This is a genomic window from Luteimonas sp. A482, assembly GCF_054072655.1.
The window spans coordinates 1-56,977 of the sequence record NZ_JBSVRO010000004.1 but is presented as its reverse complement, the minus strand read 5'-3'; the positions used below and the strand labels follow the sequence as shown (position 1 = coordinate 56,977).

Below are 56,977 nucleotides of genomic sequence, written 5' to 3'. Positions count from 1 at the left end.
CTGCTGACGCTCGTGCGCGACGCCCGGCATGCGGAACTGCACGCACTGGATGCCACGGGACAGAGCTGCGCCCAGGGCGGCAAGCCAGGCCATGTCGTCGTCACCGGGAGCGGGCGTCACCAGGCAGCGGTCGGGCTGCAGCAGCGCGGCAACGACAGGCCGGTCGGGCGCGGGCATGTCGTAGCGATGCAGCTTGTCGGGCCGCACCCAGGCCAGTGCCTGCCCTTCGCAGCCCTTGGGCTTCCCTCGCCAGGCCTTGATATGGCGGACATCCAGCCGAAGCAGGCGGCTCGGGGTCTGGTGGGGAACGACGATCAGAGGCGCGCCGACCTCGACCTCGATGTCGAGTTCCTCGGCCAGTTCGCGCACCAGCGCGGCTTCGGGTGTTTCGCCGGGGTCGACCTTGCCGCCGGGGAACTCCCACAGCCCGGCGAGTTCACGCCCGGGACTGCGCCGCGCCAGCAGCACCCGGCCGCGCGCGTCGGTGATCACCCCAGCCATGACGTGCGTGGCCCGCGGGGTGGCGTCGGCGGTGGCTGGCGGGATGGAACGGGCTGGGGGCACGGAACGGCAGAGGAATGCGCGAGGTGGCAGGGTAGCAAAGCCGGGCGGAGTGGCGGGATGCCGTCGCTACCGGCGGCCCCCACCCCAGCCCTCCCCCGCAGGCGGGGGAGGGAGCAAATCGGGGGACGTTACGGGGCCCGAGCTGCAGTCAGGCCAGCTGGCCGTGGCAGTGCTTGTACTTCTTGCCGCTGCCGCAGGGGCAGGGGTCGTTGCGGCCGATCTTGGCGCCGTCGCGGACGATGGGGCTCTGCGGGCCGTGCTGGTAGTCGGGCTGGGCGGCTTCCTCGTCGGCACCGTAGCCGCCGGAATCAGCGTGCTGGAACTGCGCCTGGCGCAGGCGCGCTTCGGCCTGGGCGCGTTCCTGCGCCTCGATCGCGGCGACCTCGTCTTCGCTGCGCACGCGCACGCGCGCCAGCAGGGTCACGACTTCGCGCTTGACCTTGTCCAGCAACTCGCTGAACAGCTCGTACGCTTCCTTCTTGTACTCCTGCTTGGGCTGCTTCTGCGCATAGCCGCGCAGGTGGATGCCCTGGCGCAGGTAGTCCATGCGGCCGAGGTGCTGCTTCCAGTTGTCGTCGAGCACGTTGAGCATGATGTGCTTCTCGAGCGCGCGCATGGTCTCGTTGCCGACCTGGGCTTCCTTGTCGGTGAACACGTTTTCCACCGCCTCGCGCACGTGGTCCTGGATGTCGGCGGCATCGAGTTCCTTGCGCGTGCTGGCCATCGTCTGCAGGTCCAGGCGCAGGCCGAACTCCTGCTCCAGCGTCGACTCCAGACCGGGCAGGTCCCACTGTTCGTCGATCGAATCGGGCGGCACGAAGCGCTCGACGGTCTCGGCCACCACGTCGCCGCGGATGCCCTCAATGTTGTCCTTGATGCTCTCCGCGTCGAGCAGCTCGTCGCGCTGGCCGTAGATGACCTTGCGCTGGTCGTTGTTGACGTCGTCGAAGTCGAGCAGGTTCTTGCGGATGTCGAAGTTGTGGGCCTCGACCTTGCGCTGCGCGTTGGCGATCTGCTTGGACACCAGCGGTGATTCGATGATGTCGTCTTCCTTCAGGCCCATGCGCGCCATCACCTTCTGCACCCAGTCGGCGGCGAAGATGCGCATCAGGTTGTCTTCGAGCGACAGGTAGAAGCGGCTCGAACCCGGGTCGCCCTGGCGGCCGGAGCGACCGCGCAGCTGGTTGTCGATGCGGCGGCTCTCGTGGCGCTCGGTGCCGACGATGTGCAGGCCGCCTGCGGCGACGACCTCGTCGTGGCGCTTCTGCCATTCGGCGCGCACCTGCGCCCTTTCGGCTTCGGTCGCGTCTTCGCCCAGCGCATGCAGCTCCGCCTCGAGCGAGCCGCCGAGCACGATGTCGGTGCCGCGGCCGGCCATGTTGGTGGCGATGGTCACCGCCTTGGGGCGGCCGGCGTTGGCGATGATCTGCGCCTCGCGCTCGTGCTGCTTTGCGTTGAGCACTTCGTGGGCGATGCCCTCCTTGCGCAGGAATTCCGACAGCAGCTCGGAAACCTCGATCGAGGTGGTGCCCACCAGTGCCGGCTGGCCGCGCTCGAAGCAATCCTTGATCTCGTTGGAGACGGCGCGGTACTTGCCGTTTCGGTTGAGGAACACGGCATCGGAATGGTCGACGCGGACCATCGGCCGGTTGGTCGGGATCACCACCACTTCCAGGCCGTAGATGCTGTTGAACTCGAAGGCTTCGGTATCCGCGGTGCCGGTCATGCCCGACAGCTTGTTGTACATGCGGAACAGGTTCTGGAAGGTGATGCTGGCCAGCGTCTGGTTCTCGCGCTGCACCGGCACGCCTTCCTTGGCCTCGACCGCCTGGTGCAGGCCGTCGGACCAGCGGCGGCCGACCAGGGTGCGGCCGGTGAACTCGTCGACGATCACCACCTCGCCGTCGCGCACGATGTAGTCGACGTCGCGCTGGTAGATCGCGTGCGCGCGCATCGCGGCGTTGAGGTGGTGGACGACGTGGATGTTGTGCGGCGCGTATAGATCGTCGCCCTCTTCCAGGATGCCGGCCTTGTGCAACAGCTCCTCGGCGTGTTCCTGGCCGGCCTCGGACAGGTGCACCTGCTTGCCCTTTTCGTCGACCCAGTAATCGCCCACGCCGTCCTCGATCTCCTGGCGCTTGAGCGAGGGCACGAGGCGGTTGACCTTGATGTAGAGCTCGGGCGATTCGTCGGCCGGGCCGGAGATGATCAGCGGGGTGCGCGCCTCGTCGATCAGGATCGAGTCGACCTCGTCGACGATGGCGTAGTTGAGGCCGCGCTGATAGCGGTCGGCCTTCGACATCGCCATGTTGTCGCGCAGGTAGTCGAAGCCGAATTCGTTGTTGGTGCCGTAGGTGATGTCGGCGCCGTAGGCGGCGCGCTTGTCGCCGTGGTTCATGCCGGGATAGACCACGCCCACGCTCAGACCCAGCCAATTGTAGAGCTGGCCCATCTGGGCGGCGTCGCGGCGGGCGAGGTAGTCGTTGACCGTGACCACGTGCACGCCCTTGCCCTCGAGCGCGTTGAGGTAGCACGGCAGGGTCGCGACCAGGGTCTTGCCCTCGCCGGTGCGCATCTCGGCGATCTTGCCCATGTGCAGGACCATGCCGCCGATCAGCTGCACGTCGTAGGGGCGCATGCCGAGCACGCGCACGCTGCCTTCGCGGCAGACGGCGAAGGCTTCGGGCAGCACCTTGTCGAGGGCTTCGCCATTGGCGATGCGCTGCTTGAACTCTTCGGTCTTGGCCTGGAGTTCGGCGTCCGACAGCGCCTGCATCTGCGGTTCGAGGGCGTTGATCTTCTTGACGATGCCGCCGAGCTGTTTGACGAAGCGGTCGTTGCGGCTGCCGAAGACGCTGGTGAGCAGGCGATTGAGCATTGGGTTACCGGAAGCTGTGACGGGGCCGGACTGCTGCGCCGGATGCGGCGCGCCGGCAATGAAAAAGGGCGCAGTGGCGCCCTTTTCGATGGCAACGCGCATTGTACCGTGGTGACGCCCGGACGCGTTTGCAAGGTTTTGGCGGGCGGGAGGCGGGCCTCGCGCCGCCCCGCCCTGTCATCTCGACCGCAGGGAGAGATCTGCCTCCCGCCGCCCCGCCCTGTCATCCCGACCGCAGGGAGAGATCTGGCCGTCGCCGCCCCGCCCTGTCATCTCGACCGCAGGGAGAGATCTGGCCGTCGCCGCCCCGCCCTGTCATCTCGACCGCAGGGAGAGATCTCGTCGCCTGGAGATTTCTCCCTTCGGTCGAAATGACAAGCTTGGGGTTCCGTCGAAACGACAGGCTTCCGGCTCCGTCGCCCTGACCGGATGCCGGCAACCACGCAGCCGCGCGCCACCCTACTGCCGGTCGATCTCACCCAGGAACTTGCGCGGGTTGTGCACGCGGCCGTTTTCCCAGACCTCGAAGTGCACGTGGGCGCCGGTGGAGCGGCCGGTCGAGCCGGCCTTGGCGATCTCCTGGCCGATGCGGACCAGGTCGCCGACCTTCACCGTGTTGCGCGAGTTGTGCGCGTAACGGGTGACGTAGCCATTGCCGTGGTCGACCTCGACCACGTTGCCGTAGCCGCTGCGCACGCCGGAAAAACTGATCACGCCGTCGGCCACGGTCATCACCGGGTCGCCGGTCCTGGCGTCGAAGTCGATGCCCTTGTGGAACTGGCTGCCGCCGCCGAAGGGATCGGCGCGGCCGCCGTAGCGGGAGGTGATGTAGCTGTTGGCCACCGGCGAGCGCGACGGCACCGCGTTGCGCTCCAGCTCCTGGTCGAACAGCAGCGCCTCGAGCACCGACAGCTGTCGCCCGGCGCTGCCGAACTCTGCCTGGACACCATCCAGGCCATCGAGCAGCTGCCGCGCGGGCATGTCCTGGCTGGGTTCGGCACCGCCGATGCCGACCGGCCCTTCGAAGTCGAACTCGCCGTCGCCGAGCTTGGCGATGCGGGTCAGGCGGTCGCCCAGCGCGTTGAGGCGGTTGGCCTGCGCCTGCAGCTCGCCCAGGCGCGCGGCGAGCGCGTTGATTTCGCGCTGCGCTTCCCGACGGGTGCCGTCCAGCGCCTGTTCCTGGCTGGCCACCTCGCGCTGCAGGTGGGTCACGCCCGATGCGTTGAGGCCGCCGCCGATGACCACGCCCGCTCCCAGCAGGAGCAGGGCCGCGGCGAGTGGACGTTCAAGCAGGCGCCTGTGTGCGCGTGCACCCAGGTCCCTGAGCGTGGACACCGTCTGCACGGAGATTGTGTGTAAAGTCATAAGCCTATGTCTGATTACCGATCGCGGCGGTCCAGTTCGCCAAAGGTGCCGGCTGCTGCGGATCGCTCCGCGACCATGCAGACGGCGCTCGATGCACTGCTGTCTGGTACCGCTCGCAACCCGGTGCGCCATGCCCTCGGGCTTGACGCGCTGGATCGCCAACTTCGTCCCCTCCTGCCCCCCGGGCTGGCCGCGCATGTGCGGCTGGCCAACGTGGCCGATGGCAGGCTGGTGTTTCTCGTCGATTCCCCCGTCTGGCATGCCAGGCTGCGCCTGGCGGCCGACGAACTGCTCGACGCCGCCCGCTCCGTCGGGCTGGAAGTACGTGAGGTCACCATCCGGCAGACCTCGCAACCGATCGAGCGTCCCGCGCCCCCTCCGCGCGCCGATACCCGAACCACTGGCCCCGGCCCGGCTGCGCAGGAAGCGTTTCGCGCTGCCCTTGAGGCCCTGGTCGAACCCGAACCGGAAGGCGGAAATACCGCCAAGTGAGACCTTCCGGCGTCCGGTGGGTGGTTGGGCGGCGTCCTGGCCGGCCCACGCGGACAGGGCATCCTAGCGGCCACCCGCCGGCGAGGCGTTAAGCCTTCGCTTCACAAAAGCTGATATTTCGTTAAATCGGCGTGACGAGCGCACAGTTTTCCCCATTGCGCCGCGGCACAGCGGGCGTGACGGGGCTGTGGAGGCCGTTCAGGGACGGGGGCGCGTTGTGAAGAAAGATGGGGCCTGTGGGCCAGATCGCGGCTGAAGCCGCTCCTACAACGCAGCATCCATCCCCGCAGGAGCGGCTTCAGCCGCGATGGAAAGCGACCGGTGTCGCGCCCCACTCAGGCCGCGACAGGCTCGCCATACACGACCGGCGGCGCCGCGGTGCTGGGGAAAGTGACTTCTTCCCAGGCGTCGCGCTCGTCCAGCAGCGTCCGCACCAGCTTGTTGTTGAGCGCGTGGCCGGACTTGTAGCCCTCGAAGGCACCAAGGATCGGACCCCCGGCGAGGTACAGGTCGCCCACCGCATCGAGGATCTTGTGGCGCACGAACTCGTTGGCGTAACGCAGGCCGTCGTCGTTGAGCACGCGGAACTCGTCGAGCACGATCGCGTTGTCCATCGAGCCGCCGAGGCCGAGGTTGAGATCGCGCATGTATTCCAGGTCGCGCATGAAGCCGAAGGTGCGCGCGCGACTGACTTCGCGGATGTAGTTGCCGGTGGAGAACTCGACCTCGGCGCGCGACTGTGACTGCGGGATGGCCGGGTGGTCGAACTGCACGGTGAAGCCGAGGCGGAAACCGTCGTAGGGCTCGAAGCGCGCGATCTTGTCGCCATCGCGCACCTCGATCGGGCGCTTGATGCGGATGAAGCGCTTGGGCGCATCCTGCTCGACGATCCCCGCCGACTGCAGCAGGAACACGAAGGGGCCCGACGAGCCATCCATGATCGGCACTTCCGGCGCCGACAGTTCCACGTACATGTTGTCGATGCCAAGCCCGGCCAGCGCGGACATCAGGTGCTCGACGGTCTGCACCTTGGCGCCATCGCGGGACAGGCCGGTGCACAGGGTGGTCTCGCTGACCAGCTCGCCGGACGCGGGGATCTCGACCACCGGGTCGAGGTCGACGCGGCGGAACACGATGCCGGTCTCGGGAGCGGCCGGGCGCAACGTCAGGAACACCTTGTTGCCACTGTGCAGGCCGACGCCGGTGGCGCGGATCACGTTCTTGATGGTGCGTTGCTGCGGCATCTGGAGAGCCTGTGCAGGTCCGTGACGGCCCCGGGACTGGGGACAACGGCGGAGATTATCACCCGAGCCGCTGAACTGAACGGGAGCGAAGGCGTGCCAGGCCGCGGTGGAACGGCCGGATGGGGCAAGTGACGAAGCGTCGGAACGTGCCCCCAACCTGCCCTCCCCCGCAAGCGGAGGAGGGTTGATGCTTGCGAGTTGCCTCAGTCCGCCTGGCGGCGCAGGAACGCGGGGATGTCGAGGTAGCTGTCGTTGCCGAAGTCGGCAGCCGGCGAGGTGGCGGGGGCCGGTTCGGCGGCGGTGCGGCCGCGCAGGCCGGCGGCGATGCTGCTGCCGGTACCGAAGCTCTCGCTGCTGTCTTCGACAAACATGCCGGTGGTGCCGTCGCGCTTGCCCGTGCTGATCAGCTGCACGTGCGGACGGCGTGCCTGCGCCTCGAACTGGGCCTGGTCGCTGCCCCGGCTGCCGCTGCGCGCGACGCCACGGTTGAGGCCGGTGGCCACGACCGTCACGCGCACGTCGTCGGCCATGTCCGGGTCGAGCACGGTGCCGATGACGATGGTCGCGTCCTCGCTGGCGAAGTTCTCGATCGTGCGGCCGACTTCGTCGAATTCGGCCATCGTGAAGTCCGGACCTGCGGTGATGTTGACCAGGATGCCGTTGGCGCCGGCCAGGTTGACGTCGTCGAGCAGCGGGTTCTGGATCGCGGACTCGGCTGCCGCCTGCGCGCGGTCGTCGCCGCGGGCGTGGCCGGTGCCCATCATCGCAAGGCCCATCTCGGCCATGACGGTGCGCACGTCGGCGAAGTCGACGTTGATCAGGCCCGGGCGCACGATCAGGTCGGCGATACCCTGCACCGCGCCGAGCAGCACGTCATTGGCGGCGCGGAAGGCCTGCACCATGGTGGCGTTGCGGCCGAGCACGGTGATCAGCTTCTCGTTGGGGATGGTGATCAGCGAGTCGCAGTGCGAGGACAGGTCCTCGATGCCCTTGAGCGCGACCTGCATGCGGCGACGGCCTTCGAACGGGAACGGCTTGGTCACCACGGCCACGGTCAGGATGCCCATCTCCTTGGCCAGCTGCGCGACGACGGGCGCGGCGCCGGTGCCGGTGCCGCCGCCCATGCCGGCGGTGATGAAGACCATGTCGGCGCCCTGCAGCGCGTCCATGATGAGCTCACGATCCTCGAGCGCGGCCTGGCGGCCGACCTCGGGATTGGCACCCGCTCCCAGGCCCTTGGTGACGTTGCCGCCGAGCTGCAGCTGCAGCTTGGCGCCGCAGTTGCGGATCGCCTGCGAGTCGGTGTTGGCGGTGATGAACTCCACGCCGTCCACGCTGCTGCTGACCATGTGCGCGACCGCGTTGCCGCCGCCGCCGCCGACGCCGATCACCTTGATCACGGCATTCGGGGCCATCTTTTCCACGAGTTCGAAATGTGCCATGTCCTTGTCCTCTCTAGTTTTTGATTATTCGTTGCCGGGTTGCCACGTACCGCCAAACTTCAGCTTCGCTTTCGTCGTCGCCTCGCCCTGATCCCGCTCGCGACCTGGATGCCGGTGGACATCAGAATTCCCCCCGGAACCAGGTACTGATCTTCTTCAGCAGGCTGCCCGCCTTGCCGGTCGGCAACGACGGACGCCTGGGGTTCTCGATCTGGCTGCCCATCAGCAGCAGGCCCACGCCGGTGGCGTGGACCGGGTTGTTGACCACTTCGCCCAGGCCGGTGACGTGCTGCGGGATGCCGACGCGCACCGGCATCTGCAGCATTTCCTCGGCCAGCTCGACCACGCCTTCCATCTTTGCGGCGCCGCCGGTGAGCACCATGCCCGCGCGCACGTGCTGCTCGAAGCCCGAACGGCGCAGTTCGGCCTGCACCATCTCGAAGATTTCCTCGTAGCGCGCCTGCACCGCCTGCGCCAGCGACTGGCGCGGCAGGCGCCGCGGCGGGCGATCGCCCACGCTCGGCACCTGGATCGATTCCTCGCTGGTCGCGAGCTGCGCCAGCGCGCAGGCGTAGCGCACCTTGATCTGCTCGGCTTCCGGCGTCGGCGTGCGCAGCATGTGCGCGATGTCTTCGGTGACCTTGTCGCCGGCGATCGGCAGCGACGCGGTATGGCAGATCGCGCCCTGCACGAACACCGCAAGATCGGTGGTGCCTGCGCCCATGTCGACCAGCACCACGCCGAGCTCGCGTTCGTCGCCGGTCAGCACCGCGGTGCTCGAGGCCAGCGAGGACAGCACCAGGTCGTCGATCGACAGCCCGCAGCGCTGCACGCACTTGCTGATGTTGGCCGCGGCCGACTGCGCGCACACCACCAGGTGCGCGTGCACTTCAAGCCGCACGCCGGTCATGCCGACCGGGTTGCGGATGCCTTCCTGCGAATCGTCGAGCACGTACTCGCGCGGAATCGCGTGCAGGATCTTCTGGTCGGCGGGAATGGCGACCGCCTTGGCCGCATCGAGCACGCGGTCGAGGTCGGCCCAGGTCACCTCGCCGTCGCGGATCGGGACGATGCCGTTGGAGTTGCGGCACTGCACGTGGTTGCCGGAGATCGAGGCGTACACGCTGCGAATCTCGCAGCCGGCCATCAGCTCGGCTTCCTCCACCGCGCGCTGGATCGACTGCACGGTCGACTCGATGTCGACCACCACGCCGCGCTTGAGCCCGCGCGATTCGTGGCTGCCGATGCCGATCACCTCGATCGGGTTGCCGGGCGAGTACTCGCCCACCAGCGCCACCACCTTGGAGGTGCCGATGTCGAGGCCGACGATGAGGGTCTTGTCGCCTTTGCGGTTCATGATGGGGAGCCGGGAATCTGGGGGGAGAGGGGACTGGGCCGCTCGCCCCAGGTCAGGGCGAAGCCATTGGTGTAGCGCAGGTCGGCGCGCTGCAGCGACTGCGGGTTGCGCGCGAGCAGCTGCGGCAGCACGCGCGCGAAGCGCTTCAGGCGCAGGCGCGCTTCCTGGCTGCCGACCACCACTTCGACGCCGTTGTCCAAGGTGAGCGACCAGCTGTCGCGGCTGTCCAGCGCAAGCCGTGCGACCGCGAACCCGCCGGGCGCGAACATCTCGCGCGACTCGTTGTAGAGCGCGACCACGTCCGGCACGCGCGCCTCGGCACCGGACAGCAGCGGCAGGCCCTCCGGCACCTCGATGTCGGCCACCGGGAACAGGCGGCCCTGTTCGGACAGCAGCCGGTCCTCGCCCCAGCGCGCGAACGGACGATGTTCGGCGATGCGCACCTCCAGCACGTCAGGCCAGCGCTTGCGCACTTCGGCATGTTCGACCCAGGGCAGCTGCGCGACCGCGGCGCGGGCCTGGTCGAGCTTGACCGCAAAAAAGCCTGGCGCGGCGTAGGGCAGCAGCGTTTCGCGCAGCCGCGCGGTGTCGACGCGCTCGAGACCTTCGGTCACCCGCAGGGTGCGCAGCGGCCAGCGCTCCGCGCCGATCCAGCCGTTGAACACCGCCACCACCGGCAGCGCCACCAATGCGATCGCCAGCAGCCAGGTCATGGCCTTGAGCGCGCGGCGGATCACAGCGTCTGCTCCAGCACGCGCCAGCACAGTGCGGCGTAGTCGATGCCCAGCTGCGCGGCGGCCTTGGGCACCAGCGAATGGCTGGTCATGCCCGGCGCGGTGTTGACCTCGATCAGCTGCAGGCCGCGCGCGCGGTCGTGCATGAGGTCGACGCGGCCCCAGCCACTGCAGCCGGCGGCACGGAATGCGGCGAGCGAGAGCGCGCGGACGTGGTCCTCTTCGGCGCCGTCCATGCCCGGGCAGATGTACTGGGTGTCGTCGGCGATGTACTTGGCGTGGTAGTCGTACCACTCGCCGGCCGGCACGATGCGGATCGACGGCAACGCCAGCTCGCCGAGGATGCCGACCGTGTACTCGGCGCCCTGCGCCATCTGCTCGGCCAGCAGCTCGCCGGCGTAACCGGCTGCGAACTCGATGGCGGGCGCGAGGTCGGCCTCGGCGAGGATGCGGAACACGCCGACGCTCGAGCCTTCGCAGGAAGGCTTCACGAACACCGGCAGGCCGAGCTCGTGCACGGCGGCACGCAGCGCCGGTGCAGCGTCCGCGCCCCCGGGCACGCGCACGAAGCGCGGCGTCGGCAGACCTTCGGCAATCCACACCTGCTTGGTGCGGATCTTGTCCATGGTCAGCGCCGAGCCCAGCACGCCGGGGCCGGTGTACGGCACGCCCAGCGCGTGCAGCAGGCCCTGCACCACGCCGTCCTCGCCGCCGCCGCGGTTGCCGTGCAGGATGTTGAACACGCGATCGACCGTGCCGGCGCGGATCGCATCGACCAGCGCCGGGATGCCGTCGACCGCATGCGCGTCGACGCCGCGCGAACGCAGCGCCTCGAGCACGCCGCGGCCCGAATCCAGCGACACCTCTCGCTCTGCGCTGGTACCGCCCATCAGCACGGCGACGCGGCCGAACGCGGCCGGGTCGGTGATGCGCAGCGCGGGCACGGCCGAGCTCATCGCGCGGACTCCGGAAAACCATCGCGCGCCAGCTGCTGCGCGGCATGGCCGATGTCGCCGGCGCCCATCATCAGCAGCAGGTCGCCGTCCTGCAGCACGTCGGGCAGCACGTCGACCAGCTCGTTCGCACCATTGACCACGACCGGATCGATGCGGCCACGCGCGCGGATCGCGCGTGCCAGCGCCTTGGCGTCGGCGCCGGCGATCGGCGGTTCGCCGGCCGGGTAGACCTCGGTCAGCACCAGCGCGTCGACGTCGGAAAGCACGGCGGCGAAATCATCGAACTGGTCGCGCGTGCGGGTGTATCGATGCGGCTGGAACGCGACCACGAGGCGCCGCTCCGGCCAGCCGCCGCGCGCGGCCTCGAACACGGCCGCCAGCTCCCTGGGATGATGGCCGTAGTCGTCGACCAGCTGCACCTGCGCGCCCTGCGGGGTGCGCAACTGCGCCAGTAGGTTGAAGCGGCGGCCAATACCTTCGAACTTCTCCAGCGCGGTCGCGATCGAGGCCGGCTCCACGCCCAGCTGCCAGCCGATGGCCGAGGCCGCCAGCGCGTTGAGCACGTTGTGCCGGCCCGGCAGCGCCAGCGTCACCGGCGTGTGCGAGCCGTCGGGCAAGCGCAGGGTGAAGCGCATCGTGCCACCGTCCTGCTCCACGTCCTCGGCGCGCACGTCGGCGGTCGCGGAGAAGCCGTAGGTCATCGCGTGGCGCGGCATGTCCTGCGCGAGCTTCTCGACTTCGGGATCGTCCACGCACAGCACCGCCAGGCCATAGAACGGCAGCCGGTGCAGGAACTCGGAGAACGCGGCCTGCACGCGCGCGAAGTCGCCGCCGTAGTTCTCCAGATGATCGGCATCGATGTTGGTGACCACCGCGATCAGCGGGTTCAGGCGCAGGAAGCTGCCGTCGCTCTCGTCGGCCTCGGCCACCAGCCACTGTCCGCTGCCCAGGCGCGCGTTGGCACCGGCCGCGAGCAGCTGACCGCCGATCACGAAGGTCGGGTCCAGCCCACCCTCGCCCAGCACGCTGGCGGTGAGCGAAGTGGTGGTGGTCTTGCCGTGCGTGCCGGCCACCGCGATGCCGCGACGGAAACGCATCAGCTCGGCCAGCATCTCCGCGCGCGGCACGATCGGGATGCGCTGCGAGCGCGCCTCCATCAGCTCGGGGTTGTCGGGACGGATCGCGCTCGACACCACCACGCAGTCGGTGCCGAGCACGTTGGCTGCGGAATGGCCGCGGTGCACGGTCGCGCCCAGGCGCGTCAGGCGCTGCGTGGTGGCATTGTCGGCCGTGTCCGAACCGGAGACCTGGTAGCCGAGCGTGCACAGCACTTCGGCGATGCCGCTCATGCCGACGCCGCCGATGCCGACGAAGTGCACGCGCGAGAACGCGCGGGCGATGCTCTCCTTGGTGAGCTCGCGGGCGGCGAGCAGGCGGCGGATCATGCGTTCCTCCCGATGCCGCTGAAGGTCGGCTCGATGCGCGGGCGCAGGCGGCTGGTGCCGCGCGCGGCGGCGACCGCGGACGGCGGCGGCTGGCTGGTGGGCGGCGGCGGGGCCGAGTCGCTGGCCGGACGTGCACCCTCGCCGCGCAGCCGCGCGACCTGGCGCTGGGCGCGGTCGAGTTCATAGGACACGCGCAGCAGCAGGCCGATCGCCACGCAGGTCATCATCACGCTGGAGCCGCCCGACGAGATCAACGGCAGGGTCAAGCCCTTGGTCGGCAGCAGCCCGAGGTTCACACCCATCGACACCAGGCTCTGCAGGCCGATCATCAGCGCCACGCCGAAGGCGACGTAGCCGGCGAAGTGGCGGCGCATCTCCACGCAGCGGTAGCCGATCCACAGCGCGCGCCCGACCAGTGCGGTAAACAGCACGATCACGAACAACAGGCCGAAGAATCCGAGCTCTTCGCCGATCACGCTGAAGATGAAATCGGTATGCGCCTCGGGCAGGTACGACAGCTTCTGGATCGAGGCGCCGAGGCCCACGCCGGTCAGCTCGCCGCGGCCGATCGCCATCAGCGCGTTACTGAGCTGGTAGCCGGCACCCAGCTGGTCTTCCCATGGATTCCAGAACGAGGTGATGCGGCGCAGCCGGTAGGGTTCGACCACCGCCACCGCCACCAGCGCAGGCAGCAGCAGGAACACCGGCACCATCATCCGCTTGAGGTGGCCGCCGCCGAGCACCAGCATGCCGGCGGTGACCGCGAGCAGCATGGTCGCCGAGCCGAAGTCGGGCTGCGCCAGCAGCAGCGCGACGAGCACGATCGCCACGCCGATCGGCTTGAGCATCGCGCCCCAGCCGGCGTTGACCTCGTCGCGGAAGCGCACCAGGTAGCTGGCCAGCCAGACCAGGTAGAGGATCTTCACCGCCTCGACGATCTGGAAGTTCGACACGCCGAGGTTGACCCAGCGACGCGCGCCATTGACGGTGTGTCCCAGGCCCGGCACGAACACCAGCATCAGCATCAGCACGCAGGCACCGAGCAGGGCCTGCGGATACTTTTCCACCAGCTTCAGGTCGGTGCGCATCGCGCCTGCGCACAAGGCGATGCCCACCGCCAGGAACACGACATGCCTGACAAGGTAGTAGAACGGCCCCTCGCCGTGGTTCACCGCCACCGCGATGGAACTGGAGGCGACCATGATCACGCCAAAGGCCGCGATCGCGGTGGCGATGGCGATCAGCCAGCCGTCGTAGCGACCGTCGATCGCATCCAGCCGCGTGGCCTGGCGGGCGCTTTCGAATGCACGGGAGTCTGTGGTCACGGCCATCAGCGCACCTTCAACGTGGCGAGGCCGACCAGCACCAGGACCACCGAGATGATCCAGAAGCGCACGATCACGCGCGGCTCGGGCCAGCCTTTGAGTTCGAAATGGTGGTGGATCGGCGCCATTCGGAACACGCGTTTTCCGGTGAGCTTGAACGAGGCCACCTGGATCATCACCGACAGCGTTTCGATCACGAAGATGCCGCCCATGATCACCAGCACCAGCTCCTGGCGCACGATCACCGCCATGGTGCCGAGCACCGCGCCCAGCGCCAGCGCGCCGATGTCGCCCATGAACACCATCGCCGGATAGGTGTTGAACCACAGGAAGCCGAGTCCCGCGCCGGCGATCGCCGCGCAGATGATGATCAGCTCGCCCGCGCCGGGCACCGGCGGGATCTGCAGGTAGCGCGAGAATTCGGCGTGGCCGGAGGCATAGGCGAACACCGCGATGCCGCCGGCGACCAGCACGGTCGGCATGATCGCCAGTCCGTCGAGGCCGTCGGTGAGGTTGACCGCGTTGGAGAAGCCGACGATCCAGAAGTACGCGATGGCAACGAAACCGATGCCTCCCAGCGGCAAAGCGATCGACTTGAACAGCGGCACATAGAACGTGGTGGCCGCCGGCACGTCGGCGTAGAGGTACAGGTAGAGGCCGGCGGCAAGCCCGAGGATCGACTGCAGCAGGTACTTCCAGCGCGACTTCAGGCCGTTGGGGTCGCGGCGCACGATCTTGATCCAGTCGTCGTACCAGCCGATCGCGCCGAAACTCAGCATCACCAGCAGCACCACCCACACGTATTTGTTGCGCAGGTCGCCCCACAGCAGCACCGAGGCGGTGATGGTGAACAGGATCAACGCCCCGCCCATGGTCGGCGTGCCGGCCTTGGAGAAGTGCGTCTGCGGGCCGTCCTGGCGGATCGGCTGGCCACCCTTGTACTGGGCCAGCCTGCGGATCACCGCCGGGCCCCACCACAGCGACAGCAGCAGCGCGGTCAGCGCGGCGAGGATGCCGCGGAAGGTCAGGTAGCCGAACAGGCCGAACAGGCCCTCGAGCTGCTGCAGCCAGCGGGTCAGTTCAAGCAGCATCGTGGTCCTCCGTGTCGCGCGCCAGCAGCGCATCGACGATGCGGTCCATGGCACTGCCGCGCGAACCCTTGACCAGCACGCGCACGCCTGGATGCAGGTCCGCGCGCAGTGCCGCGGCCAGCGCGTCGTGGTTGTCGAAATGGCAGCCGCCCTCGCCGAAGGATTCGGCGGTAGCGACGCTCAGCGGTCCGAGCGCGAACAGCCGTGCGAGTCCGGCGCGACGCGCGCGGCGCCCGGCTTCCGCGTGCAGCGCGACCGCGTCTTCGCCGAGCTCGCGCATGTCGCCCAGCACCAGCCAGCCCTCGCCGCCGTCCGCGGCCAGCGTGTCGATCGCCGCGTTGAGCGATCCGGGGTTGGCGTTGTAGCTGTCGTCGATCAGCACCGCGCCGTTGTCCAGTCCATGGCGCACCAGCCTCCCCTGCACCGGCTCGGCTGCGGCCAGCGCAGCGGCGATCGTGTCCAGGCCGACGTCGAGGGCCAGCGCGATGGAGGCGGCCGCGAGGGCATTGGAGATGTTGTGGCGGCCGGGCAGCGGCAGCGCGATCTCGACCTCACCAACCGGCGTCACCAGCACGAAGCGCGACGCGCCCCCGTCCTGGTGGATATCGCGCGCGGTCACGTCGGCGCTGGCCTCCAGGCCGAAGCGCAGCAGCCGCCGACCGTGCGCGCGTTCGGAGAAATACGGGGCGAAGGCGTCGTCGGCATTGATCACCGCCACGCCGTCGTGCGGCAGCGCGTCGTAGATCGCGGCCTTGGTGTCGGCGATGCCGAGCAGGCTCTGCATGCGCTCCAGGTGCGCGGGCGCGACGTTGTTCACCAGCGCCACGTCGGGACGCGCGATCGCGGTCAGGTAGGCGATGTCGTCGCGCTTGCCGGCGCCCATCTCGTAGATGGCGACCTCGGCATCTTCCGGCGCATCGATCACCGCGAGCGGCAGCCCGATCTCGTTGTTGCGGTTGCCGGGACTGGCGTGGACGCGCAGCGTGCGCGAGAGGATGCCGTGCACGAGCTGCTTGACGCTGGTCTTGCCGTTGCTGCCGGTGATGCCGACCACCTTGCCGCTGCGCGCGCGCTGCAGCGCGGCTGCGAGTGCGCCCAGCGCGCGTTCGGTGTCGGCGACCACGACCTGTGGCAGCGCCACATCGACGATGCGCGAGACCAGCGCGGCGCGTGCGCCGTGCGCCGCGGCGTCGGCGACGTGCGCGTGCCCGTCGAAATTGGCACCCTGCAGCGCGACGAACAGCGCGGCGCGTCCGTCGCGCGTGTCGAGCGTGCGCGTGTCTGTCTCGACCGCGTCGATCAGCAGATCGCCCGCGCCCTCCAGGCGACCCTGGGTCCACTGCGCGATGCGCGAGAGCGGCATCGGGATCATGCGGCGCCTGCCAGTGCTTCGAGCGCGACGACGCTGTCGTCGAAGGGATGCTGGACGCCGGCCACTTCCTGGTAGGTCTCGTGGCCCTTGCCGGCGATGAGGACGATATCGCCGGCCCCGGCGCGGCCGATGGCGTCGATGATCGCGGCGCGGCGGTCGCGCTGCACGCGCGCGCGCTGCGGATCGGAGAGGCCGGCGATGATCCCGGCGACGATCGCGTCGCCGTCTTCGCCGCGCGGATTGTCATCGGTGACCACGACCTCGTCGGCCAGGCGCTCGGCGATGGCCGCCATCTGCGGGCGCTTGCCGGTGTCGCGCTCGCCGCCGCAGCCGAACACGCAGACCAGGCGCCCGCGCAGGTGGCCGCGCAGCGATTCCAGCGCCTGCTCCAGCGGATCGGGCTTGTGCGAGTAGTCGACCACCACCAGCGGACGGTCGCCGCCGCCGAGGCGGTTCATGCGGCCCGGGATGGGCTGCAGCCGGCCGAGCACGCCCGCGATCGCATCCACGTCGTGGCCGAGCGCATGCAGCACGCCGGCGACGGCCAGCAGGTTGTCGATGTTGAACCGGCCCAGCAGCGGCGACAGCACGCGCCGCACCTGGCCAGCAAGCTGCAGGTCGAAGGCGATGCCGTCTGCGTCGAGCGCGATGGCGGACGCACGCAGCTGCGCATCGTCGGCACCTCGCGCGCTGGTGCCGATCGCCCGCAGCGTTTCCGGCAAGGTCGCCGCCAGGCGACGTCCATATGCATCGTCGAGGTTGACCACGGCCGCGCGCAGGCCCGGCGTGGCGAACAGCCGGGCCTTGGCCGCGCCATAGGCCTCCATGTCGCCGTGGTAGTCGAGATGGTCGCGGCTGAGGTTGGTGAACACGCCCACCGCGAAATGCACCGCGTCCACGCGACCCTGATCGAGCGCGTGAGAACTGACCTCCATCGCCACCGCCTGCGCGCCCTCATCGTGCAGTTGCGCCAGCAGCGCATGCGTCTGCAGCACCAGCGGCGTGGTGAAGCCGGTCGGCCGCGCCTGGCCGTACAGGCCGGCGCCGAGCGTGCCGATGGTGCCGGTGCGGGTGCCGCACAGCTCAAGCGCCTGCGCCAGCAGCTGCACGGTCGAGGTCTTGCCGCTGGTGCCGGTGACACCGACCGTCGTCATCCGCGCGGAAGGATGCGCGTGGAAGGCATCGGCCATCGTGCCCATGCGTGCGCGCAGCCCGGGCACGGCGATGGCATCGGCCGGTGCCGCAGGCACGTCGCCAGGCACCGGCGGTTCGAACAGGATCGCCGACGCGCCCGCCTGCATCGCCTGGGCGGTGAAATGCAGGCCATGCGTGCCGAAGCCGCCGATCGCGACGAAGGCATCGCCCGGACGCACGTCGCGGCTGTCGAGCACGAGGCCGGACACCTGGAGCGACGCGGGCACGCCGACCACGTCGGGCAACAGCTGCGTCAGGGACATCGCGCGGCTCATGGCGTCGCCCCGGGCTGCGCGGCCGACACGGTCGAGGCCACCACAGCCGGCGCGGTGGTCCGCAGCGCCCTGGCGCGCTTGGCTTCCTCGGCCGCCTGCGCGGCCAGCCAGGTTTCGATGTCGTCGGGCGGCACGTCCATCAGCCGCAGCGCGCCTTCCATCACCCGTGCAAACAGGGGCGCGGAGATCCAGCCGCCGCCATAGGTCGACCCGCCGCCCGAGGTGTCCGGATCGTCGACCACGATCGTCACCGAGAAGCGCGGACGCTCCACTGGCACCAGGCCGGCGAAGTAGGCGATGTAGCGGCGCGCGTAGCCGCCGCCGGACGACTTGCGCGCGGTGCCGGTCTTGCCGGCCACGTGGTAGCCGAGGATCGCCGCGCGCGTGGCGGTGCCGCCGGGCTCGGTGACGGTCTGCATCATCTGCATGACCTGTCCCGCCACCACTGGGTCCAGTGCCTGCACGGTTTCGCCGCTGTGCCCGCCCTTGACGAAGGTCGGCGTGACCAGGCGCCCACCGTTGCCGAGCGCGGCGTAGGCGCGCGCGATCTGCAGCGGCGTCACCGACAGACCGTAGCCGTAGGACAGCGTCTGCTTGGTCGTGCCGCTCCAGCGCTCCGGAGTGGGGAAGGTGCCCGGCGCCTCGCCGGGGAAACCGCTGCCGGTGCTGCTGCCGAATCCGAAGCGGCGCAGGAAGGCATCGAAGTCGCTGTCGGGCAGCAGCTTGACGATCTTCGACACGCCCACGTTCGAGCTCTTGGTGAGGATGCCGGTGGTGTCGAGCACGCCGTAGTTGCGGAAATCGCTGGTGCGGTACTTGCCGTTGGGAATCCAGCCGGGGCTGGTGTCGAAACGCGTCGTCGGCGTGATCACGCCGGCCTCGAGCCCTGCGGCGACGGTGAGCGGCTTCATCGTTGAGCCCGGCTCGAGCAGGTCGGTCACCGCGCGGTTGCGGTAGGCATCGCGGTTCTCGCCGCTGACCCGGTTGTTGTTGTACGAAGGCAGGTTGGCCATCGCCAGCACTTCGCCGGTGGCCACGTCCAGGATCACCACCGAGCCGCTGGCCGCGCCGGTCTCCAGCAGGGTGCGCTTGAGCTCGCGGTAGGCCAGGAACTGGATGCGGCGATCGATGCTCAGCACCAGGTCCTTGCCGGGCTGCGCCGGGCGGATCAGGTCGACGTGTTCGACGATGCGCCCGTGGCGGTCGCGAATGACCTTCTGCGCGCCGGGGGTGCCGCGCAGCCATTCGTCGAACGCCAGTTCCACGCCCTCCTGGCCCTGGTCGTCGATGTTGGTGAAGCCGAGCACGTGCGCGACCGCCTCGCCCTGCGGGTAGAACCGGCGGAACTCGCGCTGCGAGAACACGCCCGGGATGCGCAGCGCCAGGATTTTCTGCGCCACCGCGGGGTTGACCCGGCGATGCCGCGGCACGTACATGAACTCCTTGTCCTTGCGCTGCGAGACGTAGCGGGTCAGGTAGTCCTGCGGCAGGCCGGTCGCCTCGGCCAGGCGCGCAACCGCGGCCGGGTTGTTGGCCAGCTCCTGCGGATTGGCGTAGAGCGATTCGACCGGCGAGGACACCGCCAGCGGTTCGCCGTTGCGGTCGGTGATCATGCCGCGCGAGGTCGGGATCGGCACCTCGCGCAGGAAGCGCGCGTCGGCCTTGCTCTGGTAGAAGGCGTTGTCGACCAGCTGCAGGTCGACCGCGCGCACCACCAGCGCCACCGCGCACAGCGCCATCGCGCCGCCCACCAGCATCAGCCGGCCGTGCAGGTTGAACTGCGCGCGCGCGCGCGGCTTCTTGGCCGAACCGCCGCTGGTCTTGACGAACCTCATGGCTGCACCACCACGATCTCGCCGGCGGCCGGGAACTTCATGCCCAGCCGCGTGCGCGCCACCTGGTCGATGCGGTTGCTCTCGGCCCAGGTCGCCTGTTCCAGCTGCAGCCGCCCGAACTCGATGTTGAGCTCGTCGCGCGCGCGCTCCAGCCGGGTCAGCTGCACGTACAGCTCGCGGTGCAGGTGGCGCGCATGGACCACGCCGATCGCGCAGATCACGTTGGCGATGACCAGCACGGCCACGATCATGCGGGTCATGGCCGCAGCTCCGCGCCCGCCTGCTTTTCCGCCACCCGCAGTACTGCGCTGCGCGCCCGCGGATTGGTGGCAAGTTCGTCCGCACGCGCCTTGCCGGCGCCACCCATGGCAAGCAGGGTCGGCACGAAGCCGGTGGCCTCGGGCAGGCGGCGGTTGCCGGGCGGCGCCTTGGCGCGCGCGGCGATAAAGCGTTTGGCGATGCGGTCCTCGAGCGAATGGAAGCTGATCACCGCCAGCCGGCCGCCGGGCTTGAGCGCGTCATGCGCCGCGTCGAGGCCACGCTCCAGGTCTTCGAGCTCGCGGTTGACGTGGATGCGGATCGCCTGGAACGAGCGCGTGGCCGGATGGATATGGTGCTGGCCGCGCGGCATCACCGAGGCGATCAGCTCGGCCAGCTCGGTGGTGCGCTGCAAAGGCCGGGTCGCGCGATGCGCCACGATGGCGCGGGCGATGCGCCGGCTCATGCGCTCTTCGCCGTAGGTCCACAGCACGTCGGCGATCTCGCGCTCGTCGGCGCGGGCCAGCCACTGGGCCGCGCTTTCGCCGCTGTCCGGGTCCATGCGCATGTCCAGCGGGCCGTCCTTGCCGAAGCTGAAGCCGCGGCCGGCCACGTCGAGCTGCGGCGAGGACACGCCGAGGTCCAGCAGCACGCCGTCCAGCCCATCGGCTGCCGCATCCCAAAGGCCGAGGTCGGCGAAGCTGCCGCGGCGGATCACGACGCGTGCGTCGGCGCCGAACTCGCGCTCGGCCACTGCAATCGCTTCGGGATCCTTGTCCATCAGCAGCAGCCGGCCTCCGCTTCCCAACTGTTGCAGCACGCCGCGCGCATGTCCGCCGCGCCCGAACGTGCCGTCCAGATAGGTTCCGTCCTCGATCACCCGCAGCCCTTCCATGACCTGCTCGAACATCACCGGAAGGTGCGCGGAGCCTGTGCCCGCAGCACCCGCGGTCACAACTGCAGCCCGACCAGGTCGTCGCCGAAATCGTCGTCGCCCAGGGGCGTTTCGATCTGCGCGCGATGCGCCTGCTCACTCCAGAGTTCGAACTTGTCGCCCATGCCAAGCAGCACGGCCTTCTTCTCGATGCCGACCGCGCCGCGGTGGCTGGCCGGGATGGCGATGCGGCCGTTGCCGTCGGGCTCGACGATCGCCGCCGCGCCCACCAGCTTCAGCTGCAGGCGCCGGTTGGCTTCCCTGACCCGCGGCAGCGCGTTGACACCGTCGCGCACCTTTTCCCAGGTGGCGTAGGGGTAGATGTAGAGCGACCCCTTCTCGAAGGGGTTGTAGGTGATGACCAGGCGGTTGCCGCACTCGGACGCGACAAGGTCCCGGTAGCTGGTTGGAATCGCCAGCCGGCCCTTGTCGTCGATCGTGATGGCGGTCTCGCCCTGGAACACCACATCCTGCCCGGAGGTACCCGTCTGCGGCGGGTTTCAGCGTCGGAAAACCACGAAATTCCCGGTCTCCCCACGAAGCGCCACCTTATGGACGGGTCAATGCGATGTCAACAGGCTTGATGTGCAAATTTCATTAATCCGGTCAATGACTTGCGCGATACTTCACAGACTTGTTCAAAGGTTATCCACAAGCCGCTGATTAGTCTCAAATTTTGAGATTGGGCGCTTGCTGGCCCGCATGGAAGCGGGCGGCCCGGTTTCTTCCCGCCCGCATGTTGCGACGCAGCAATCCACTCCCGGCAGGCGCGACAGCGCCGCGCCCTCTTCCCTTCGATTGCCCACGCGCGACAACAGCAGCCTGTCCGGCCCGGCCCGCGCACCCGCAGGAACGGTTTCGGCGCGACTGCTCCCACATGAACAGCCTCGGCCGCGACCGGATGTCCCGATCCCGGCGAAGGCCGTTGGTCGCGCAGTAGAAAGAGGTGGCGGAGCCGGCCTGTAAGCCGGGTTCTGTCGAGGACAGTCATTCCTCTAGGCGCACCGTCACCGGTACGCTCAAGCAACCTACCCGGAGACACCGCGGGCAGCGGCATAGTCTCCCTATTTGGTCTTGCTCCCGGTGGGGTTTGCCGTGCCGGTCCGTTGCCGGACTCGCGGTGCGCTCTTACCGCACCATTTCACCCTTGCCCGCATTCCACCTCACCTTGCGGCGAGGTTGGAACCGTTGGCGGTATCTTTCTGTTGCACTTTCCGTCGGCTCGCGCCGCCCAGGCGTTACCTGGCACCGTGCCCTGTGGAGCCCGGACTTTCCTCGGCACCCCGCAAGGGATGACGCGACTGTCCAGCCGACTCCGCCGCGCGCATTGTCGCACGCCGCGTCCAGCCGGCATGAGCCGGCCCGGCCGCCCGGGATCAGCTGCCGTAGAGCGCCTTGCGCGGCGCGCCGGTGATTTCCGCAGCCAGCCTGGCCGCCGCCGAGGGTGGCATGTGTGCCCCGAGCAGGGCGTAGACCCGCCGGCCTTCGAAGAGCCGGGCGTCGGCATCCTCGTCGGCGCCCTGCACCAGCAGCACGAATTCGCCCTTGCGCTGGTTGGCGTCGGCCTGCACTGCGGCCAGCAGCCCGGACAGGGTGCCGTCGAGCACGGTCTCGAACAGCTTGGTCAGCTCGCGCGCGAGCACGGCGGGACGGTCGGCGCCGAAGATCGCGCACAGGTCCTCCAGGCTCTCGACGATGCGGTGCGAGGACTCGTAGAACACCAGCGTGCGGGTCTCTGCCGCCAGCGGGCGCAGGCGCTCGCGGCGGGCCGCGGACTTCGCGGGCAGGAAGCCTTCGAAGGCGAAGCGGTCGCTGGCCAGGCCGGCCACGCTGAGCGCGGCGATCGCGGCGCAGGGGCCCGGCACGGGGCTGACCCGCACGCCGGCCGCGCGCGCGGCGCGCACCAGCCGGTAGCCGGGGTCGCTGACCAGCGGCGTGCCGGCATCGCTGACCAGGGCCAGCGACTCGCCGCGCAGCAGCCGCGCCACCACGCGTTCGGCAATCGCCTCCTCGTTGTGTTCGTGCAGCGCCAGCAGCGGCGTGGCGATCCCGAAATGCGAAAGCAACTGCCCGCTGTGGCGGGTGTCCTCGGCGCAGATGGCGGCCACGCCGCGCAGGACCTCCTGCGCGCGCGGCGACAGGTCGCCCAGATTGCCGATCGGGGTGGCGACCACGTGCAACGTGCCCGCCGCTGGCAGGCCGGTTGGGCCGACTGGCATCGTCTCTCCGGGGTTGGGACGCTAGAATCGCGATCATTGTCACCCGCGGAGCCCGCAGATGCGGCAGATGTCGAAATGGATGTGGAGTGTGGCCCTGGCGGCCACGCTTGCCGGCTGCAGCACGGTGCGGGTCGCGGGCACGGCGCCGGAAGCCGAGGCCGTCGCGCCGCCCGCGGTCAATCCGCACTGGAACTTCGACGCCACGCGCGCGCCGGCCGACCGCGACGGCTATCGCCCGCCGCGCAAGCTGGCGGTGCTGCTGCCGATGAGCGGCGAGCTGGCGACGGCGGCCGCGCCGGTGCGCGACGGGCTGCTGGCCGGCTATTACGCCGAGCGCCGCGAAAAGCCCGAACTGGTGTTCTACGACACCGCCGGCACCGCGTCGGGCGCGGTGGTCGCGCGCGATCGCGCGCTTGCCGAGGGCGCCGACCAGATCCTCGGGCCGCTGGGTCGCGACCAGGTCTCGACGCTGTTCAACGCGCCGCAGGCGGTGCCGCTGCTGGCGCTCAACCGCGGCAACACGGCCCCGCCCGCGAACGCTGCCGATTTCTCACTGGCGCCCGAGGACGAAGGCGCCGGGGCGGCGGCATTCCTGCTCGCCCGCAATGCCCGGCAGGTGCTGGTGCTGAGCAATGGCGATGAGCACGCGCGGCGCAGCGTCGAGACGTTCCGCACCCGGTTCGAGGCCGGCGGCGGCGCGATCGCGGGCACGCTCGCGATCACCGGCGACCAGCCCGGCGACCAGACCCCGGCGCTGCGCGCGGCCGCCTCGCGCGCGAGTGGCATCGACGCGGTGCTGATCGCCCTGCGCGGCAACGAGGCACGGCTGCTGACGCCGCAGCTGTTCGCCGCCGGCCTCGGCCAGAAGCTGCTCATCGCCACGTCGCAGCTGACCTCGGGCACCGGCAAGCCCGACGAGGACCGCGCGCTGGACGGTATCGCCTTCGCCAGCGAGCCCTGGACGACGGGCGGCATCGCCGCGCTGCCCTCGCCCCACACCCTGGCCGTCGACCTGCCGACCGCGCGCGGCCCGGCGGCGCGGCTGTTCGCCTTCGGCTACGACGGCTGGCTGCTCAGCGCATACCTGCAGCACCTGGCCACCGACCCGGCGGCGGGCGTGGACGGCGCCACCGGCCGGTTGAGCCTGGACGTTGGCGGCAACGTGGTGCGCATCCCCGCCTGGGCCACCTTCCGCAACGGCAGCGTGGTGCCGCTGGCCGGCGCCGGCGGCTGATCCGCGCGGCGACGCAATGGCGCAGTCACCACCGGCCCCTGCGCAAGACATGCGCGCCCGCGGCGCCGCCGTGGAAGCGGCCGCGGGCCGCCACCTGGCCGAGGCCGGCCTGCGCCCGGTCGCGACCAACGCCGCGGCACGGTTCGGTGAACTCGACCTGGTGATGCTCGACGGCCCGACCCTGGTCTTTGTCGAAGTGCGCTACCGGCGTTCGGACCGCTTCGGCGGCGGCGCCGCTTCGGTCGATGCGCGCAAGCGGCGGCGCCTGGTGCTGGCCGCGCGCCAGTTCCTGGCCACCCACCCGCGCCATCGCGACGCCCCGTGCCGGTTCGACGTGGTCGAGGCCAGCGGCGATCCGGCCGAGCCCGCGCTGAACTGGATCCGAGACGCGTTCCGCGCCGACGATGCCTGAGCATCCCGCTCCCGCCGCGGGCTTGGAACCGCCCGACTACGACCTGATCGAGGAAGCGGCGCTGCGCGCGGCCGGCGCGCTGAAGTGGGCCGTCTATCCCGACTGCATCGGCGCCTTCGTCGCGGAGATGGATTTCGGGATCGCGCCACCGATCGCCACCGCGCTGGGCGAGGCGATCGCCAACGGCCGCTGCGGCTATCCAACGCCTGCGCTGGCGGACGAACTGTCGCAGGCCTGCGCGCAGTGGCTGCACGAACGCTGCGGCTGGCAGGTCGATCCAGCGCGCATCCACGCCGTGGGCGACGTGCTGGGCGGGCTGGAGCTGATGCTGCGGCACTTCGTCGCGCCGGGCACGCCGGTGGTGCTGCCGACCCCGGCCTACATGCCGTTTCGGCCGCTGCTGGAGCTGCACGGCCACCGCGTGATCGAGGTGCCGCACTGCCGCTCCGGCGACGGCTGGTCGATGGATCTGGACGGCATCGGGCGCGCGCTGCGCGAGGGCGCCGGTCTGGTACTGCTGTGCAATCCGCACAACCCCACCGGGCGCGTGTTCGATATCGACGAGCTGCGTGCGCTGTCGAGCCTGGTGGAACTGCATGGCGCGCGCGTGTTCTCCGACGAGATCCATGCTCCGCTGGTGTATCCGGGCCGACGCCACCTGCCCTATGCCAGCGTGTCCGAGGCCGCGGCGCGGCATTCGGTCACCGCCGTCTCCACGTCCAAGGGCTGGAACCTGGCCGGGTTCAAGTGTGCGCAGCTGGTGTTCTGCAACGACGCCGACCTGGAGCGCTGGCGCGCGATGGCGCTGCTGGCCGGGCATGGCGTCGCGGGCCTGGGGATGATCGCCTCGGTCGCGGCCTATCGCGACGGCGGCCCATGGCTGGACCAGGTGCTGGGCTATCTGCAGCGCAACCGCGACACGCTGTCGGCGTGGATCGCGGCGCAGTGGCCCGAGGCGGGTTTCATCGCGCCGCAGGGCACCTATCTGGCGTGGATCGACTGCCGCCACCTGCCGCTGCCGGCGGACACGACGCCCGCACGCTTTTTCCTGCGACGGGCGCGCGTCGCGCTGACCGATGGGCGCGACTGCGGCGATGCAGGCGCCGGCTTCGTGCGCATGAACTTCGCCCTGCCGCGGCCGCTGCTGCTGGAGGCGCTGGAGCGGATGCGGGCGGCGGTCGCGGGATTGCGCTGACGCGCGCGGCCCGCCTGCGGGGAGAGGCGAGGACGCGAGTGGATCGACGCTGCCGTGCCCCCTGCCCCCACCGCATTGCCCCGCGGGCGTGTGAGCGAGCAACCGCATTGCGGAAGGCGGACAGCATTCTTGCCGCGGATTACGCGGACAAGCGCGGATAAGTACCTGGCTTGATTCGCGTTGATCCGCGCAATCCGTGGCAGAACAGCTTCTTGCAAGCGCCCGGCACGGACACGATGATGCTTCTCCCCGCCTCGCGCTACGCGAAATGCGCGTAGCCGCCGCGCGGTGGCTGCCAATGCTGGCCGTCCAGGTCGAGTGCGACCAGCCGCTGTCCGGCAGTGATTGCACCGATGCGGCTGACCGGCGTCGCAGCCTCCCGCAGCGCCTGCTCCACCGCATCGCGCGCGTCCGGCGGCGCAGTGAAGCAAAGCTCGTAATCGTCGCCGCCGCTGGCCTGCCACGGCCAGCGCACCGCCGCGCCGAAACGGGCCAGGGCGGGCGAAGCCGGCAGCGCGGCAAGCTCGATCCTGGCGCCGACGCCGCTCGCAAAGCAGACGTGGCCGAGGTCGGCCAGCAGTCCGTCGGAGACATCGATACAGGCGTTGGCGAGTCCGCCCAGCGCGCGCCCGGCCTCGATCCTCGGCGTGGGGCGATCGAGCCGCGTACGCATGCTGCGATCACTCACCGCGCCTGCCGCCATGGCCGCAAGCGCGCCCGCCGCATCGCCGAGGCTGCCGGTCACCCAGATGTCGTCCCCGGCACGCGCAGCGTCGCGGCGAAGCGCGGCATCCGGGGCAACGAGTCCATGGACCGCCACGCAGATCGACAGCGGCCCGCGCGTGGTGTCGCCACCCACCAGCGCGACCTGGTGCTGCCGGGCGAGCGCAAGGAAGCCATCGAGGAAGCCGTCGACGAAGGTGGGATCCGGCCCGGGCAGCGACAGCGACAGCGTGCACCAGGCCGGCTGCGCGCCCATCGCCGCGAGATCGGAAAGATTCACCGCCAGCGACTTCCAGCCGATGTCGGCGGGCGCGGTGGCGGCGGGAAAATGCACGCCGGCGTTGAGCGTGTCCATCGAGACCGCCAGCTGCATGCCGGGCGGCGGCTGCAGCAGCGCCGCGTCGTCGCCGATGCCGAGCACGACGTCGGGCCGGGTGGCGGCGCGGTCGCGGATGCGGGCGATGAGGTCGAATTCCATGCGGGGCCGGTGGCGCCTTCAGGGGCGATGGTTTGCTGCGAGTGGCGCGGCGCGTGGCGTGCGATCGCGGCTGAAGCCGCTCCTACAACGGGCGCCGGCCAGCCCGGTACTCCGGGCCTAGGTGCGCGGGGACTGGACTTCGGCAGCGCGCCACTGGGCGGCGGCGCGGTCGAGCACGCTGTTGACGTAGGTGTGGCCGTGCTCGGAGCCGAAGCGTTTGACCGTCTTCAGCGCCTCGTCGATGACCACGCGATAAGGAACGTCGATCCGGTACTGCAGTTCGTAGGCGGCAATGCGCAGCATCGCGCGCTCGATCGGGTCGACCTCTTCCATGGTGCGGTCAAGGAAGGGCTGCAGCGATGCGTCCAGCGCCTTGTGGTGCTGGCCGACGCCCTGCACCAGCTCCTCGAAGTAGGCCAGGTCCGCGACTTCGTGCGCCTGTTCGTGGGCGAACTGCGCGATCGCGTTGTTCGCGTCCACGCCCGAGAGCTGCATGGCGTACACCGCCTGCAGCGCGCGCCGGCGCGAACGCGTGCGCGCAACCGGGTCGACGCCATCGCGACGCTGTGGCCCGCGGCTCACGACAGCTTCTCCTGCAGGTTGGCCATCTCGATCGCCACCAGCGCGCATTCCTCACCCTTGTTGCCGTGGCTGCCGCCGGCGCGGCGCTCGGCGTCCTCATGGGTGTCGACGGCAAGCACGCCGTTGGCCACCGGCACGCCGTGGTCGAGCGCCACACGCATGAGCGCCTCGCTGCAACCGTCGGCCACCTGCTCGAAATGGCGGGTGTCGCCGCGGACCACGCAGCCCAGCGCGATGATCGCGCGGTGGGCGGCGCCTGCCGCGAGCTGGCGCGCCGCCATCGGGATTTCCCAGGCGCCGGGCACGCGCACCACGTCGATCGCCGCTTCGTCCACGCCGTGGTCGGCAAAGGCCTTGCGCGCGCCGGCCACCAGCGAATCGGTGATCCGCGGGTTCCAGCGGCTGGCGATGATCGCGAAGCGGGCGCCGTCGGGAGCGCTCAGGTCGCCTTCGTAATGGCTCATGCCTGGGAAGGATCCGGAAAGGGGACAGGGATTCTAGCGCGGGCCGCTGGCGGGGACGTTGCGTGGAACCGCACGCACCCGGGATCGCGCCTTTGCCCCACCCCTACGGCGCGACGTACTCCACGATTTCCAGCCCGAATCCCGCCAGGCCCACCTGGCGCCGCGGCGTGCCCAGCACGCGCAGTTGCCCAAAGCCCAGATCGTGCAGGATCTGCGCGCCGGCGCCGTTGCGGCGCCATTCGCCGACGGTGCCGGACTTTCCGGGCTTGGCGGCCGGGCCCTGCTGGCGGATGCGCGCCAGCAGGACGTCCGGATCGTGCGGCTCGTCGAGCAGCACCAGCGCGCCGGCATCGTCCGCGGCCAGCATCGCCAGAACGTCGCCGGTCGCCACCCCGAAGTCGCCGCGCCGCCAGTGCAGCGCGTCGGCCAGCAGGTTGTGCGGCTGCACGCGCACCAGCGAGGCACGCGCCGGATCGGGCGTGCCGCGCACCATGGCGAAATGCAGCGCGTGGCCGACGCGGTCGCGGTAGGTCACCAGCCGGAACGCGCCATGCGGCGTGTCGATGTTGCGCTCGTCGACACGCTCGACCGTGTGTTCGGTCTCCAGCCGGTGCCGGATCAGGTCCTCGATCGAGCCGATCTTCAGGCCGTGCTCGCGCGCGAACACCTCCAGCTGCGGGCGCCGCGCCATGCTGCCGTCGGGATTGAGGATCTCGACCAGCACGCCGGCCGGTTCCAGCCCCGCCAGCTGCGACAGGTCGGCCGCAGCTTCAGTGTGGCCGCTGCGCGCCAGCACGCCGCCGGGTTCGGCCATCAGCGGGAAGATGTGGCCGGGCTGGGACAGATCGTCGGGTTTGGCGTCCGGACGCACCGCGGTGCGGATGGTGTGGGCGCGGTCATGGGCCGAGATGCCGGTGGTCACGCCTTCCGCGGCCTCGATGCTCACCGTGAAGTTGGTGCGGTGGCGCGAGGTGTTGGACTGCACCATCGGCGGCAGGCCCAACTGCCGACAGCGTTCGCGGGTGAGCGACAGGCACACCAGTCCACGCGCGTGGGTGACCATGAAGTTGATGTCCGACGGCCGCACCAGCTCGGCCGCCATGATCAGGTCGCCCTCGTTCTCGCGGTCCTCGTCGTCGACGATCACGACCATGCGGCCGTTGCGGATCTCTTCCAGCAGTTCGGGCACCGGGGCGAAGCTCATGCCTGTTCCTCCGCGCGCGCGGCCAGCAGGCGCTCGACGTGGCGCGCCAGCAGGTCGACCTCGAGGTTGACCGGATCGCCCTGCGCCGTCTGCGCGAAGGCGGTGTGTGCCAGGGTGTGCGGCACGAGGGTCACGTTGAAGCCATCGCCGTCCACGGCGTTGACCGTGAGGCTGACGCCGTCGACGCAGATCGAGCCCTTCAGCGCGATGTACTTCAGCAGCGGCGTTGGGGAGCTGAAGCGCCAGCGCTGCGCGCCATCGGCGACCGGCTCGATCGCGGCCACCGCGCCGACGCCGTCGACGTGGCCGCTGACCAGATGGCCGCCAAGCCGGTCGCCCATGCGCAGCGCGCGTTCGAGGTTCAGCGCGCGCCCTTCGCGTAGTGCGCCCAGCGTGGTCAGCGACAGCGTCTCGGCCGAGACGTCGGCCTCGAAATGCACGTCGTCGAAGGCCACCACCGTCAGGCAGGCGCCGTTGACCGCGATGCTTTCGCCCAGCTGGATATCGGCTGCGGCGAGCGTGCCGAAGGCGATGCGCAGCCGCGCATCGGCGTCGCGTGCTTCGCGCGAGGCCAGCGCGCCGATTCCCTGGATCAATCCCGTGAACATGGTCCGTTTCCCGCATGGCGGCAAACGCCCAAAGGGCGGGCCACGCACGGCAACGGCCGCGCGCGGTGGTCTTCTTTCATCCGGACTATGACCGTCGGCCCCGGAATCCGACCGGGTCTGCTGACCCCGCATGCACGGCGGCATGCGGGCGCTCGCGGGCTCGTGGATGCGTCGCGACGCGACCTTCCACCTACCGCCGGTGGGGACTTGCACCCCGCCCTGAAGACATCTGCATTGGTGAGTGCCGGCCTGCGCCGGCGTGCGCATTCTAGCGCAGCGCACCCTGCGACGCCCGCGCAGCGGCGGCCTCGCGGAAGCCCGACAGCACCGTGTCGATGACGCGCGTGGTGCGCGCGGCGGACTCACCGGTCGACGGACAGGCGCCCTCCCCGCGCAGTTGCGCCGTCAGCGTCTCCAGCAGTGGCAGCTGGATGTGGCGGGGATTGGCGATCTCGAAACGCTGCGTGCCATCGACGCGCTCAAGTTCGAGCGGCACCTCGTCGAAGGTGGCGAAGCGCAGACGGCCCGCATCGCCGGTGATTTCGACCAGGTCGCGCCGCGCATCGCTGCGGAAGCACCACTCGCCATCGCCCTCCACGCCGCCGGCATCGAACGACATCGACACGCGGTCCTCCGCCGGATACAGGCCAGCCGAGGACGCCTCTCCCGAGACCCGTACGAGTGGGCCGAGCAGGAGGTCCAGCAGGTCCAGCGTGTGGCTGCCGAGGTCGACGAACAGGCCGCCGCCGGAAATTTCCGGCCGCAGGCGCCAGGGCAGCGCCGCTGCATCGGCCAGGCTTGGATCAGGCACCCGGTGCACGCAGACGCGCACCCGGCGCGGCGTTCCGATGGCGCCGGCCGCAAGCAGCTCGCGCACCTTCAGAAAGCGGGGCAGCGCGCGCCGGTAGAAGGCGACGAACAGCGGAACGCCGGTCTCGCGGCTCACGGCCAGCATCGCGTCACATTCCGCCGCGTCCAGCGCCATCGGCTTTTCGACATAGACGGGCTTGCCCGCACGCATCGCGGCGATCGCGTAGTGCGCGTGGGTCGAGGGCGGCGTGGCCACGTACACCGCATCCACGCCCGGATCGGCGATGAGCGCGTGTGCGTCGTCGTACCAGCGCGGCACGCCGTGGCGTCGCGCGTAATCCTCAGCCCTGGCACGGTCGCGGCGCATCACCGCCACCAGCGACGAGCCGGTCGCCTGCTGCAGCGCCGGGCCGCTCTTGACCTCGGTGACGTCGCCACAGCCGATGATGCCCCAGCAGGTCATTGCCGCCTCCGGTTCTGCGCCCAAGGATTATTGACGCGTGGCTGCGCCGCGCAGCTTGCTCAGCCCGACGCCTGCGGCTGCATCCGCAGCCGCAGGTCCCCGCCGACGCGGCGTCCGTCGACGATCGTCATCCGCAGGGTCTGCGCCATCTCGGTGAAACCCAGGCCGCCGAACAGTGGCCTGGCCTTGTCGCCCAGCACCACAGGCGCGATGTACAGCAGCAATTCGTCGACCAGGCCGGCGCCCAGCAGCGCGCCGGCGAGCGTGGCACCGGCCTCCACGTGCGCCTCATTGACGCCGCGCTGCGCCAGCAGGGCCAGCACCGCATGCAGGTCGAACATGCCCGCCTTCACCGGCACGGCCGCGCGGTCGGCGACCAGCTCGCGCGGCGGCTTGATGTCCGGCGCGTGCAGGTACAGCGTCGGCGCATCGCCTTCGCGCACCTTGCCGCGCGCGACCGTGGCCAGGCCCGGGTCGAGCACCACGCGCAGCGGGGGCACGAACTCGCGTGGCTCGTCGAAACGCACCGTCAGCGAGGGATCGTCCGCCAGCACGGTGCCGGCGCCGGTGAGGATCGCGCCCGCGCGTGCGCGCCAGCGCATCACGTCGGCGCGCGCCGCCTCGCCGGTGATCCATTTCGATTCGCCGCTGGCCATGGCCGTGCGCCCGTCCAGGCTGCAGGCCAGCTTGACCCGCACCCACGGACGCCCGCGCTCGATGCGGGAAAGGAAACCGACGTTGAGCGCACGCGACTGCGTTTCCATCAGGCCGACCTCGACCCCGATACCGGCCGCGCGCAGGCGCTCGAAACCCGCGCCGTCGACCTGCGGAAAGGGATCGCGCATCGCCGCCACCACCCGCGCAACGCCGGCCTCGATCAACGCGGCCGCGCAGGGGCCGGTGTGCCCGGTGTGGTTGCAGGGCTCGAGGGTGACGTAGGCGGTGGCGCCGCGGGCACGCGCACCGGCAGCCTGCAGCGCGATGACTTCGGCATGCGGCCCGCCCTGGCGCCGGTGCCAGCCCTCGCCCACCACCTCGTCGCCATGCGCGATCACGCAGCCGACCATCGGATTGGGCTTGGTGGTCCATGCGCCGCGCTCGGCCAGCCGCAGCGCGCGCGCCATCATCGCGTGGTCGGTCGCGCTGAATCCGCTCATCCTGAAAAGCCCTTTTCTGCCACGGATCTGCGCGGATCAACGCGGATCAAGGCAAGGAACATATCCGCGTTCATCCGCGCAATCCGTGGCAGAAAAGCCGTGGGGGCATCAGCGCTTGCGGCCCTTGCCGCCGGGCTTGCCGAACGCCACGACTTCGCCGCCCAGCAGCGGCAGCTGGGCCTCGCCGGGCAGTTCGCGTTCGAGCCGGTCGAGCTCTTCGCGGAAGTCGGTGATGTCCTCGAACGAGCGGTACACCGAGGCGAAGCGCACGAAGCCGACGTGGTCGAGCTTGCGCAGTTCCGCGATCACGAATTCTCCCACGCGCCGCGAGGCCAGTTCGCGCTCGGTGGTCATGCGCAGCTGGTGCACCACCGCACGCACCGCCGCCTCGATCTGCTCTTCCGACACCGACCGCTTGTGCAGCGCGCGGTCCATGCTGGTGCGCAGCTTGCGCGCGTCGAACGGCTCGCGCCGTCCGTCGCCCTTGATGATCACCGGCAGCTTGAGTTCGATCGTCTCCAGCGTGCTGAAGCGCTCGCCGCAGGCTTCGCACTCGCGACGCCGCCGGATCGTCGCGCCGTCGTCGGACGCGCGCGAATCGATGACCTTGGTGTCCTGGTGCTGGCAGAAGGGGCAGTGCATCAGGCGTCGGGACTGTCAGCCGTAGACGGGGAACTGCCGGCACTGCTGGGTGACGCCCTCGCGCACGCGGGCAAGGACGGCCTCGTCCTCCGGCGCATCGAGCACGTCGCAGATCCAGTGGGCCAGCGTCGCGCAGTCGTCCTCGGCATAGCCGCGGGTGGTGACCGCCGGCGTGCCGATGCGCAGGCCCGAGGTGACGAAGGGCTTCTGCGGGTCGTTGGGCACGGCGTTCTTGTTGACCGTGATGTGGGCCTTGCCCAGCGCTTCCTCGGCTGCCTTGCCGGTGATCGGCTTGCCGATCATGTCGACCAGCATCAGGTGGTTCTCGGTGCCGCCGGAGACGATCCTGTAGCCGCGCTCGATGATCACCTTGGCCATCGCCTGCGCGTTCTTCACCACCTGCGCCTGGTAGGTCTTGAACTCCGGCTCCAGCGCTTCCTTGAAGGCCACCGCCTTGGCCGCGATCACGTGCATCAGCGGACCGCCCTGGATGCCCGGGAAGACGATCGACTGCAGCTTCTTGGTCATCGCGTCGTAGCCGTCGCCCGCGCCTTCGCGGCTGGCGACGATGATGCCGCCGCGCGGCCCGCGCAGGGTCTTGTGCGTGGTCGAGGTCACCACGTGCGCATGCGGCACCGGGTTGGGGTACACGCCGGCGGCGACCAGGCCGGCGACGTGCGCCATGTCCACGAACAGCAGCGCGCCGATCTTGTCGGCAATGGCGCGAAAGCGCGCCCAGTCGATCTTCTGCGAGTAGGCGCTGAAGCCCGCAACCACCATCTTCGGCTCGTGCTCCACGGCCAGCTTCTCGACTTCGTCGTAGTCGATCAGGCCTGCGTCGTTCACGCCGTACTGCACGGCGTTGAACAGCTTGCCCGAAGCGTTGACCTTGGCGCCGTGGGTCAGGTGCCCGCCGTGCGCCAGCGACATGCCGAGAATGGTGTCGCCCGGCTGCAGGAGTGCGAAATACACCGCCTGGTTGGCCTGCGAGCCCGAGTGCGGCTGCACGTTGGCGTAGTCGGCGCCGAACAGCTGCTTGAGGCGGTCGAGGGCGAGCTGCTCGGCCACGTCGACGTATTCGCAGCCGCCGTAGTAGCGCTTGCCCGGGTAGCCTTCGGCGTACTTGTTGGTCAGCTGGCTGCCCTGGGCCTCCATCACCCGCGGGCTGCAGTAGTTTTCCGACGCGATCAGCTCGACGTGGTCCTCCTGGCGCCGGACCTCCGATGCGATCGCGGCGGCGAGTTCGGGGTCGTAACCTTCGATACGTGCGTCGCGGGAAAACATCGTGGCTCCGGGGCAACGGGGGGACCCCCGGATTGTACCCGCCCGGCCGCGCAAAGGCTTGGCGTCGCACACGCAGTGGCGCGGACCGCAAATGAAAAACGCGCCCCGGAGGGCGCGTTCGTGCGGGATCGGCGGGTTCGGCCGCTCAGCGCAGCAGGAGATCGGCGATGACGCCAGTGGCGATGGCCACCAGCAGGAAGTCGCCGTGGTCGTCGCGCATCCAGCGGTGGCCGCGCGGCGGATGGCGCAGGCCGTGGCCGTAATAGTCGTTCACCACGTAGACCGGCCGCTGGTAGTGGTGCACGTAGCCGCCGCGGGCCCAGCGCGGCGGGCCGGCGTGGTGGCGCGGCGCCGGGTGGTAGTGGCGGACCACGGGACGATGGTGGACGACCACCGCCGGGCGCCGGTCGCGGCCGTTGTAGCTGTAGCGGTCGTCGCGACGGTCGTAGCGGTTGTCGAGGCGCGCCTGGCGGTGGTTGCGACGGTGATCGCGGTTGTCGCGGCGGCTGTCGTGTCCGCGGCGATCATGGTCGCGGTGGCCGTGGCCGCCGCGGCGGTCGTTGTCGGCCAGCGCGATGGCCGGGGCGGCCGCCGTCGCGAGCGCCAGCATCAGGGCGGTGCCCCACTTGAGTCCGAGATTCATGCCTTCACTCCAGGTCGCGGTCCGCGCCGTCCGCACCCGGGTCGGCGTCCAGGTGACTATCGGTCGCCGCAGCTGAACCAGCGCTCCCCGCAGGGGCCTGCGCGCCGCCGGCGCTCACTCCTGTTTAACGACTGCTCAGGCCGGCCCGAAGGCGGCGCTGCCGCTATAATCCCCTGTTCCCGATCGATCCTGCCGGTCCGCGCCCTTGGCGCGGGTCTCGGCCGCGTGCAACCCGGAGTTCCCATGTCGTCGCAGTACATCTACACCATGAACCGCGTGTCCAAGGTGGTCCCGCCGAAGCGGCAGATCATCAAGGATATCTCCCTGAGCTTCTTCCCCGGCGCCAAGATCGGCCTGCTGGGCCTCAACGGTTCGGGCAAGTCGACCGTGCTGCGGATCATGGCCGGCGTCGACCAGGACTTCGAGGGCGAGGCCCGCCCGCAGGCCGGGATCAAGGTCGGCTACCTGGAGCAGGAGCCGCAGCTCGACCCCACGAAGACCGTGCGCGAAGCGGTCGAGGAAGGCGTGGGCGAAGTGCTGCAGGCGCAGGCGCGGCTGGACGAGGTCTACGCCGCCTACGCCGAGGAAGGCGCCGACTTCGACGCACTGGCCAAGGAGCAGGAGCGGCTGGAAGCGATCCTCGCCGCGGGCGACGCGCACACGCTGGAGAACCAGCTGGAGGTCGCGGCCGACGCGCTGCGCCTGCCGCCGTGGGACGCGGTGATCGGCAAGCTGTCGGGCGGCGAGAAGCGCCGCGTCGCGCTGTGCCGCCTGCTGCTGCAGAAGCCGGACATGCTGCTGCTCGACGAACCGACCAACCATCTCGACGCCGAGTCGGTGGAGTGGCTCGAGCAGTTCCTGGCGCGCTACACCGGCACCGTGGTCGCCGTCACCCATGACCGCTACTTCCTCGACAACGCGGCCGAGTGGATCCTCGAGCTCGACCGCGGCCGCGGCATTCCGTGGAAGGGCAACTACACCGAGTGGCTGCAGCAGAAGGAAGACCGGCTGAAGCAGGAGGACAACCAGGAAAAGTCGCGCCAGAAGGCGATCCAGAAGGAGCTGGAGTGGGCACGGCAGAACGCCAAGGGCGGCCGCTCCAAGGGCAAGGCGCGCCTGGCGCGCATCGAAGAGCTGCAGTCGGTCGACTACCAGAAGCGCAACGAGACCAACGAGATCTTCATCCCGCCGGGCGAGCGCCTGGGCAACAAGGTGGTCGAGTTCAAGAACGTTTCGAAGCGGTTCGGCGACCGCCTGTTGATCGACGACCTGAGCTTCATGGTGCCCGGCGGCGCGATCGTGGGGATCATCGGTCCCAACGGCGCGGGCAAGTCGACCCTGTTCAGGATGATCACCGGCCAGGAAAAGCCGGACTCGGGCACGATCGAGATGGGCCAGACGGTGCAGCTGGCTTACGTCGACCAGAGCCGCGATACGCTGGAAGGCGACAAGACCGTGTTCGAGGAAGTGTCCGGCGGCCTGGATATCCTCAACATCAACGGCACCGAAATCCAGTCGCGCGCCTACATCGGCCGCTTCAACTTCAAGGGCCAGGACCAGCAGAAGCGCGTGGGCTCGCTCTCGGGTGGTGAACGCGGACGCCTGCACATGGCCAAGACCCTGCTGCAGGGCGGCAACGTGCTGCTGCTCGACGAACCGTCCAACGACCTGGACATCGAGACCCTGCGTGCGCTGGAAGACGCGCTGCTGGAGTTCCCGGGCAACACCTTCGTGATCAGCCATGACCGCTGGTTCCTTGATCGCATCGCCACCCACATCCTCGCCTTCGAAGGCGACAGCCACGTGGAGTTCTTCCAGGGCAACTATCGCGAGTACGAGGAAGACAAGCGCCGCCGCATGGGCGACGACGCCGGTCCCAAGCGCCTGCGGTTCAAGGCGCTGAAGTGACGGCACGCGCAACGCGCGTGCTGTCATCCCGAGCGCAGCGAGGGATCCCGGGCAGATCGTCATTCCCGCTAAAGCGGGGATCCAGCGTCTTTGCCCCGGATGCATGAATGACACTGGGCCCCCGCCTTCGCGGGGGCAACGGGAAGCGCGATGACCTTCACCGACAAGCTCTGCACACGCTGGCATGACGCCGACAGCCTGCTCTGCGTCGGCCTCGATCCGGACCCGGCGAGGTTTCCCACTGGCATGGTGGACGGCCCGGACCGGCTGTTCGACTTCTGCCGCGAGATCGTGGATGCGACCGCGCAGTTCGCGTGCGCGTTCAAGCCGCAGATCGCGTATTTCGCCGCGCATGACGGCGGCGAGGACGCGCTGCAGCGACTGCTGGCGCACATCCGCGCCGCGCATCCGGACCTGCCGGTGGTCCTCGACGCCAAGCGCGGTGACATCGGCAGCACCGCGCAGCAGTACGCAGCGGAGGCCTTCGACCGCTACGGGGCCGACGCAGTCACGCTCAATCCGTACATGGGCCGCGATTCGGCGGACCCGTTCCTGCAGCGCAGCGACCGCGGCTGCATTTTCCTGTGCCACACCTCCAATCCGGGCGCACGCGACTTCCAGGAACTCCTGGTCGACGGCCAGCCGCTGTACCAGCACATCGCGCGCACCATCGCCGGCGAATGGAACGGCAACGGCAACTGCGCGCTGGTGGTGGGCGCGACGTTCCCCGGCGAGCTCAAGCGTATCCGCGACATCGTCGGCGACATGCCGCTGCTGATCCCGGGCGTGGGCGCGCAGGGCGGCGACATCGAGGCGGTGGTGCGCAACGGGACGACTGCCGATGGCACCGGGCTGATGATCAACTCCTCCCGCGGGATCCTGTATGCCTCGGGCGGCGCGGATTACGCGTCGGCGGCGGCGGACGCGGCGCGCTCATTGCGGGACGCGATCAATCGCTACCGCTGAGTCACGGCGAGTCAGGCTGTGCCCGCAGGCTCGACCACGTCGAAGACCTGCCGCAGATAGGACAGATACCCCGGGTCGTCGCACATCGTCTTGCCCGGCGCATCGCTGAGCTTGGCAACGGGCTGGCCATTGCAGCGGACCATCTTCATCACGATGCCGAGCGGCTTTGGCCCCAGGTCGTTGGTGAGGTTGGTGCCCACGCCGAACGACATCAGGCAGCGGCCCTTGAAGTGCGCGTACAGCCGCATGACCTCGTCGATGTCGAGCCCGTCGCTGAACACGAAGATCTTGTTGCGCGGATCGACCTTGTTCGCGGCCAGGTGCGCGATCAGGCGTTCCCCCCAGGCCACCGGATCACCCGAGTCGTGGCGCATGCCGTCGAACAGCTTGCAGAAGTACATGTCGAAGTCGCGCACGAACGCGTCCAGCCCGATCACGTCGGTCAGCGCGATGCCGAGGTCGCCGCGGTACTCGCGGGCCCAGCCCTCGAACGCGGCCACCTGCGAATCGCGCAGGCGCGGACCCAGCGCCTGGTAGGCCTGCAGCCATTCGTGCGCCATCGTGCCCTGCGCGACCAGGCCGTGGCGACGGGCCAGGTCGACGTTGCTGGTGCCGGAGAACTTCTCGCCAAAGCCCCGCACAAGGCGCGGGATCAGCGCTTCGTGCCAGGCGCGCGACCAGCGCCGGCGCGTGCCGAAATCGGTGATGCGGCAGTCCTCGTAGCCGACCGCATCGTTGATCCGGTCGAGCTTGGCCTGCAGCCGGCGCAGTCCTTCGGCCTCGTCGGGCGCGCCGAAGGTGTCGCGGAAATGGACCTCGTTGATGATCGCCAGCAGCGGCACCTCGAACAGGATGGTGTGCAGCCAGGGGCCCTTGACCTCCAGCTCGATCGCGCCGGGCTCGGCGTCGGACGCGCGCAGGGTGACGTACTTGCGCTGCAGCCGGAACAGCGCGAGGAAGTCGACGAAGTCGGACTTCATGAAACGCAGCCCGCGCATGTAGTCCAGTTCGTCGCTCGACAGGCGCAGCGTGCACAGGTGGTCGATCTCCTCCGAGATCGCATCGATGTGCCGCGCGAGGTCGACGCCGGGCGTGCGGCAGCGGAAGCGGTATTCGGCCTGCGCGCCGGGGTGCTGGTGCAGCACCGCCTGCATCATCGTGAACTTGTACAGGTCGGTGTCGAGCAGGGATTCGATCACGGTCATCGTTGTTCCGGGCTGGTACGACACTCTATCGATCCGGCCCACATTTTGTAGGAGCGCCTTCAGGCGAGATCGCATGCACGGTCCCGTCGAACGTCCGTTCGCGGCTGAAGCCGCTCCTGCAACGTGCTGACCGGATCAACGGTTGGGCCTGTCAGGCCTTCGCCCACTGCCGCAGCGCCGCCAGCGGGAACCGCAGCCAGATCGCCGACCAGACCGCCACCCGCGCCGGCCACGACACCTGCGCGGCATCGAACTTGCGGAAATAGCGCCACAGGCCGCGGTGCTTGTGCCACTCCACGAACAGCGGCCGCGAGCGGCTCGACACCCCGCGCAGGTGCAGTACGCGCACGTCGTTGGCCACGGCGACGCGCGCGCCCGCCTCCCGCGCGCGGCGACACAGGTCGAGGTCCTCGGCATGCAGGCGGTAGCCGGTGTCGAAGCCGCCGATGCGGTTGAACAGCGCGCGCGGCATCAGCATCAGCGCGCCGGACACCGCATCGACGCTCTGCACGGCGGTACTGTCGTCGGGCATGACCGCCAGTTCCCGCGCACCGCGATCGTGCAGCATCGCGGCGAAGGCGGGATCGCGGCGGCGGGCCGCCGCATCGCGCTGGTCGTGCTCGTCCACCAGGTCCGCGCCGAGCAGGCAGTTGCCGCCAAGCGCGGTGGCATGGTCGAGCAGGCGCGAGAGCGCATCGGCTTCGAGCAGGCAGTCGGGATTGACGAAGGCCAGCCAGGCGGCGTCGCTGTCGCGCGCGCCCTGGTTGCACGCGACCGAGAATCCGGGGTTGTCCGGGTTGCCGATGAAGCGCAGGCGCGGGTCGAGCGAGGCGTGACGCTGGACCAGTGCAAGCGTCTGATCGGTGGAGCCATTGTCCACGATGCGAATCTGGCGCACGCCACGCGCCGCGCGCAGGCGTGACAGGCAATCGTCGATGGTGGCTGCGCTCTGGTAGCTGACCACGATGGCGGCGATGCCGGGACCCTCGGACATCAGCCGACCTCCGCGGACGTGGCGGGATCGGCGCCGGCGTCGCGATCTTCATCGGGAACCGGAAACAGCTCCTGCTGCAGGCGCGGCCCCTCCGCATCGGCGTTCCGCTGCACGAGCTGTTCGCGAACCTGCCGCAGCGGGTCGTCCATCAGGAAGTTCGCCAGCCGCGGGTGCCAGCCGGGCCAGCGCGCGCCCAGAGCATCCATGTCGCCATCGGCCGGCCCGCCCTCGCCGCCGCGCGCGACGAAGGCGGTTTCGCACAGCACGTTGCGCCAACCCAGGCCAGACAGGCGCAGCGACAGATCGATCAGCGCGGCGTACCAGGAGCGGTAGCTGGCGGCGTCGAGGCCGCCCGCCCTGCGCCGTGCGCTGCCGCGCAGGATCACCGCGTGCGCGACGGCGGCCGGCAGTTCCGGATGCAGCGGCGGCATGGCCGCGCAGGCGCGCGCGATGTGGCCAGCGTCTGCAGGCATCGGCGACACCTCCCCGACCCGCGGCCATGCCGCCACTTCGCCGGCGTTGCACCAGGGCGTGGCGCTGGCGATCGATGCATCGCGCGCGAAGCAGGCGGCCAGCTGCGCGGCCCAGCCCGGCGCCGGCACCGCATCTGGCGCGAGCACGATCGCGTCGGCATCGCCGCAGGCGGCCAGCATCTGGTCGATATGCGCGACCTCTCCGAGGCGGCGGTCGCGGCGGGTGTAATCGGCCTGCAGCGGCGTGTTCGCCAGCCAGCGCTCGATGATCGCCAGCCCGCGCGGACCGGCCTGGGCGTCGTCGGCCAGCCACACGCGCGTGCCCGCCGGCGTTCCGGCATCGAGCGCGGCCAGGCAGGCATCGAGCGCGTCATCGTCCGCGCCGACCGGCAGCAGCACGACCGGTACGTCAGCCATGTGGGTCATCGCACGCGTCCACGCGCATTCAGTCCTGCTTGGCCCGGTTCAGCGGCTCCATCGCGCGGAAGCGGCGGCTGTATTCGTCGGTCAGGGTGCGCGCCTCGTTGACATCGCGAATGATGGTCGGCGTCAGCAGGATGATCACCTCGGTCCGCGAGGTGCTGGATGTCTGCCGTCCGAACAGACCTCCCAGCACGGGAATCCGGCTGAGGCCCGGGAAGCCCGCCGAACCGCGACCGACCTGGTCGCGGATCAGGCCCGCCAGCATCACCGTATCGCCGCTGCGCACCGCCGCCTCGGTCTTCATCTTGCGCGTGTCGATGCGCACGTTGCCGTTCTCGTCGGCGGTCGCCTGGTCGCCCGGGGTGCTGACTTCCTGGACGATGTCGAGGAACACCATGCCGTCGCTGGTCACGCGCGGCCGTACATTGAGGATCGTGCCCGTCTCCAGGTACTGCACCGAGGTGAAGCTGTTGTCGCTGCCCAGGATGGGATTGACGCTGACCGTCGAGATCGGGATGCGGCTGCCGACGTTGAGCGTGGCCTCGGCGTTGTTGCGGGTCATGATGGACGGCGACTGCAGCACGCGAAGATCGGTCACTTCGTCCAGCGCGCTGATGATCGCGGCCGCATTGCGCCCGAGGAAAGTCCAGGACAGCCCGGGGCCCACGCCGCCCGTGGTCGAGCCGGCGACGTTGCCCGCAATCGCACTCCAGGTGGTGCGGCCTTCCGCCGACGGCAAGCCGGCATCGGTCACCGCCCGCTCGAAGAACCAGTTCACCCCGTAGCGCAGGTCGCCTTCCAGCACGACCTCGGCGATCTGCGCCTCGATGTGCACCTGCAGCGGCATCACGTCGAGCCGCTCGACCACTTCCCTGATCGACTTCCACGCCGTGGGCGTGGTCCGCACCAGCAGCGCATTGGTCTCGTCGAGCGCGGACACGCCGACGCGGTCGCCCTCGATCTCCAGCGTGACGCCGCTGGCGCCGCCGCGGTCCTGGCTCAGCGACAGCGAACCGCCGCCCGAGCCCGAACCCGAGCCGCCCATGCCCGAATCCATCGAGCCCATCGAATCACCGCCGCCGAACTTGGCGCCGTCGCCGCCGGTGCCGCTGCCGCTGCCGATCATGGCAGGCGTCAGCCCCGGCATCAGCGAAGGCCCGCCGCCATCGCCGCCGGAACGCCCGGAGCTGCCGCCGAACACTTCCGACAGGCGCTCGGCCAGGTCGCGCGCGCGGATGTACTTGAGCTCGTACGAGTACAGCCGCGCGCCGGCACCGGCGCTGTCGATGCGCTCCAGCCAGTCCTGGATGTCGTCGAGGTAGTCCGGCTGCGGGGTGATCACCAGCACCGCGTTGGCGCCTTCCAGCGGCATGAAGCGGAACATGCCCGCCACCGGCGACTTGCTCTGCTCGCCGAACACCTTTTCAAGATCGGCCACGACGCGCGTGGCCTTGCCGCTCTGCAGCGGAAACACGCCCACCGACATGCCCGACAGCCAGTCCACGTCGAAGATCTCGATCGTGCGCAAGTAGTTTTCCAGCTCCACGCGCGAACCGGACACGGTGATGGTGTTGCGGCCATTGTCGGCCGCAACGATGGCGTTGGGGCGCGCATAGGGTTCGAGCACCTTCTCCATCTCGGTGGCCGAGATGTAGCGCAGCGGCACCACCCGCACCTCGAAGCCGCGCGCAGCGGCAGCGCCGCCGGTGCGGGGCGCGACGGTGCCCGAGGGCAGCGCCGCATCGGCCGGCACGATCTGGTACATGCCGCCGCTGTAGACCATGCGCGCGTTGTTGTCGGCCAGCGCGCGTTCGAGCAGCACGTAGGCCTGGGCCGGGCTCACCGTGCGCGGCGTGGCCAGCGTCACCGTGCCCTGCACGCCCGGGGCGATGGTGTAGTTCTGGCCCAGCATGTCGCCGAGGATGGCCTTGACCACCGCATGCAGCGGCTCACCCTCGAAGTTGAACGAGGCCTCGCCGCTGCTGCCGCCAAGGTTGGGCGGCGCGGCTGCGGCCGCGCCCTGGTTGATGACCTGGCCGCTGCCGCGGCGGATCTGCGCGCGCGGGCCTTCGTCATCCTCTTCCAGCGGCTCGGCCTGGATGCCGGCCTGCCCGGGCGCGGCGGCCGCGGGTGGACGCTGCTGCGCCCGCGAGACCGTTGGCGAGGGCATCGAGGCACAGCCGGCCAGCAACATGGACAGGAAGGCCGCGACGGCGGATTGGCACAGGGATCGTGAGGTCATCGGCGCAGTCTATTGGTTCTCGTTGGCGGGCTGGCCCGAACGCGCCCGGTCTTCCTGGCGCAGCCGGGCGCGGCGTTCCTCGATGCGGCGGCGGATCATCTCCACCTGCTCCTGCGCCGCTTGCTGCTGGGCCGCGGCCGTTGCGGCGTCCGCAGGGGCGGCGGCGCCCATGGCGTCCTCATCGGTTTTTTGGGACGGCTGCGATCCACCGGTTGCGTGCGGGGCGGCGCCCACGTCGCCCTCGACCATCCCCGCCGACGCCGCGACGTTGGCCCCGGGCGTGGAGACCGGCGAGGACATCGGGGTCGGTGCCTGTCCGCCGCTGCCGTCGAACACCCGCAGCTCCAGGCTGCGCTCGCCCTCCGGCCCGGCGAATACGGCGCTGCGCGCCGCGACCGACTGCAGCACCCAGCCGGGCGCGGCATCGGGCGCGCCGCCCAGCTTGACCCGCACCGGCTCGCCACCGCCGGCCGGCTGCAGGATCACCATCTGCAGCGCCGGCGTACGCAGCACGCTGCTCAGCACGTAGTCGAAGTCGTTGCTCGCGCCCTCGGCCTCGCCCATCGGATCGATCGCGAACGGCTGCGGCCTGCGGTTGTCGGTGAACAGCGGACGCGCGGCGACATCGGCGTACTGCGCCATCGGACCAAGCCGTTGCGCGCCGGGCGCAGCCGGCTCCGGCAGCGCCTGGCGCAGCGAGGGATCGTCGTCGAGGCGATCGATGCTGCCGCCCATGCCGAACATCGCCAGGATCCAGACGCACAGCGCCCAGCCTGCCAGCCCGGCGTACAGCCAGGTGCGCGCACCGACGTCCTCAGCGCGCATCGGCGGCCACCGTTGCGGGCGCGGGCTGCAGGTAACCGTACAGGTCGAAGCTCGCGTCCACGCCGCCGCCGCTGCCCTGGTTGCCGCTGAACTGGTAGCGCTGGGCAAGGATGTTGAGATTGTCGACGAACAGCCGCGGCGAGCCGCTTTCCAGCGAATGCAGCACCGCGGCGAGTTCGGCATTGCCGCAGGTCAGCCGCACCTGCACGGTGGCGCGCGGGAAACGCTGCTGGCGCGAGTCGTTCATCGGCTGGCGGTTGCTGATCGCGCAGCTGCGGTTGCCGGGGCTGGCCTCGACCACGGCCTGTTCCAGCCGCTGCACCAGGGCCGAGGTCGCCAACTGCACGTTGGCCTCGGCCATGAAGCCCGGCGCGCTGCCGGCCGCGGCGCGCGCGGCTTCCAGGCGTTCGCGCACCTCGGGCGCCTGCTGCAGTCCTGTTCGCGCGCGCAGGTCTCGCTCGCGCAGGCCTTCGATGCGCGCGTTGGTCTCGAGCATGGGCACCGTCCACCACGGATGCACCAGCAGCAGATAGGCGAGCGCCAGCACGCCGGCCAGGATCGCCAGCGCCAGCCAGCGGTCGCGGCTAGTGACCTCCGGCTGCATCGCTCGTCTCCGCGGTGGACGCCGCCACGCCGGGGCTGGCATCGGCCACGGTCAGGGTGGCGGTCAGGGTGAAGCGGTCCATGCGCGTGCGCGGATCAGGCTGCAGCGCGCCGGCCAGGGTCGGCTCGGACCACAGCGGCGAACCCTGCAGCCGGGCGACCAGGGCGGAGGCCTCGCGGCTGAGGCCGATCAGCAGGATGCGGTCGCCTTCCACCGACAGCTTTTCCAGGAAGGTGTCGTCGGGCAGGCGCCTGGCGAGTTCATCCATCACCTCGACCATCGTCGGCCGGCCCGCGCGCGCGTCGCGCAGGAAGGCGCCGCCTTCGATCAGATCGAGCAGCTGGCGCTTTTCCAGCGAGGCGCTGCGCGCGCGCTCGACTTCGGCTTCGACCTGCTGCGCGAAGAAGTCCGCCGCCGCCCCACGATTGGCCAGCATCTGCCACATGCCGGCAAGCAGGGCCAGCAGCGCGACCAGCAGCAGGATCAGGTTGCGGCCGCGCGCGGGATCCTCGCGACGGCTGCGCCCGGCATCGCTGGCGAGATTGACGCCGAGCGGAATGCCGTCCGCTTCGGCCACATCGACGCCGGCGAGGGTCGAAGCCAGCGGGCCGACCCCGGCCAGCGCGGCATCGAGCGTCGCGCGCGGCACCACCACAAGTTCGGCTTCGATCTGGTCGCCGCCACGGCGGCCGAGCGGCCGCGCGTCGTAGCTCACTTCGGCCGCGGTGAAGGGCGTCTGCCGGTCGATTTCGAAACCCAGCACTTCGCGCAGCCGCTCGCCGGCCGCCGCAGGCAGGGTCAGACGCCGGCGCAGCACCGCCGTGCCCGGCAGCAGCAGCCAGCGCGGGACCCGCGCCATCGCCGGCGACAGCAGCCGCGCCAATGGATCACCCTGTTCCGACAGCTCGCGCGCAAGCGGAAGGTCGGCCAGCATGCGCACGCCGTCGCCGCGCCACAGCGACAAGCGCAATCCTTCCCCGACCGGCTCCAGCAGCAACCGCTGCGGCGAGAGTCCGAACAGGTCTCGCACGCGCGCCGGCAGCCATGCCGCCAGCGAGCGCGTCCACCACTGGCGGAAGCCGCGCAGGCGCGGGCGCAGCGAGCCGTCGACACGGCGCAGACCGCCGCGCAGGGCGGACGGCGTTGCTGTGGATTGTTCGACCACGGCCATCATCGCGGTGACGCGCCCTCCTCCCATCTCATGACCGTGAATGCGGATCCGGGCACGCCGCTGGGCCCCAGCCGGATCACGGCGCGCAGGACGGATTGCCGCCCATCCCTGAGCCGTGCATGGCTGTCGATACTATACGTGCCGCTGCCTGCGCCCACGAACGAGGCATCCCCGGGCTGCGGTGGGCGTTCACGCCCCGCCAGCACGGGTGCGACGTCGATGCCCATCGATTGCAGCACCGCCGACGTGGCGAAGCGCGCATCCGCCACCGGCAGCCCGCTGAAGATGGTCAGGTGCGGCGCCAGTTTCGCGAACAGCGCAGGCGTCATGCCCAGCACCTGCTCCACTTCGGCCACGGTTTCGAACGGCGCGTCCTTGGCGCCCCAGGCCAGGCCGGCGGCGGCGTACTGCGGATCCTCGGCGCCGCCCTGCGGCTGGGTCATGTCGTCCGCATCGCGCCAGTCCACGATCGCGGCCGCGACCGCGTCGGCCTGCTGCGGCTCGGCGCCGACTGCGCGCATCAGCGCCGACAGGCTGGCGCCCTCGGCGGCGTTGAGGTCGAGCTTGCCGGACTCGTCGACGATGCGGACCTCGATCTCGGCATCGGCAAAGCGCCAGCGGTACGGGCGGCCGTCGGGCAGCCACTGCAGGCTCGGATCGGGCACCGAGACACGCGTGGCCGCGTATTCGAGGCCCGCGCGCGCAGCCTGCGCCGCAACCAATCCGCTGCCCAGGGTGCGCCCCTGCATGTATTCGGTGCGCGCCGTCATCGCGAACGCACCGATCAGCGCCGCCAGCAGCGCGATCAGCCACAGCACCAGGATCAGCGCGGCGCCGCGGGCGGATGCGGGACAGGGCCGCCTCACGGCACCATCCCGCCTAGGCGCTGCGGCAGCATCACCACCAGCGGCGGCCAGGCGCCGCCGCTGCGGCTAGCCAGCTCCACCGACACCTGCAGCGGCAGCATGTCCACCTGCTCCCAGGTGTCGGTCCATTCGCCGAGCAGCCCGTCCTCGCCGAGGCCGCGGTAGCGGAAGCGCGCTTCGGCCAGGTCGGGCACCAGGGTTTCGGGCGGGCGCGCGTCGCCGTCCTCGATCGTGCCGCCGCTGACCGCCATCGCGAACGAGACGGCCAGCCGCGTTCCGCCTTCGCCATCGAGCACCGCGACATCGTGCAGGTGCGGCCCGCCGCGGCCGAGGTAGTTCGGCAGGTCGGCGACGAAGCGGATGCGGTCGGGTTCGCCGATGAAGCGGACCATGCGGCCGCTGTCCTCATCGATGGCGAACGCGATCGGCGCGGCCGAGGCCAGGCGTCGCCGCAGGAATCCGTCGACCGCGCGCATGCGCTCGCTGCGCGCGGCGATCAACTCGCCGCGTTCCACCGTCGCGGTCGCGGCGCGCAGGGTGGAGAAGGCCAGCGCCAGGCCGAGCGCAAGCAGGGTGGTGGCGAGCAGGATTTCGATGAGGGTAAAGCCGCGCTGCGAGCCACGGGCCCGCGCCCTGCAAATCGGGCCGTCGCCGCGCTGCGAGCCTCGGGCCGGCGGCGTGTAAATGGTGCCGTCGCCGCGCCGCGAACCACTGGCCGGCGACCGGCAAACGAGGCCGTCGCCACGGCTGACGCCAGTGAATAGCCTACCGGTACCGCCAGAAGTTGAACCAGGATGCGCATGTTCCCGACCAACGTCGATGCATCGCGACGATCGCTTCGCTCCTGCCCCCACCCCAGCCCTCCCCCGCAGGCGGGGGAGGGAGCAAAGGCCGATGCGGATGTCGCCGACGCGGGCCACTCCGTGCGTGCCGACGACCTCCCCTGCCTGCGCAATTGCCCCCTCCCCCGCCTGCGCACTTGCCCCCTCCCCCGCCTGCGCATTGGCTCCCTCCCCCGCCTGCGGGGGAGGGTTGGGGTGGGGGCCCGGCCGCAGCCGCGCCACCACCGACACCAATCCATGTCGATCAGGCACCAGCCGCCTCATCCCGACAGCCCCGACGGATCCGGCTGCACCAGCCGCAGCGTCTCCAGCTGCAGGCGCTCGCGCGGCCCGCCTTCGCCCCAGGTCACCACCAGCCGCAGCTGCAGCAGCTGCGGCGCATAAGGATCCGACTGCGGCGCAGGGGGACGGTCGCGGTCCACGTACGGCGCCACCTCCAGCACCCAGTGATAGCGTCCGCCGCCGAATTCGCCGTCGCGTCGGCCGGGGGCCAGCACCTCGCCCACGCCCACCTCGTCCAGCAGCGACTGCGCATGCAGCACCGCGCGTCCGCTGTCGGCAGCCCAGCGCACCTGCCGCGTGCCGCCGGACAGCGCGCCCAGCAGCAGGCTCAGCGCAACGCCCAGCACGGCGAAGGCGACGATGACCTCGAGCAGTGAATAGCCGCGCTGCGAAGAACGGACCCCCGCACCGCCAGTGAGGCCGTCGCCACGGCTGACGCCGACAAATGGCCCGGCCAACGCCGATTCGCTGCCCAATACCCGCCATGGCGCCCGCATCCTGTCGAGCGTGACCGAACCGTTCTCCTGCAGCGCACAGCGACTCATCGCCCCACCTCCCCGCGTCGCAGCGTTACCTCGCCCGTGAGCCAGGCCACGTCGATGTTCCAGGCTGCATCGCGCATGCGCAGCTGCACTCGTCCGCCGGTCGAGGCGCCATCGCTGAAGAACACGATCGCGCCCACGCCCTCGCCGGGCTGCACTTCGCGTGCGCCGGTGAACTGCACGTCCAGCGATTCGGGGATTTCACCGCCGTGCCCGTCCGCGCCCTGCCAGGCGCGCGCGGCGGGATCGATGGTGAATTGCTGGGTGGTACCGGTGGCGATCGCGCGCGTGCGCGTGAAGCGCAGCTGCGCGGCAAGCTCGCGTGCGCTGGAGCGCAGCTCCATGCGGTCGAAGCCACCGGTGAGGATGCCCGCGGCCAGCAGGCCGGTCGCTGCGATCAGGGCCATGACCAGCAGGATCTCCAGCAGCGTCATGCCGCGCTGGACGCGGCACGCGGGTCGTGGCGCCGGAGGCGGCGCAGGCCTGCGCAACACGGCCGCGTCCGCGCCGCCGGCGGCGGACGATGGCCATCGCATGCCCGTGCCGTTGCGCACTGCGCGCCCGTGTGCCGCGTCAGTCGTTGCGGATGTCCGCATCGACGCTGTCGCCGCCCGACTTGCGGTCGGCGCCTAGACTGACGATGTCGTAGGGCCGGCCATCGCCGGGCGCGCGGTACTCGAGCGGCGTGTTCCAGGGATCCTTGAGTTCGGATTCCCTGGCATACGGCCCCAGCCAGCCGACGGCGCCGCCAGGCTGGGTGACCAGTTGGTCGAGCGAGGCCGGCAGCGTGCCGGTATCCATCTCGAACTGGCTCACCTTGTCGGCCATCGTCTGCACCTGCGCGCGCGCGAGGTTGACGCGGGCACGATCGCCGCCGCCGAGGATGCGCGTGGCCGCGAATGCGACGATGCCACCGATCAGGACCACGACCAGGATGATCTCGATCAGGCTGAATCCGCGCTGCCGGCTACCAACAGACGCGGTTGGAATGACGCCGTCGCCACGGGTAACACCAGCGAATCGCCCGCGCAAAACTCCTTCGGAGCCCGCGCCCCCCGCACCGCCCCGCACCTGAAACCGTCGCTCGCCCATACCAACGTCCTCCTTAATCCCTCGAATTCAGTCCGCAATGATGCGCCCTGCCGCAGTCACTCACCCGATCACGCTGGTCAGGTCATACACCGGCACCAGCACCGCCAGGATCACCGCCATCACCACCAGCGCCAGCACCATCGTGATCGCCGGCACCAGTGCAGCCAGCATGCGGTCCAGCGCCTGACCGGTTTCCTGCTCGAAGGTGTCGGCTGTCTTGAGCAGCATCGCGTCGAGCGCGCCTGACTCTTCGCCCACCTGCACCATCTGCAGCGCCAGGCGCGGGAAACGCTTGCCCTTGCCCAGCGCCGTCGCCAGCCCGACGCCGTTCTTCACCTCTTCCGCCGCAGCTTCGACATCGGCGGCGAGCACGCGGTTCCCGACCACGCTACGGCCGATGCCAAGCGCCGACATCAGCGGCACGCCATTGCGCAGCAGGGTGCCGAGCGTGCGCGCCAGCCGCGCGGTTTCCAACCGCGCCATCATCGGCCCGACCAGCCGCTGTCGCAGCAGCCAGCCATCGAAGCGCGTGCGGAAGGCCACGTCGCGCAGGCGCCGGTCCAGCCACCACAGCGCCAGCGCCGGCACCGCCAGCAGCACGATCCACCAGTCGCGCACGAACAGGCCCAGCGCCAGCACGATTTTCGTGAACAGCGGCAGCGGCGCGTCCAGGCTTTCGTACATCGCCGCGAACTGGGGCACGACGTAGCCGAGCAGGAACATCATCGACAGGCCGACCATCGCCAGCAGGATCACCGGATAGATCAGCGCATTGACCACGCGCCCGCGCAGCAGTCGGCTGCGCTCGAGGTAGTCGGCCAGCCGCTGCAGCGTCTCCTCGAGGCTGCCGCCGGCCTCGCCCGCGCGCACCATGTTGATGTACAGGCGCGAGAACGTGCCGTGCTGTCGCTCCAGCGCGCCGGAGAGCGTGGTGCCGCCGCGCACGGCATCCCGGATTTCGGAAATGGTGCGCCTGGCGGCCGGCTCCTCCGGCAGTTCCAGCAGGATGGTCAGGGCGCGATCCAGCGGTTGTCCTGCACCAAGCAGGGTCGCCAGCTGCTGGGTGAACTGCACCAGGCGCTGGCCTGCGAAAGGCTTCGGCCGCAGCAGCGATCGCCAGGAAGTGCCGCCGCCTGCTTCGCTGGCCAGCCGCGCCTCCACCGGAAGATGGCCCTGCTCCTGCAGCCGCAGCACCACCTCGCTGTCGCTGGCGGCCTCCATCTGCCCGTCCAGCGTCTCGCCGCGGCTGTTGAGCGCCTTGTAGCGGTACAGGGGCATCAGGCGCTCATGCCTCTTCCGTCACCCGCAGCACTTCCTCGAGCGTGGTCACGCCGGCGAGCGCCTTGGCCAGGCCGTCCTCGTACATGGTGCGCATGCCGTGCTGGCGCGCGATCTGTTCGAGCTCGCCCATGCCGGCGTGGCGCATCACCGCGCGCCGCAGCTCATCGTTCATGACCATGAACTCGACGATCGTCGTGCGCCCCAAGTAGCCGGTCGGCGCGATCGCCGAGCCGCGCGGCCGATACAGGAAGACCTCGCCCTCCGGCTGGAAGCGGCGCAGACCGAACTTGTCGATCTCCTCGGGCGACGCAGCGTATTTTTCCGCGTGCGTGGGTTCGAGCCGCCGCACCAGGCGCTGGGCGAGGATGCCGTTGACCGTCGAGGTCAGCAGGTAATCCTCGACGCCCATGTCGAGCATGCGGGTGATGCCGCCGGCGGCGTTGTTGGTGTGCAGTGTGCTGAGCACCAGGTGGCCGGTGAGCGCGGACTGGATCGCGATGCGCGCGGTTTCCAGGTCGCGCATCTCGCCGATCATGATGATGTCGGGGTCCTGGCGCACGATGCTGCGCAGGGCGTTGGCGAAATCCAGCCCGATCTGCGGCCGCGCCTGGATCTGGTTGATGCCCTCGATCTGGTACTCGACCGGATCCTCGACGGTGATGATCTTGACGTCGGGCGTGTTGAGTTTGCTGAGCGCGGTGTACAGCGTGGTGGTCTTGCCCGAGCCGGTCGGGCCGGTGACCAGCAGGATGCCGTGCGGCTGCTCAAGCACGCGCTGGAATGCGGGAAGGAAATCCCCCGTGAAGCCGAGCCGTTCGAAGTCGAACACCACCGTCTCGCGATCGAGCAGGCGCATCACCACGCTCTCGCCGTGCGCGGTCGGGACCGTACTCACGCGCAGGTCCAGCTCCTTGCCCTGCACGCGCAGCATGATGCGGCCGTCCTGCGGCAGGCGGCGCTCGGCGATGTTGAGCTTGGCCATGATCTTGATGCGGCTGATCACGGCCGCCGTGAGGTTGCTCGGCGGGCTCTCGCCCTCCTCGAGCACGCCGTCGATGCGGTAGCGCACCTTGAGCCGGGTCTCGAACGGCTCGATGTGGATGTCCGAGGCGCGCAGTTCGACGGCGCGCTGGATGACGAGGTTGACCAGGCGGATCACCGGCGCTTCGCTGGCGAGATCGCGCAGGTGCTCGACATCATCCATGTCGGCGCCGCCTTCGCCGTCGGCGGTCTCGACGATGGCGCCCATCGCGCTGCGGCCCTGGCCGTGCCAGCGCTCGATCAGGTCGTCGATCTCCGAACGCAGCCCCACCGTCGGCTCGATCGCGCGGCTGGTGGCCAGTCGCACGGCGTCGAGCGCGTAGCGGTCGTGCGGGTCGGCCATCCACAGCACCAGGCGCCCGTCCTGTTCGCCGATCGGGCACAGGTGGAACTGTCTGAGGAAGCGTGCGCTCAGTGGCTGCGCCTCGGACAGCGTCTCTGGCGGCGCGTCGGGCAGGTCCTTGGCGCCTAGCAGGCGCAGTTGCAGCGCGCTGGCGCAGGCTTCGGCGTGGTCGCGCTCGGAGACCAGGCCCAGCCTGGACAGCAGCGACAGGATGCCGCCGCCGGTCTCTTCCTGCAGGCGGCGCGCGCGCGCAAGGTCCACTTCCTTGAGTTGCTGGCGATCGAGCAGCGCGGCGACGATGCGGTCCTCCGCGTCCTGCGCCACGGACTCGCTGACGGGAGCATCGGGGATCGCGTTCACGTTCGGCATCCGTCGGGGGCCACGACTTTAGCAGCTTGCGCCGCGGGCGCCGGCAAGGCGATGCCGCACGTGTCCAGGCTGGGGCCGGGATTCATGCGTGCATAACACAAGAGCCCCGGACCAGCCGGGGCTCCTGCGTTCAGCGATGCAGCAATCAGTTGTGGCGGGCCTGCAGGCGCACGTTGCTGTAGGCGCGCGCGGCAGTCAGCTTGATGTAGTAGGTGCCGGCTTGCGGCGCATTGATCCGCACGGTCTCGTTGTTGCCGGGCCGCGCCGAACGGAAGTCCGCGTCGGCATCGGTCGGCTCCTCCTCGAAGCTGACCAGGAGGTTGACGTCGCCGCTGCCGCCGGTGGTGGTGATGCTCAGCGGCCCGCTGGCTCCGGCGGGCAGGGTGATGCTGTAGAGCGTCTCGCTGCCGGCCGTGCCGGACAGACCGGTGACGGCCACGCGATTGACGATCGGCGTCGCGTCGGGCGCGCAGTCCAGCTCGCACGGCGGCTCGATCGCCTTGGCCACCGCGCCCGCGGCATTGAGGATGCCGGGGCCGATCGGCTGCGCGGCCGTGGGCGCGACGGTGAACGGCGTCACCGTGTCCTGCAGCACCTCGAGCACTTCGGCGGGCGTGAGCAGCGGCATGCCGGCATCCAGGCGTGCGCCCTGCACCAGCGCGACCACGCCGGCGACGTGCGGCGCGGCCTGCGAGGTGCCGGCAGAGCCACCGTAGCCGCCGTTGGAGCCGTCTGGTGCGATCTGGTCGGCCGGCAGCGGCGTCGTGTCGCTGGGATTGACCGCCTGCCAGATGAAGCCGTCGTAGATCTGCGCGCCGCCGCTGCCGTCATTGGCGTAGACGCCGCCGCCCGGCGCCGAGATCTCGATGCCGTCGCCGAAGTTTGAGTAGTACGCGCGCCGGCTGGTCACGCCATTCGAGGCCACGGTGATCACGCCGGGGCAGTTGCCGGGCGAGTAGCCCGAGGTGTTGGCGTTCTGGTTGCCGGCGGCGACCACGACCACCGCGCCCAGTGCATTGGCCTGTGCGACCGCATCGGCCTCGTACTCCGTGCAGGCCCCAGAGCCGCCGAGGCTGAGGTTGATCACGTGCGCGGGGTTCGGGTTGAGCGGCATGCCCTCGACTTCACCGCCCGCGGCCCAGACGATCGCGTCGGAGATGTCGGTGTCGTATCCGCCGCAGTGGCCGAGCACGCGGATCGGCAGCACGTTCGCGTTGTAGGCGATGCCGGTCATGCCGACCCCGTTGTCGGTGGCCTGCGCGCCAGCGGTGCTGGCCACGTGGGTGCCGTGCCAGGAGCTGTAGCGCTGCTGGCAGGTTTCCGCGCCGGGGTAGCCGATGGTCCAGTCGCCCAGGTCCCAGCCGCCGGGCACGCGGTCGTCGGTGTCGCGGCCGGAGACGAACGCATCGGTGATGAAGTCATAGCCCGCGTCGGCGAACGAGGTGTCGACGTCCGGGTGTTCGCTGATGCCGGTGTCGAGCACCGCGATGGTGATGCCGTTGCCGTCGGCCAGGTCCCAGGCCGCCGACACGTTGGCGCCGCCGCGGTTGGGCCCGCCGTCGAAGGTGGCCGAGCCGTCCGGGGCGAGCATATGCCACTGGTATTCGAGGAAGTCGGGATCATTCGGGATGTAGGCCGGCTGCACGCGCGGCAGGCGCACCGCGTCGCGGGCGATCTGGCGCAGGCGATCCGGCCGTACCGAGACCACGTTCGGATCGGCCTTGATCTGGCGCAGCAGGGCATCTGCCTCGACCCGGTCGAGGCTGCGCGAGAGCTTGACCAGCTGCTGGCCAGTCGCGAGCGTGCGCAGGTGGCTGGCGGACGCGGCCCGGCCCTTGGTCAGTGCCGAACGCGACAGCGCCCGGTTGACCGCGGCCACGCCGGCATTGCGGTCGCTCTTCTCGCGCGTGCCCTGGCGGTATTCCACGACAAAGCGGTGGAACGCCTGCTGGTCGCCGAGGCTGGCCGACAGGTTGGCCGTGTCCATCGCGAACTTCGGCTTCTTGGCGGCGATGGCACCGGTCGCGCCAATGGCGGCAATCACCGCGACGGCCAGGGTGCAGGGGAGGATGTTGCGCTTGTTCATGGATTTCCCTCTCGACGAAATGGATCAACTCGCATGGGACGACGCGGGCGGGATCACCGCACGTGCCGCAGTCACCGTCTCAAGCTGGAGCCGTCCCGCGGCTGACGGATGCGCTGCGCGCACCGCGGGAACCGTTGTTTCCGGTTGGGCGGGCGCACCGTGGCGCGCCCGCCCGCACACTCACCAGCCAAAGCCGGCACCGACGCCCACCGAGTTCTCGTCGCCGCTGAACGCGCCACCGATGGTCAGCGTCGCGCGGTCGCTGATCGCGCGCTGGTATCCCAGCGACAGCGCGCTCTCACCGCCCTGGAAACCAAGGCCGACGCCGACCCGGTTCTGGGTGCGGATGCCCGCGGCGCTGGTGGCCATGTTCAGCATCGCCGCACCCATCGCACCCTGGCGGTCGATGCGACGGTCCTGGTCGGTGAATCGCTGCTCGAGCTCGCCCTGGTAGGCCGAGAAGCTGTCGCTCCAGGTGTCGAAGCGCTGGTCGGTGTAGGCATTCGCGGTCGCGACGGCCTGGGTTGCTGTCGACTCGAGCTGGGCGACGTTCACCGCGTCGGTCGCCTGGGTACCGGCCGCGACGTTGGTGACCTGGCGTTCGTTGCCGGCGCTGCCCACCGAGACGGTGTTCGCACGGTCGGCCACCGAACCCTGGCCCAGCGCAACCGAATTCGCGGCGGTGGCAGTCGCGCCATCGCCGACGGCAGTCGATGTGGGCTGCGTTGCCACGGCCCCGTCGCCGATGGCGACCGCGTTCGCGGTGACGACGGTGCCCTGCGTCGTGCCGCCGCCGGTGCCGCCTGCATCGTCGATGCTGGACGTGCCGACGTCGCTTGCCGGATCACCGAGGCGCCGACCGGCCGAGGCAGCGGTCGACTGGCCTGCCGATGCCGACGCGCTCCCCTCCAGCACGCTCAGGCGGCCGTCGAGCACGCTGATCTGTGCATCCACCGCGCCGAAGGCGTCGCCGACGCTGAAGTAGGTGCTGCCCTGGATCATGAAGGCCGGCGCCGACAGCGTGCCGAATGCGGTGACCTCGGATCCGCCGCCGATGATCTGCGCCGTGCTGTCGAGCGCGTCATGGACCTGGCCGCCGGTCACCGCATCGGTGCTGCCCATTGCGACCCGACCCGCGGCCACGTTGGTGACCTGGCGCTCGTTGCCTTCGCTGCCGACCGAGACGGTGTTGTCCTCGTCGGCGACCGAGCCCTGGCCAAGCGCGACACTGTTGCTGGCCTGCGCCAGCGCGCCGACGCCCACCGCCGTCGCATCCAGCGCCACGGCAGCGCTGCCGGCGCCGACCGCGGTGGTGCCGGTCTGGTCGGCGACCGCGTTGAAGCCGACCGCCGTGGCGCCATCGGCCAGCGCGAAGGCACCGCTGCCCAGCGCCGAAGCGCCCTCGCCCGTTGCCGTGGCCGATTCGCCCGATGCCGTTGCGTACTCGCCTTCGACGTATGCGGCGGTGTCGCTGTCGGTGCCGCCGCTCGCGGCGAAGTAGCGCGTGTGCTCGGTCGCACCTTCCAGCTGCCCGACCGTTGCCGCATCGCTGGCCGCGATGCCGTCGCCGACGTTGACGATGCGGCGCGTCGCCGGATGCGTGCCGCCGGTGGCATTGCCCACCGACACCACGTTCGCCTCGGTCGCACGCGAACCCGCACCCAGCGCCACGCTGCTCGCGCCGTTGGCCCAGGCGCTCAGGCCCACCGCCGTGGCGTTGATGCCGGCACCGTAGACGTAGGCGTCGCGACCGATCGCCGTGCCACCCGCCACCGTCGCCCAGGCCAGTTGGCCCACCGAGGTGGCGTTGTCCGCGGTCGCCCGGGCCGAACCGCCCAGCGCAGTGCCGTTGAGACCGGTCGCGTTCGAACTGGTGCCCAGCGCCACCGATGCGTTGCCGCTGGCGGAGGCGGTATTGCCCATCGCGGTGGCGTTCAGGCCACTGGCCGAGGACGAGATGCCCACCGCCGTGGTGCGCGTGTTGCTCGCCGCAGCGGCGTAGCCCAGCGCGGTCGAGAAGTCGCCGGTCGCCTCCGAGAATCCACCCAGGCTGGACGATGCGAGGCCTGAAGCCACGCTGCTGTAACCGATCGACGTGGCCTGCAGTCCGTCGGCCGTAGCGGCCGCACCGGTGGCGGTGCTGAACGTCCCGTTGGCCTGCGCGCCGGCGCCAAATGCGCTTGCGCCGACATCCGAGGCGGTGGTGGTCTGGTCAAGCAGCACTTCGCCCGTGTCCGGGTCCTCGTAATACAGGCTGCCGCCCACTGCGGTCGCGCTGTCGGCCGTCGCGGTGGCGTTGTAGCCCGAGGCCGTCGAGTACTGGCCGTCGGCATATGCGCCGCTGCCGTAGGCCGAGGCACCCTGGCCATAGGCATTGGCCGCTTCGCCCGAGGCAGTCGCATACGCGCCTTCTGCGTACGCACCCACGTCGTCGCTCGGGTCGTCGTCGTTGCCGGTGGCCTGGAAGTAGCGGTTGCTGGCCGTGGCGCCTTCCAGCTGGTCCAGGTTCACCGCGTCGGTGCCCTCGGTGCCTGCCGCCACGT

50 protein-coding genes, 1 other RNA gene and 1 riboswitch (1 of these 52 cut by a window edge) are annotated in these 56,977 nt (G+C 70.1%); of the genes, 6 read left to right on the top strand and 45 right to left on the bottom strand.

Annotated features, from left to right (window positions below; genetic code table 11):
- The 3 genes from ACW5DW_RS12735 to ACW5DW_RS12725 form a co-directional block, all read right to left on the bottom strand.
- Nucleotides 1-546, bottom strand: partial view of a Nudix family hydrolase gene (locus ACW5DW_RS12735; RefSeq protein ID WP_457019575.1) — the 5' portion only. 441 nt of this gene lie to the left of the window's left edge; the window shows 546 of its 987 coding nt (coding positions 1-546); it begins with the start codon at nt 544-546; its stop codon lies off the left edge, out of view.
- A gap of 166 nt (nt 547-712) precedes the next feature.
- Nucleotides 713-3,442, bottom strand: coding sequence for a preprotein translocase subunit SecA (secA, locus tag ACW5DW_RS12730; RefSeq protein WP_457019333.1), 2,730 nt, complete (start codon nt 3,440-3,442; stop codon nt 713-715).
- A 459-nt stretch (nt 3,443-3,901) separates the two neighbouring features.
- Nucleotides 3,902-4,807 carry a M23 family metallopeptidase gene (locus ACW5DW_RS12725; RefSeq protein ID WP_457019331.1) on the bottom strand — a complete coding sequence of 302 codons (906 nt, stop codon included), beginning with the start codon at nt 4,805-4,807 and terminating at the stop codon, nt 3,902-3,904.
- Between the two features lie 6 nt (nt 4,808-4,813).
- On the opposite strand from ACW5DW_RS12725, the gene ACW5DW_RS12720 reads away from it, so the two are divergent.
- Nucleotides 4,814-5,299 carry a DUF721 domain-containing protein gene (locus ACW5DW_RS12720; RefSeq protein ID WP_457019330.1) on the top strand — a complete coding sequence of 162 codons (486 nt, stop codon included), beginning with the start codon at nt 4,814-4,816 and terminating at the stop codon, nt 5,297-5,299.
- A gap of 335 nt (nt 5,300-5,634) precedes the next feature.
- On the opposite strand, the gene lpxC is transcribed toward ACW5DW_RS12720, so the two are convergent.
- The 16 genes from lpxC to rsmI form a co-directional block, all read right to left on the bottom strand.
- Complete coding sequence (gene lpxC, locus ACW5DW_RS12715) at nt 5,635-6,543, bottom strand: UDP-3-O-acyl-N-acetylglucosamine deacetylase (protein WP_457019328.1); 909 nt, start codon at nt 6,541-6,543, stop codon at nt 5,635-5,637.
- A gap of 203 nt (nt 6,544-6,746) precedes the next feature.
- Nucleotides 6,747-7,985: a cell division protein FtsZ gene (gene ftsZ, locus ACW5DW_RS12710; RefSeq protein ID WP_457019327.1), complete on the bottom strand. Its 1,239-nt coding sequence runs from the start codon at nt 7,983-7,985 to the stop codon at nt 6,747-6,749.
- Nucleotides 7,986-8,106: 121 nt separating this feature from the next.
- Nucleotides 8,107-9,342, bottom strand: coding sequence for a cell division protein FtsA (gene ftsA, locus ACW5DW_RS12705; protein ID WP_457019326.1), 1,236 nt, complete (start codon nt 9,340-9,342; stop codon nt 8,107-8,109).
- The gene (locus tag ACW5DW_RS12700; RefSeq protein ID WP_457019325.1) at nt 9,339-10,079 is read right to left on the bottom strand and encodes a cell division protein FtsQ/DivIB; all 741 of its coding nucleotides are present in this window, start codon (nt 10,077-10,079) and stop codon (nt 9,339-9,341) included. Before ACW5DW_RS12700 ends, ftsA begins: the two co-directional genes overlap by 4 nt.
- A complete protein-coding gene (locus tag ACW5DW_RS12695; protein ID WP_457019324.1) occupies nt 10,076-11,032 on the bottom strand; it encodes a D-alanine--D-alanine ligase in 957 nt (318 codons plus the stop codon). Before ACW5DW_RS12695 ends, ACW5DW_RS12700 begins: the two co-directional genes overlap by 4 nt.
- Entirely contained in the window at nt 11,029-12,477 is a 1,449-nt protein-coding gene (gene murC, locus ACW5DW_RS12690) for a UDP-N-acetylmuramate--L-alanine ligase (protein ID WP_457019323.1), read from the bottom strand. The genes ACW5DW_RS12695 and murC overlap by 4 nt, the downstream gene beginning before the upstream one ends.
- The gene (gene ftsW / locus ACW5DW_RS12685) at nt 12,474-13,808 is read right to left on the bottom strand and encodes a putative lipid II flippase FtsW (protein ID WP_457019321.1); all 1,335 of its coding nucleotides are present in this window, start codon (nt 13,806-13,808) and stop codon (nt 12,474-12,476) included. The genes murC and ftsW overlap by 4 nt, the downstream gene beginning before the upstream one ends.
- Complete coding sequence (mraY, locus tag ACW5DW_RS12680) at nt 13,808-14,893, bottom strand: phospho-N-acetylmuramoyl-pentapeptide-transferase (RefSeq protein WP_457019319.1); 1,086 nt, start codon at nt 14,891-14,893, stop codon at nt 13,808-13,810. The genes ftsW and mraY overlap by 1 nt, the downstream gene beginning before the upstream one ends.
- Nucleotides 14,883-16,265 carry a UDP-N-acetylmuramoyl-tripeptide--D-alanyl-D-alanine ligase gene (locus ACW5DW_RS12675; RefSeq protein ID WP_457019318.1) on the bottom strand — a complete coding sequence of 461 codons (1,383 nt, stop codon included), beginning with the start codon at nt 16,263-16,265 and terminating at the stop codon, nt 14,883-14,885. Before ACW5DW_RS12675 ends, mraY begins: the two co-directional genes overlap by 11 nt.
- The gene (locus tag ACW5DW_RS12670) at nt 16,262-17,734 is read right to left on the bottom strand and encodes a UDP-N-acetylmuramoyl-L-alanyl-D-glutamate--2,6-diaminopimelate ligase (protein ID WP_457019317.1); all 1,473 of its coding nucleotides are present in this window, start codon (nt 17,732-17,734) and stop codon (nt 16,262-16,264) included. Before ACW5DW_RS12670 ends, ACW5DW_RS12675 begins: the two co-directional genes overlap by 4 nt.
- Complete coding sequence (locus ACW5DW_RS12665) at nt 17,731-19,569, bottom strand: peptidoglycan D,D-transpeptidase FtsI family protein (protein WP_457019316.1); 1,839 nt, start codon at nt 19,567-19,569, stop codon at nt 17,731-17,733. Before ACW5DW_RS12665 ends, ACW5DW_RS12670 begins: the two co-directional genes overlap by 4 nt.
- Nucleotides 19,566-19,829 (bottom strand): cell division protein FtsL, encoded by a 264-nt coding sequence (ftsL, locus tag ACW5DW_RS12660; protein WP_457019315.1) that lies wholly within the window; start codon nt 19,827-19,829, stop codon nt 19,566-19,568. Before ftsL ends, ACW5DW_RS12665 begins: the two co-directional genes overlap by 4 nt.
- Complete coding sequence (rsmH, locus tag ACW5DW_RS12655; protein WP_457019314.1) at nt 19,826-20,782, bottom strand: 16S rRNA (cytosine(1402)-N(4))-methyltransferase RsmH; 957 nt, start codon at nt 20,780-20,782, stop codon at nt 19,826-19,828. The genes ftsL and rsmH overlap by 4 nt, the downstream gene beginning before the upstream one ends.
- Nucleotides 20,779-21,225 (bottom strand): division/cell wall cluster transcriptional repressor MraZ, encoded by a 447-nt coding sequence (locus ACW5DW_RS12650; protein WP_457019313.1) that lies wholly within the window; start codon nt 21,223-21,225, stop codon nt 20,779-20,781. Before ACW5DW_RS12650 ends, rsmH begins: the two co-directional genes overlap by 4 nt.
- A gap of 483 nt (nt 21,226-21,708) precedes the next feature.
- Nucleotides 21,709-22,078, bottom strand: an RNA gene (rnpB, locus tag ACW5DW_RS12645) — RNase P RNA component class A.
- 59 nt (nt 22,079-22,137) lie between these two features.
- The gene (gene rsmI, locus ACW5DW_RS12640; protein WP_457019574.1) at nt 22,138-22,959 is read right to left on the bottom strand and encodes a 16S rRNA (cytidine(1402)-2'-O)-methyltransferase; all 822 of its coding nucleotides are present in this window, start codon (nt 22,957-22,959) and stop codon (nt 22,138-22,140) included.
- 88 nt (nt 22,960-23,047) lie between these two features.
- Here rsmI and ACW5DW_RS12635 point away from each other — a divergent pair, with 88 nt between their 5' ends.
- The 3 genes from ACW5DW_RS12635 to ACW5DW_RS12625 are packed head-to-tail and all read left to right on the top strand — an operon-like array spanning nt 23,048 to nt 25,821.
- The gene (locus ACW5DW_RS12635; RefSeq protein ID WP_457019311.1) at nt 23,048-24,214 is read left to right on the top strand and encodes a penicillin-binding protein activator; all 1,167 of its coding nucleotides are present in this window, start codon (nt 23,048-23,050) and stop codon (nt 24,212-24,214) included.
- Between the two features lie 49 nt (nt 24,215-24,263).
- A complete protein-coding gene (locus ACW5DW_RS12630) occupies nt 24,264-24,626 on the top strand; it encodes a YraN family protein (RefSeq protein ID WP_457019310.1) in 363 nt (120 codons plus the stop codon).
- 22 nt (nt 24,627-24,648) lie between these two features.
- Nucleotides 24,649-25,821, top strand: a complete 1,173-nt coding sequence (locus ACW5DW_RS12625) for a MalY/PatB family protein (RefSeq protein WP_457019308.1) — start codon at nt 24,649-24,651, stop codon at nt 25,819-25,821.
- A gap of 259 nt (nt 25,822-26,080) precedes the next feature.
- Here the strand turns inward: ACW5DW_RS12625 and thiL are convergent, their stop codons facing one another.
- The 10 genes from thiL to ACW5DW_RS12575 all read right to left on the bottom strand — a co-directional run bounded on the left by thiL (nt 26,081) and on the right by ACW5DW_RS12575 (nt 34,879).
- The gene (gene thiL / locus ACW5DW_RS12620; RefSeq protein WP_457019307.1) at nt 26,081-27,022 is read right to left on the bottom strand and encodes a thiamine-phosphate kinase; all 942 of its coding nucleotides are present in this window, start codon (nt 27,020-27,022) and stop codon (nt 26,081-26,083) included.
- Between the two features lie 117 nt (nt 27,023-27,139).
- Entirely contained in the window at nt 27,140-27,652 is a 513-nt protein-coding gene (nusB, locus tag ACW5DW_RS12615) for a transcription antitermination factor NusB (RefSeq protein ID WP_457019305.1), read from the bottom strand.
- Nucleotides 27,601-28,068: a 6,7-dimethyl-8-ribityllumazine synthase gene (gene ribH / locus ACW5DW_RS12610; protein WP_457019304.1), complete on the bottom strand. Its 468-nt coding sequence runs from the start codon at nt 28,066-28,068 to the stop codon at nt 27,601-27,603. Before ribH ends, nusB begins: the two co-directional genes overlap by 52 nt.
- Before the next feature lie 103 nt (nt 28,069-28,171).
- Nucleotides 28,172-29,272: a 3,4-dihydroxy-2-butanone-4-phosphate synthase gene (ribB, locus tag ACW5DW_RS12605; protein WP_457019303.1), complete on the bottom strand. Its 1,101-nt coding sequence runs from the start codon at nt 29,270-29,272 to the stop codon at nt 28,172-28,174.
- Nucleotides 29,269-29,880, bottom strand: a complete 612-nt coding sequence (locus ACW5DW_RS12600; RefSeq protein ID WP_457019301.1) for a riboflavin synthase — start codon at nt 29,878-29,880, stop codon at nt 29,269-29,271. Before ACW5DW_RS12600 ends, ribB begins: the two co-directional genes overlap by 4 nt.
- Before the next feature lie 64 nt (nt 29,881-29,944).
- Nucleotides 29,945-30,111: riboswitch (FMN riboswitch) on the bottom strand.
- Between the two features lie 37 nt (nt 30,112-30,148).
- Entirely contained in the window at nt 30,149-31,153 is a 1,005-nt protein-coding gene (locus ACW5DW_RS12595; RefSeq protein WP_457019300.1) for a Gfo/Idh/MocA family protein, read from the bottom strand.
- A gap of 59 nt (nt 31,154-31,212) precedes the next feature.
- Nucleotides 31,213-32,310: a bifunctional diaminohydroxyphosphoribosylaminopyrimidine deaminase/5-amino-6-(5-phosphoribosylamino)uracil reductase RibD gene (gene ribD, locus ACW5DW_RS12590; RefSeq protein WP_457019298.1), complete on the bottom strand. Its 1,098-nt coding sequence runs from the start codon at nt 32,308-32,310 to the stop codon at nt 31,213-31,215.
- A 108-nt stretch (nt 32,311-32,418) separates the two neighbouring features.
- Nucleotides 32,419-32,952, bottom strand: a complete 534-nt coding sequence (nrdR, locus tag ACW5DW_RS12585) for a transcriptional regulator NrdR (protein ID WP_457019297.1) — start codon at nt 32,950-32,952, stop codon at nt 32,419-32,421.
- Between the two features lie 15 nt (nt 32,953-32,967).
- Nucleotides 32,968-34,236 (bottom strand): serine hydroxymethyltransferase, encoded by a 1,269-nt coding sequence (gene glyA / locus ACW5DW_RS12580; RefSeq protein WP_457019296.1) that lies wholly within the window; start codon nt 34,234-34,236, stop codon nt 32,968-32,970.
- 145 nt (nt 34,237-34,381) lie between these two features.
- A complete protein-coding gene (locus tag ACW5DW_RS12575) occupies nt 34,382-34,879 on the bottom strand; it encodes an RcnB family protein (protein ID WP_457019295.1) in 498 nt (165 codons plus the stop codon).
- A 243-nt stretch (nt 34,880-35,122) separates the two neighbouring features.
- Between ACW5DW_RS12575 and ettA the strand changes: the two genes are divergently transcribed.
- A complete protein-coding gene (gene ettA / locus ACW5DW_RS12570; protein ID WP_457019294.1) occupies nt 35,123-36,787 on the top strand; it encodes an energy-dependent translational throttle protein EttA in 1,665 nt (554 codons plus the stop codon).
- 150 nt (nt 36,788-36,937) lie between these two features.
- Nucleotides 36,938-37,753 (top strand): orotidine-5'-phosphate decarboxylase, encoded by an 816-nt coding sequence (gene pyrF / locus ACW5DW_RS12565; protein WP_457019293.1) that lies wholly within the window; start codon nt 36,938-36,940, stop codon nt 37,751-37,753.
- A gap of 11 nt (nt 37,754-37,764) precedes the next feature.
- On the opposite strand, the gene pncB is transcribed toward pyrF, so the two are convergent.
- The 16 genes from pncB to ACW5DW_RS12485 form a co-directional block, all read right to left on the bottom strand.
- Nucleotides 37,765-38,958, bottom strand: coding sequence for a nicotinate phosphoribosyltransferase (pncB, locus tag ACW5DW_RS12560; protein WP_457019291.1), 1,194 nt, complete (start codon nt 38,956-38,958; stop codon nt 37,765-37,767).
- Nucleotides 38,959-39,109: 151 nt separating this feature from the next.
- Nucleotides 39,110-39,952: a glycosyltransferase family 2 protein gene (locus ACW5DW_RS12555; protein WP_457019290.1), complete on the bottom strand. Its 843-nt coding sequence runs from the start codon at nt 39,950-39,952 to the stop codon at nt 39,110-39,112.
- Nucleotides 39,952-40,842, bottom strand: a complete 891-nt coding sequence (locus ACW5DW_RS12550; protein ID WP_457019573.1) for a glycosyltransferase family 2 protein — start codon at nt 40,840-40,842, stop codon at nt 39,952-39,954. Before ACW5DW_RS12550 ends, ACW5DW_RS12555 begins: the two co-directional genes overlap by 1 nt.
- A gap of 28 nt (nt 40,843-40,870) precedes the next feature.
- Nucleotides 40,871-43,090 (bottom strand): type II secretion system secretin GspD, encoded by a 2,220-nt coding sequence (gene gspD / locus ACW5DW_RS12545; RefSeq protein ID WP_457019289.1) that lies wholly within the window; start codon nt 43,088-43,090, stop codon nt 40,871-40,873.
- Between the two features lie 9 nt (nt 43,091-43,099).
- A complete protein-coding gene (locus tag ACW5DW_RS12540) occupies nt 43,100-43,915 on the bottom strand; it encodes a hypothetical protein (protein ID WP_457019288.1) in 816 nt (271 codons plus the stop codon).
- A complete protein-coding gene (gene gspM, locus ACW5DW_RS12535; RefSeq protein WP_457019286.1) occupies nt 43,905-44,519 on the bottom strand; it encodes a type II secretion system protein GspM in 615 nt (204 codons plus the stop codon). Before gspM ends, ACW5DW_RS12540 begins: the two co-directional genes overlap by 11 nt.
- Complete coding sequence (locus ACW5DW_RS12530) at nt 44,500-45,717, bottom strand: PilN domain-containing protein (RefSeq protein WP_457019285.1); 1,218 nt, start codon at nt 45,715-45,717, stop codon at nt 44,500-44,502. The genes gspM and ACW5DW_RS12530 overlap by 20 nt, the downstream gene beginning before the upstream one ends.
- Nucleotides 45,690-46,556, bottom strand: a complete 867-nt coding sequence (locus ACW5DW_RS12525; protein ID WP_457019284.1) for a general secretion pathway protein GspK — start codon at nt 46,554-46,556, stop codon at nt 45,690-45,692. The genes ACW5DW_RS12530 and ACW5DW_RS12525 overlap by 28 nt, the downstream gene beginning before the upstream one ends.
- Entirely contained in the window at nt 46,553-47,197 is a 645-nt protein-coding gene (locus tag ACW5DW_RS12520) for a prepilin-type N-terminal cleavage/methylation domain-containing protein (RefSeq protein WP_457019572.1), read from the bottom strand. Before ACW5DW_RS12520 ends, ACW5DW_RS12525 begins: the two co-directional genes overlap by 4 nt.
- Before the next feature lie 461 nt (nt 47,198-47,658).
- Nucleotides 47,659-48,138: a type II secretion system protein XpsI gene (gene xpsI, locus ACW5DW_RS12515; RefSeq protein ID WP_457019571.1), complete on the bottom strand. Its 480-nt coding sequence runs from the start codon at nt 48,136-48,138 to the stop codon at nt 47,659-47,661.
- Between the two features lie 83 nt (nt 48,139-48,221).
- Nucleotides 48,222-48,758, bottom strand: coding sequence for a type II secretion system protein XpsH (xpsH, locus tag ACW5DW_RS12510; protein WP_457019283.1), 537 nt, complete (start codon nt 48,756-48,758; stop codon nt 48,222-48,224).
- 37 nt (nt 48,759-48,795) lie between these two features.
- The gene (gene gspG / locus ACW5DW_RS12505) at nt 48,796-49,212 is read right to left on the bottom strand and encodes a type II secretion system major pseudopilin GspG (protein WP_457019570.1); all 417 of its coding nucleotides are present in this window, start codon (nt 49,210-49,212) and stop codon (nt 48,796-48,798) included.
- A 162-nt stretch (nt 49,213-49,374) separates the two neighbouring features.
- Nucleotides 49,375-50,592, bottom strand: coding sequence for a type II secretion system protein XpsF (gene xpsF, locus ACW5DW_RS12500; protein ID WP_457019282.1), 1,218 nt, complete (start codon nt 50,590-50,592; stop codon nt 49,375-49,377).
- Nucleotides 50,593-50,599: 7 nt separating this feature from the next.
- Nucleotides 50,600-52,348 carry a type II secretion system ATPase GspE gene (gspE, locus tag ACW5DW_RS12495; RefSeq protein ID WP_457019280.1) on the bottom strand — a complete coding sequence of 583 codons (1,749 nt, stop codon included), beginning with the start codon at nt 52,346-52,348 and terminating at the stop codon, nt 50,600-50,602.
- A 145-nt stretch (nt 52,349-52,493) separates the two neighbouring features.
- On the bottom strand, nt 52,494-54,434 hold the full coding sequence (locus ACW5DW_RS12490; RefSeq protein ID WP_457019279.1) for a S8 family serine peptidase: 1,941 nt from the start codon (nt 54,432-54,434) through the stop codon (nt 52,494-52,496).
- A 180-nt stretch (nt 54,435-54,614) separates the two neighbouring features.
- A partial coding sequence (locus tag ACW5DW_RS12485) for a YadA family autotransporter adhesin (RefSeq protein ID WP_457019278.1) occupies nt 54,615-56,977 on the bottom strand: 2,363 nt, incomplete at its 5' end.

Coding starts and splice junctions, on each gene's coding strand:
- secA (WP_457019333.1), bottom strand. CDS start 3,442: ATGCTCAATCGCCTGCTCACCAGCGTCTTCGGCAGCCGCAACGACCGC.
- ACW5DW_RS12725 (WP_457019331.1), bottom strand. CDS start 4,807: ATGACTTTACACACAATCTCCGTGCAGACGGTGTCCACGCTCAGGGAC.
- ACW5DW_RS12720 (WP_457019330.1), top strand. CDS start 4,814: ATGTCTGATTACCGATCGCGGCGGTCCAGTTCGCCAAAGGTGCCGGCT.
- lpxC (WP_457019328.1), bottom strand. CDS start 6,543: ATGCCGCAGCAACGCACCATCAAGAACGTGATCCGCGCCACCGGCGTC.
- ftsZ (WP_457019327.1), bottom strand. CDS start 7,985: ATGGCACATTTCGAACTCGTGGAAAAGATGGCCCCGAATGCCGTGATC.
- ftsA (WP_457019326.1), bottom strand. CDS start 9,342: ATGAACCGCAAAGGCGACAAGACCCTCATCGTCGGCCTCGACATCGGC.
- ACW5DW_RS12695 (WP_457019324.1), bottom strand. CDS start 11,032: ATGAGCTCGGCCGTGCCCGCGCTGCGCATCACCGACCCGGCCGCGTTC.
- murC (WP_457019323.1), bottom strand. CDS start 12,477: ATGATCCGCCGCCTGCTCGCCGCCCGCGAGCTCACCAAGGAGAGCATC.
- ftsW (WP_457019321.1), bottom strand. CDS start 13,808: ATGGCCGTGACCACAGACTCCCGTGCATTCGAAAGCGCCCGCCAGGCC.
- mraY (WP_457019319.1), bottom strand. CDS start 14,893: ATGCTGCTTGAACTGACCCGCTGGCTGCAGCAGCTCGAGGGCCTGTTC.
- ACW5DW_RS12675 (WP_457019318.1), bottom strand. CDS start 16,265: ATGATCCCGATGCCGCTCTCGCGCATCGCGCAGTGGACCCAGGGTCGC.
- ACW5DW_RS12670 (WP_457019317.1), bottom strand. CDS start 17,734: ATGAGCCGCGCGATGTCCCTGACGCAGCTGTTGCCCGACGTGGTCGGC.
- ACW5DW_RS12665 (WP_457019316.1), bottom strand. CDS start 19,569: ATGAGGTTCGTCAAGACCAGCGGCGGTTCGGCCAAGAAGCCGCGCGCG.
- ftsL (WP_457019315.1), bottom strand. CDS start 19,829: ATGACCCGCATGATCGTGGCCGTGCTGGTCATCGCCAACGTGATCTGC.
- ACW5DW_RS12635 (WP_457019311.1), top strand. CDS start 23,048: ATGTCGAAATGGATGTGGAGTGTGGCCCTGGCGGCCACGCTTGCCGGC.
- ACW5DW_RS12630 (WP_457019310.1), top strand. CDS start 24,264: ATGCGCGCCCGCGGCGCCGCCGTGGAAGCGGCCGCGGGCCGCCACCTG.
- thiL (WP_457019307.1), bottom strand. CDS start 27,022: ATGGAATTCGACCTCATCGCCCGCATCCGCGACCGCGCCGCCACCCGG.
- nusB (WP_457019305.1), bottom strand. CDS start 27,652: ATGCGCGCTGGTGGCGATCGAGATGGCCAACCTGCAGGAGAAGCTGTC.
- ribH (WP_457019304.1), bottom strand. CDS start 28,068: ATGAGCCATTACGAAGGCGACCTGAGCGCTCCCGACGGCGCCCGCTTC.
- ribB (WP_457019303.1), bottom strand. CDS start 29,272: ATGAGCTTCGCCCCGGTGCCCGAACTGCTGGAAGAGATCCGCAACGGC.
- ACW5DW_RS12600 (WP_457019301.1), bottom strand. CDS start 29,880: ATGTTCACGGGATTGATCCAGGGAATCGGCGCGCTGGCCTCGCGCGAA.
- ACW5DW_RS12595 (WP_457019300.1), bottom strand. CDS start 31,153: ATGACCTGCTGGGGCATCATCGGCTGTGGCGACGTCACCGAGGTCAAG.
- ribD (WP_457019298.1), bottom strand. CDS start 32,310: ATGAGCGGATTCAGCGCGACCGACCACGCGATGATGGCGCGCGCGCTG.
- nrdR (WP_457019297.1), bottom strand. CDS start 32,952: ATGCACTGCCCCTTCTGCCAGCACCAGGACACCAAGGTCATCGATTCG.
- glyA (WP_457019296.1), bottom strand. CDS start 34,236: ATGTTTTCCCGCGACGCACGTATCGAAGGTTACGACCCCGAACTCGCC.
- ACW5DW_RS12575 (WP_457019295.1), bottom strand. CDS start 34,879: ATGAATCTCGGACTCAAGTGGGGCACCGCCCTGATGCTGGCGCTCGCG.
- ettA (WP_457019294.1), top strand. CDS start 35,123: ATGTCGTCGCAGTACATCTACACCATGAACCGCGTGTCCAAGGTGGTC.
- pyrF (WP_457019293.1), top strand. CDS start 36,938: ATGACCTTCACCGACAAGCTCTGCACACGCTGGCATGACGCCGACAGC.
- pncB (WP_457019291.1), bottom strand. CDS start 38,958: ATGACCGTGATCGAATCCCTGCTCGACACCGACCTGTACAAGTTCACG.
- ACW5DW_RS12555 (WP_457019290.1), bottom strand. CDS start 39,952: ATGTCCGAGGGTCCCGGCATCGCCGCCATCGTGGTCAGCTACCAGAGC.
- ACW5DW_RS12550 (WP_457019573.1), bottom strand. CDS start 40,842: ATGGCTGACGTACCGGTCGTGCTGCTGCCGGTCGGCGCGGACGATGAC.
- gspD (WP_457019289.1), bottom strand. CDS start 43,090: ATGACCTCACGATCCCTGTGCCAATCCGCCGTCGCGGCCTTCCTGTCC.
- ACW5DW_RS12540 (WP_457019288.1), bottom strand. CDS start 43,915: ATGCGCGCTGAGGACGTCGGTGCGCGCACCTGGCTGTACGCCGGGCTG.
- gspM (WP_457019286.1), bottom strand. CDS start 44,519: ATGCAGCCGGAGGTCACTAGCCGCGACCGCTGGCTGGCGCTGGCGATC.
- ACW5DW_RS12530 (WP_457019285.1), bottom strand. CDS start 45,717: ATGGGAGGAGGGCGCGTCACCGCGATGATGGCCGTGGTCGAACAATCC.
- xpsH (WP_457019283.1), bottom strand. CDS start 48,758: ATGCGATGGCCATCGTCCGCCGCCGGCGGCGCGGACGCGGCCGTGTTG.
- xpsF (WP_457019282.1), bottom strand. CDS start 50,592: ATGCCCCTGTACCGCTACAAGGCGCTCAACAGCCGCGGCGAGACGCTG.
- gspE (WP_457019280.1), bottom strand. CDS start 52,348: ATGCCGAACGTGAACGCGATCCCCGATGCTCCCGTCAGCGAGTCCGTG.
- ACW5DW_RS12490 (WP_457019279.1), bottom strand. CDS start 54,434: ATGAACAAGCGCAACATCCTCCCCTGCACCCTGGCCGTCGCGGTGATT.